Below are 46,712 nucleotides of genomic sequence, written 5' to 3' on the forward strand. Positions count from 1 at the left end.
GCCTCACGGATCTTTTCAGAGCGCGGGCCAATCCGGCGGAAGGCAAGAAAATAAAGCCAACTACGGATCAACGTGAACTGATTCTTGATCTCACAAAAGCGTGGCGAAGTCACGTATGTGCAATCCGTTACCAAGGCAGTAGGGCAACGTTAAGCGCTGCTGGGAAAAACGGCCTGCAATTGCGTACCGAGGGGGATCCACCCGAATATCTTGGTTCAACGACGTTCTTCCCAGAAATAGAATTTTGACTAAATCCTTCAAGTGCGGTTGACTTGGTGGATTTTAGTGGTGATGATGTAGTTGTGCCTGAACGAATCCGCTTGTACCCGGTGATGCTGACGTCGGGGAGGACAATCAGGCTATCTTTGAGCGGCGCGGGGGGGATCGTGTCGCTGAGTTGCCCAGAGTGGCCATGGACGGTCCGTCGTCACCACCTTCGCGACACGGTCTCATGAAAATTCTCAATTCAATTCGGCGCTACCGCTACGCGCCGAACGAACCTCGTTGCAACATCGATTCGAAATCGTCGATCGGTTATCGAATCGGACTCTACTATCGCAGCGCTGCACTGACGGAAAGCGGACCGCCCAACTAGGGAGTGTCCGCTTTTTTCATGCGCTAACCGGAAAACCGGTTAGCGATCACCTCATTTTTTTTGCCGCAGTAGCGGTCACCGCTACCGCTGCGCACCAACCGAACCCTTGTGAGGACCAATCATGGGAATTGCATTTTCTGACGAACGCGCGTCTCGCTACATGTGGGCGCACAAATTGTCCCCGGACGCGCGGTCGGCCGAGCGAACCGCCATTGTAAACTTGCTCAGAGCGATGGACTTGCCACCGACCGCTTCGGTCGTGGATTTGGGAAGTGGCCACGGATTCGTGACCGACGCCTTGGTCGACGCACTTCCACACACCACCAAAATCACCGCGGTGGAAGCATCGGAAGATATGCTCGACGGTGCCGCGGTCCATAGCGGCGTGGAGTATCGCAATACGCCGCTTCATATGACAGGGTTGCCATCGGAATCGATCGACCTGGTGGTGTCGCTCGCGGCGTTTCATCACGTCCCCAACAAGACCATCACTTTGGCGGAAATTCACCGCATCTTGCGGCGCGGCGGTCAGGTCGTCATCGCTGATGTCGAACACGGGACGCGCACGCAACGGTTTTTTGACGAGATCGTCGCGAAGTATTCGTCCACCGGGCACGACTTTGACTTTGTCGATCCGGACATGATGGCGAACTTTGCCCGCCGCGCCGGCTTGACTCACGTCGCGTCCTACGCATCGCAAACGGACTGGCAATTCGAAACCACTGACTCGCTTGTCGCGTTCGTTACCAACCTGCTTTCGCTTGAGATGGATGCTGACACGTTGCTGGATGCGTTGAAGTCGATTCTGGGCATCACGCGATCGCGGTGGGGCCAGTACGTGCTCGGCTGGGATCTCACCTTCCATGTGCTGGTCAAGTTGCAGCCACCGGTTCTGCCGCCCACCTCCGTCGGTCGCAGTTGACGCGGCCGTCGTCAACAATCCGAACACCCACCTTTTGATGCAACGCGGTTCCTCGCCGAACCGCGTTGCGATGCCCGCCGACTTTCCTACCGCTTTTATCCAACCCTTGAGGTTCAATCGTGGACACCCACAGCAGTAAAGAACGCTATACCGAGCATAATCCCTGGACGGACTCCACGCCTCCGTCTCCGGAGCAACTGATTGCGCCGCACGTTTCCAGGAAGTATCCGGACCGTTGGGGTTACCTGCGCGCCGGTAAAGAGTGGATCAATACGCCGCTCGAACCGCTTCAGTTCCCGACCGAAATCATCCGCGGCGTGGTGGGGGTGAAAAACCCGGAAGCCCGGTTGAAAACGCTCGCGATCGCCTTGGCGAATACCGAGTCGATCGCGGCGCGGAAAGAGCGCATCGAAACGACGGTGATGTTCCTCAAGTCGTTGGCTGCTGATTCGCGGGACACGCTGCAGCGTCTTCACAAGACCGAGAAGAAAACGCCTCGGACGGAGCGTGTGCGCAATGGCCGAACCGAACCCAAAGCACTGCGAAAGCTGACCATGGCGCAATACGGCCGGTTGCTGGTGGTCGGGTTTTGGGTCGCGCTGTTTGGCAGTGGGATCATCGGCGAGCTCGCGATCGGCACCTTCAACGTCATGCGTGCCGAAATGGAGGGCGCCAACGGATTCATTGCCATCTGCATGGCGCTGCTTCCCTTTATCGGGACGTTCACCGCGCTCAAGTGGCTCGATCCGGCCAACATCGATCTCAACCGCAAAAACTTCGAGAAGTGGTTGACCAGGATCGCGCTCGTTGCGACGCCGTTGGCGATGTATCTGTTTGCCTGGAAATTGGACGCGTTGCTGGAAACGGACTTCATGCGGGCCGATGCCGGCACGGGGCCATCGTTTACGTCGGTGGTGTGGACCATCCAGATCAGTTTCGCCGTTTCGATCTACTTGGCGGCCAAGAAGTTGGGCGACGCCTGGTATCAGTTCTTGGGCTACGAGATTCGCCCGACGGCGGAGTATCAGGACGTCTGCCAGGCGTTGAAGACCGCCCTGGATTCACAGCGGTCCATTTTCGAGTTGATCGGCGACATGGGCGGCGCTTTGGCCGCCATCAAGTCCCGCGAGAACGCCGCGATCGAGCAAGTGCTGGGTGTCTATGACCGCCTGGTCAAGCAAGACGCGGATCGCCGGCGGCGTATTGAAGACGAAGCCGCCGCGGCCGCCGCCAACGCCCGTCTGCGTGCCACGACGGAGTCCGATGACGACGACGTGCTGCCGGCCGTCGCCTAGTTTCTTTTTTGTCCTTGGTTCCTTGGAGATCTTTGTCATGAGTATGCGCATTTCCCTGTCCGTCCCACTGTTGGTTGCGGCGTGTCTGCAGCTGACGGGATGCGGCGAGCGGTCACGATCGACCAGTACCGCACCACCTTCGCCGCCGGGCGTGACCACGACGGCCGTTCATCGATCTGACATCCAACAGACCGGCCGAACGGAGACCGTGTTTGTCTTTTCTCCCACTGAAAACCAGCAGCGAACCGACTTGGCCAAGCGGGCCTTGTTTACGTATGTCGCTCAGCAGGCCGTTCCGGGTTCCTGGGTTCACGTCGCTGTCGGCAAACAACAGTCGAAACTGGCATCGCTCGTCGTGCCGGAGGGATCGCCGCGCAAGCGGATCCGCGATCGCGACCTGCGCACGGCACTGACGGTTATTCACGACGCGTTTGATCGTCCCGACACGACGTCACAGGGTCAGGTCAATCTGCCGGCGCTGGCGGCAACGGTTCGCAAGTTGCGCCGCACGGAGTATCCCTGCCGTGTTTCGATCTATGGCGATCCGCTGTATCTGAACCCCGAGCAGCAGGGGTATAGCCACGCTCCCGGCAAGGTCACCACCGATGCCTCGATCGGCTACAAGCACTCGCCGTTTCAGATCACGCCGCCGCTTCCCAAGGATACCCGAGTGGTCTGGGGGACTCCGGACGCGGCCTTCGGCCTTGATGAGCAGCACCGGGCCGCCGTACGGCGTTTTAATGCCCTGTATATCCAGTCCCTTGGCGGTTCACTGTTGCGTACCACCGAAGACACCTCCTTGCTGTTTCACTACGAGACGCCGTTCGCGATCGATCGGATCGCCGCGGTGAATTCGGAGCCGGGGATCGCTGAGGTGTCGGTCTGGAGCGAGGCGGAGGAGGAGTCCGAAGGGATTGGCACGATGAAACTTCGCACCAAGGAAATCAATGCCTCCCGCAGCGAAACCGTCGAAGCCGTTTTGACGGCCGCTGAAAACGATCCCAGGACCATTGCGATTGCGATCAATTGGACTTCGGCGGACCCGAGTTGCGACATCGATATGTACCTGACCAGCAACGGGCTCCCGGGAGAATTGTTTTTTGACAATCAAGAGACGACCTGGGGCACGCATTTCAAGGATGTGGTGCGTTCGGAGACCGCCGGCGAGGTGGACGTGGAGGATTTCAAGAATTGGGAATGGCTCAAGGTGGACCATGCCCGGTTACATGACCTGTCGCTGTACCTCAACGTCTATCGCACCGAGGCCCCGGCGCGGGTGACGATCGTCCGCGTTTGGAACGGTGAGCGGAAGGTGCGTGTCATCGATCTGAACGTGTCCGAGGGAGACGGCGGATTGGGACGCAACAACCGCCGCGCCACTGACGCCTGGCGCCGCGTCTCGCTGTACAGCTTCAGCGAACGCGACGAGCCGGGCACGCTCTAAGCACGCTCGCTTGCCGCATCACCCGGTCACCGCGCCGGGTGATGTTTTTTTATTCGCACCCCCCTTCGATGAGAAAGACCCGATGTTCAAACGATTTTTCAACCGCTCCGACGACCAGGTCATCACCGGCACCATCACCCTGGACCGCTCCTTTCTTGACTTGGATGACGACACTCCGCCGAAAAAGCCGGGACTGACGATCGCGATGATGGTCTTGGTTGCCGCCATGACCGGCGTCTTTGTATGGCTGATCGGCATGCCGTATCTGCGTTGGGACGAACCGCTCATCGACGGCAAGGATGGCGCTGCCCTGCGTGAGGAAGACCGCGCCTTCACACGTTACGTCAGCTTTGGCGACAGCCGGCGCGTGTTTGCCAACGAGTACGGCGAAGGCTTGCCCACGCTGATTTTCGTGCCCTACGGCGAACTCGGATCGCAGGACCTCGAAGCGCAGGAGTAGAGCGGTCATGTCCAGGAACTCGGCCAATCGCTCTCCATTCGCGACCACTTTCGAGCAGCACGTGTTCCGAATCGGTAAAGCCGCCCTGTTTGCCGCGGCGTCCGGCTATGCCTCCCGTCAGGCCCGCGAGGGTGCGTTCGGTGAGCAGGGTGTCTGGATAGCACCACTGGCCGTGGTGCTCTCACTGCTGATGAGTGCCTGCGTTCTGATTCTGCTGGCCGCTTGGGCCGCAGAGCAGCTCCGCAACCCCAAGATCGCCGCCGCGGCGGCGGTGGCAACGGTGTTGCTGTACTGCCAACGCCCAAACCCGGCGTATTGGATCACGCTCGGTCACGAGAGCGTCACCGTCCTTTGGCGTGTGATGCTTTGGATTGCCCGCTAGGGCAGGAGGGAAAGAAAGAGTGAGCTTTGTGCGGGTGAAGCCGGCAAAGCTGAGAACGCCAAATTTAGATCGTACACCACAAAACGAAAAAGGGATTCCATGAGCCAAGCAGCGCCACGGCCGCAAGAGGTCTATACGTTTCCGTTCAAGCACATCGCCGCGGTTAGTCTGTGCGTGTGGGCGGTGATGTTTCTGTCACGTTACGCCCGAGCCGGTCAGGATGCGGCGTCACTGGCGCTGATCGCGGTGGTCGCCATCGCCGTTCAGCAAAGTTTCAAAGTCATGGACGGTTTGAGGCTGCTGGCAAAGTCGCGGCAGAGTTTCAAGGGGTTCAAGGAGGCCGGGACAGCCCTCGCGCATGCCGGCTATGCGAGTTTTGGGGAGTTGGCGGCGGCCGGCCTGTACGGCGAAACCGGACTTGTTTTGGGAGAGCACACCGACGAGCGCGGGAACACACGTTTGCTGCGTTACGACGGACCGAATGCTGTCACGATCATCGGGCCGCCGGCGGCGCAGAAATCGACGTCGGTGTTCATGCCTTCGTTGCTGCCGACGTCGTATCTGGGCGGCATTGGTCACAGCACAATCGTGAATGATCCCGCCGGAGAAATGTACGCCGTGTCTCACACTGCCTTGCAGGCGGCCGGCTATGAAGTGTTGACGGTGACGCCCTGGCCGGCGCTGATGAGCGATCGGCTCGGGATCCCGGTGGTCGATGCGGGTTTAGATCTCTGGTCGGATCTGGATTTGGACGGGGATCCGAAGCGGATTCCGGGCGTCGTTCGTAGCAAGATGTCGTTGATCTATCCGGGCAGTCCGAAAGACGATGCCAAAGACAAGTTCTTTCGTGACGGTGGAAAACGACTGTCCTCAACGCTTGGTCTGTACGCGATCGCACACGACCGGGAACCGACCTTGCCGATGATCCGCCGCATGTTGATGGAAGGCCCCGGCGCGTTGTCCGAGCGGCTGCAGGAAGCGTCCGAGTCAGACGCCTTTGGCGGCTTGCTGGGGGATGAGGCGCGAGGGCTGGCCGATATTGCCGCCAACGCGCCTGAACAGTTCTCCGGCTACCTGGGGACGTCCATGCAAGGCCTTGATCTTTACGACCACTACGGAGAGATGGCAGAGCACTTTCGCTCCGAGGGACTGAAGCCGTGGCGTTTGAAAGAGCACCGTCCGGTTGTTGTCTTCCTGATGTATCCGACCGAGAAGACCCGAACCCACCAACACGCCCTCAATCTGACGCTCTCGCATTTGTTTGAACAGATCGCGGCGCACCCGGACCGTACCGCGCGCGTTTCCGCATTGATTGATGAAACCGCCGGCGCCGGATATTTACCCAATTTACTCAAAGCCATGGAGGAGTATCGCAAATATGGCCTCCGTATTGCTAATGCGTTCCAGGACCTGAAGGGTCAAACGGAGCTCGTCTATGGCCCCCACGCCACCAAGCAAATCATCGGCGCAAGCGAAGTGATTTGGGCGTCCGGGATTCGCGAGCCGGAGATGCTTGCGATGCTCTCCAAGAAAACCGGCGAGACGACGATCGTGGACGGCAACATGTCCGATCCGATGGACAGCCGCGAGCGCTCGGCGATTGATCAAAAACACAGCTGGAGCCACAAGACGCGGCCGGTTCTGCGGGATGATGAAATCCGGCAGCTGCCCGCCAGTCAGGCCCTGGTGCTGCATTCCAATCTACCGATCACGATTGTTGAAAAGACGCCGTATTGGACGCGGCGGGAGTGGAAACGCATCGCCGGCCGCAATCCCTCGCAGGGGAGCTGAACCATGTTGACGCTCTTCTACAGCGGCTGCACGGCCGCTCTCACCCTCGGCATCGCCGTGTGGTGCTACTTGCGTCTCGATCCGGCGGATCCGGCCCGGCGCGTTGCCAGTGACGTCGTGTTCAAGTTGCGCAAGGCGCTGCTGGTCCTCGCGGTGGTGCTGACGCTGTGCCTGGTCCTTGGGATCCCGCATCTTCGCGCACGACTGCTCTTTGCCGGTCCGCTGGCTCGCTTTGGACCGGCTGCGGCACAAGCCGGCGGGATGTATGTCAGCCTGAGCGGATGGAACTACGTCGAGGAAGAGGCGTATCCGCATGGCCGTCCGGCGATCGCTTTCATTCCGCTGCACGGCTGTTTTGACTTTTCAGAATGGTCCACGTCGCCGTTGATCTCCTTCATTCCACCACGTTACCGCGACGGGAATGGTTCTGGCTGGGACGCCGGGGCGATTTTACCTGCGCCGACTGAAGAGATTTCTGTTCATGGCACAAGCGACAGCCCCCTTACGGCACGCGCCGCGATACCGGATCTCGCATCACAGACCGTGATTGCGGCGCCAGGCAATGCGGCGGAGCAGCGCAGCATCCGCGGACGGGCCACCCCACGCGGACGCGTCGATCATAGCCGGCAACCGAGTGCCTCACCGTCAAATGATACCGAACGCAGTGGCATCGTTGACGCGCCGCCAAGACTTGGCCCCGGTGTGCGGGGACGTCGTTACATCTTTTTTTCACCTTAGCTTGCAGGACTTTGCAATGGACCGTCATCAACCACCGCGAACCAAAGCCAGAGCAGCTCCTCGCCCAGAGCGCCCCGGTTTGACACCGATCTTCAACAAAGCCGCCAGAGGCCCCAATCATGTGCCGGTGAAGACCTACAAGCAGAAGATTGCTGATCTGCGGGCGCTGCTTTCGCAGCCCAAACCGGAACAACATCTGACCCCCAAATACTCCGGTGCCAATCCGCCGCGTCCCAGCCGCGATAAGGAAATCACAAAGCACATCGATGCCATCCGCGACACCGTGGCCAAGCAGCGGGAAAAGATCAAACGCGATTTTGCCAAAGCGGCCATCCGCGGCACCGCAAAGCGGTCCTTCAATCGCGCTTCCCGGGGCATGTAGCCGCCGTCTGTGCAAAGTTGCGCTTTCCTTCAAAACCTGGCACACTGAAATCATGGACATCATTTCTTCTGATCAACGAGCGCATTACCGCGCCAACAACACGCGAACCGTCACGCTTCCCGATGGCCGCTGCGAGCGGGTCTACATGCCGCCGTCGCTGTGGATTCAATACGAAGCCCTGCAGGGTCTCGAAGGTCTCAGCGAGTCCGATGTGGTCGACCTTGCCCTGCAAGAAATGAGCGTGCAGCCCCAGGCATCCTTCAGCGAATGCTTTCGCTGCGTTGTCACCGACCGGGTTTTGGCCTGGTTCGATGCCGCCGAGCAAGCTGGTCTCACCGCCGACTCTCTGTAAATCCCATCGCTGCCTGCGGCCCCCAACAAGCCAAGCAGGCAGCCCTGCGACCCTTCTTCCTTTTCCTCCCGCCCAACGCACCACCACCCAAAAGGCCCCGACGATGGACGCTTTAGAAACCGCCCGGCACGCCCTGGAACAACAGCTGGAGCCGATCGAACGCGAATACGCGCACCTCACTGGGCAGCTGGACGTCCTCAAGCAAGCCCGTGACCAGCTGAAAGCCGCGATCGCAGAACTGAAGCCGGCAAATCCCGGCAGGCATAAGAAGGGCGGCAAAGCCGGCAGACCCTCCCCATGCAAAAGCGATGTAATGGCGGCGTGCCAACGGTTGGTCGAAGCCAACGCACCGATCGCCAAAGCGGACCTCGAGTCTTTGGTCAAGCACACGCTCAAAGAAGAGGCGGGCTTTAGCCTCAGCGGCGCTGCGTTGTTGCTGCGAAGCTGCTTGGCGTCTGACGCCTTCCGGATTTCCCCAGATGGGGAGGTGTCGTTGTCGGCGCCCCCGGCCACCGGTGGGGCACGCGATGCGGTGTCTGAGGCCGGCTTAAAACCCTGTGGATGAATACGGCAGTCGAGGCGGTAAACGGTTGCCGGGAGCCGCGGAATCGGGTCAGGCTGAATCCACCTAAGCCACGCTTAGGAGTCAAGCCTATTCCAACTTTTACTCTTGCGTTTTCCCTCCCCGAAGTCACTTGATGCGTCACTGAACCCCTGACCTTGCCGCCCATGTTGACCGCCACACCCGCTAAATCCATCGCCGGAACACTGAAGTATTTTGACACCGTCTTGACCCAGGGGGACTACTACCTTGGGACCGAAGTCGGGGGCACCTGGAACGGTCGCGGCGCGGACCTGCTTGGGCTCGGCGTAGGAAGCGAGGTTACCAAAGCCCAGTTCAAAGCCTTGTTAGCGGGCAAAGACCCGATCACCGGAAAGCAGCTCGCACAGCGAATCCGTAGCGACCGGCGTCCCGGATTCGATCTCACCTTCTCGGTGCCCAAAAGCGTCTCGCTCGCTTGGGCCATCAATGGCGATGACGCGGTCTTAGAGGTTTTGCGGCAAAGCGTGCACGAAACCATGACCAAAGACGTCGAACCGCTGATGTGCCGGCGCGTCCGTGACGGCAAGAATGCCTTCACCAAGCAGCGGGTGAAAACCGGCAACCTGGTTTACGCGGACTTTTTGCACAAGACCTCCCGGCCCGTTGACGGTGTGGCGGATCCGCATTTGCATATCCATGCGTTTGTCATGAACCACACCATGGACGCCGGCAAACACTACGCCGCCGAACCGGAAGAGATCTTCCGCGAGCGTGCTTGTCTGCAGGCGAAGTTCGAAGCCAGGCTTGCCAGAAATCTGGAGACCCGGCTTGGCTATGTGTGCGAGAAAGTGGCCTTCGCTCAAAGCGGCAAGATCAAAACCGGCTGGGAGCTGCAAGGGATCCGTCGCACGACGATCGAGAAATTCGCCCGCAGAACCGAGCAGGTGGAAGCGGAAGCAGCCGCCGGCGACGTCCGCAGCGCCGCGGCCAAAGGCAAGCTCGGCGCGAAAACCCGCGAGAAGAAAGACACAACGGTGTCGGTGGAGCAGCTGAAAGGCGTTTGGCAAAGCCGGCTTGATCGCAAAGAATGCGAAGCGTTTGACGCCCTCCGGGCGGGGGCAGGAGGAAAGGGAAAGAAGCTGAGTGATGCGGTGCGTGCGAGAGAGGCGGTTGAGTTTGCGGTGGAGCATCATTTGTTTCGCCAGTCCACCGCCGAAACACAGGTGATTGTAGGCACCGCTTTGGAACACGGTGTCACGGTCCTGCCCGAGCAGATCGAAAAAGCACTGCAAGAGCGAAACGTCATTGAACGCAGTGAAGCGGTGCGGGGCGTGGACCGCAGGTTCATTACGACACGCGAGGTCTTGGAGGCCGAAGACCGCATGATCCGCTTTGCCAGGGACGGCCGCGGCACACGCTACCGGATGACGCGTCAGGAGCACCGCTTCAAACGGGAGTTTCTGAATTCCCAGCAGCGGTCCGCCGTGCTTCACGTCTTGAATTCGCGTGACACGGTCACGGCGATTACCGGCGGTGCAGGAACCGGCAAAAGCACGCTGATGAAAGAAGCGTCCGAAGGCATTGCCAACAGCGGCAAGAAGCTCTTTGTGTTTGCCCCCAGCACCGGCGCCAAGGAGGTGCTGGAGGAAAACGGTTTCAAGAACGCCCAAACGGTCGAACATCTGCTTCGCAACGAAAAGCTGCACCCGACGTTAAAAGACCAGGTGCTGTGGATCGATGAGGCCGGTCTGCTGGATGTCAGATCGATGAACGGCATTTTCAAGATCGCGTCCGAGCAGAAAGCACGCGTGATCTTGTCCGGCGACACAAGGCAGCACAGCTCGCCGCGTCGCGGCGAAGCCATGCGGTTGCTGGAGACCGAAGCGGGGCTGAACGTCGCCAGGATTCAAGAGGTGCAGCGGCAGCAAGGCCGCTACAAGCGGGCGGTGGAGCTGATCAGCATGGGGGACCAGGTCATTGACCACAAAACCGGTATGACGGGCATGTTGGCCGGGTTTGATTTGCTGGACCGCATGGGCAAGATCAAAGAAATCTCAGGGGCTGACCGTCACGCGGTCTTGGCCAAACGATATCTCAAAGCCGCCAAACGCGGCCGTTCTACACTCATTGTGGCGCCGACGCATGCGGAAGGCCGGGAGGTCACACAGCACATCCGCGAGCAGCTAAAAGACAAGGGGGCGGTCGGAAAGGAGGAAACGGTGTTTAAGCAGCTGCGATCGCTGAACCTGAGCGAAGCGCAAAAAGGGCAGGCGATCACCTACGATCAACCGGACCTGGTCGTGCAGTTCCACCAAAATGTCAAAGGCGGTTTCAAGCGTGGTGAGCGATACCGCGTGGTCCGCGGGCGTGAGGGTGACCGACGGCTGCAACCGGTTGGCAAAGCAGGGGAGAGCAAGCCGATTCCGATGGGGGCCGTCGAGCGTTTTGAGGTCTACACCGAGACGGAGATAGCGTTTGCGCCGGGCGACAAAATCCGCTTTAGCTTGGGCGGCAAAGCGAGTGACGGCAAACGCCAGATCGCCAATGGGCGATTGGACGAGATCAAAGCTATCGACAAGGTAGGCAACCTGGTCCTCAAAAGCGGCCTGAGAGCGTCCAAGGACTATGGGCATTTTGATCTGGGATACGTCATCACCAGCCACGCATCCCAGGGCAAAGACCGGGATCTGTCCATTGCCGCGATCGGGTCACAGTCCTTGCCGGCGGTGAATGCCAAACAGTTTTACGTGACCGTGTCACGCGGAAAGAAAGACGTAGCGATCTATGTTGATGACAAAGCGGCCGTCCGTCGTGCCATCCGTGATGCGGGGCAGCAGCGTTCAGCCACCGAGCTGGTGCGTCCCACGCCACAACGGGAGCAAGCGATGAGCATCGAGCAGGGGCGCGAGCAGCGCCAATTCTTTGACCGCGTGCGGGATTGGTGGCAAAAGCACGTTCCCCGAAAACAGGCGGCTTTGGTTCGTGACCAGGTCCCCCGCCATATATCCCCCCATTCGCACCCGCACCTAGGAAGGAGCTAGCCGAGTCATGACCCACATGCCGTTCCCATCAAACGAGAACCTGACCATACCGCGGCGGACGCTCGCAACGAAAGCAACCGATTATCCCTGGAAGAAACTGTCGCCGGGCGAGCCGCCGGCGATGACCTTGCAACTGATCTTCGGAGACGGCCGGGTTATCAGCTATGCGAGTTCCGACATTCGCGAAATGCAAAAACGGGATCCGGGACACCTGCAGATCTTTGTCTACGGGATGGAAAAGTACCGGATCACGATTGAAGGGCGTCACTTGGACGATCTCTTTGACCTGCTGCAGAACAGCCGTGTGCGATCGCTCACCGAGATGGGGCCACGGACGTTCGATCATCCCGAAGACGCCCCATCGATCGAGAAGATCACCGTGGAAGCGTTGACGGGTCCGCAATTGTGAGCGGAGGTTTTGATTTGGCGACCGTTGATCCGGTATTGCCGCCATCTGACGAGCGAGAGGGGCGAATTCAACGATCGAATTTTGAGTAGATCAGCGTCTTCTGCCCCTCGGCGGTCCAAAACCGCGTTTTACAATCGGCCAAAAATGCCGCCGGATTGTAAATCACACTGCCTGAGTATTCTCCAGTTTTTGATACGCTCCAAGAGTCGCCGAAGAGATGGGCGACCATCACCGGCGGATCGCCCGGCGCTGCGTGTAAACACGAAACCGACCGTTCCGATCTATTCTCAGAACTACTGGGAAGCCGCGGGTGTAAACCACCTGTCTGATACCGCGATAACGTGCTCGAACGAGCTGGTTGCGTCAGCCTTGCATGTGACCTGTTGGCGCAGACATTTCTAGAGTGGCTCAGTTCGTGAGTGCGAGGATGCCGCGAAGATGTCCGCGCATCGATCGATATCCTCGAAAATCAGAACTGTCAGTGACACAACTTTCGGATTGGAGCCGCCCATCGGCTTCAGCGCTGCGGTGGTCGCAGCCAATCCTTCGTCTTCACACACTCCTGGACAGCGATGAAAACATCAATCGCGATGATTTTTTGCAAGACCTGGATGCTCGTGATGAGCCTGAAATCCATGCTCGCTACGAGGTGTCGTCGATTCTTTGGCGTACACCTGAAGTGGGAAAACTTTGGTAGGAATGGCTCCGTGACGATCCAGATCCGGAATACCCCCTCCGGAAAGAAGCCGGAATCGGACGAATAGCACAAAAGTCATTCGTCCGATTCCATGGCAAGGACATTTGGCTGCCACCGTAAGCAAGTACAGCCAATAACCCTAAGACGCAGCATACGGGGAGACCCGTTGCTGCCGTCTATTCAATTTATACTACTCTTTCTCCCGATCGAGACCTGAACATCCAATTCAGCTCTGCGGGATCTGGTTCATTCACGTTCAAACAGAAGGAACACTTCATGCCGAGTTTCAGCAACCTAAAAGTCAGCGCCCGCCAACTTTCTGAAGCATCGCATTCGAGCGACGTCCAGAAACTCGCTGGGATTGTCACAGCCCTGGCGAAGGAGTGCCAAGCCTTGGAAGAAAAGCTGAAACGAGTGGAGTCCACAGCGCAGATGGCAAGGAATGAGGCACAGCAAGCCAAGAACCGATAGCGTGTTGTTCTGGGGGATGTGTGGATCTATCGGCGCAAGACCGAAATAGCTTTCTCTGAGTTCGGTTGCTTTGCGTCTGCTGAAACCGGACCCGGTCAGGAGCGTGCGACATGAAACCACTACCGCTCAACGCCACTTTTCAGGATGTTGCGATGCGGATTGTTTGGTTTGAGCCGCCGGAACAGTCGCTCCGTAATCCGGTCCGGTTTGACGAACTTCGGCAAGACCTGGCCAATGCCCCGCCTGGCATCACCAAGCCGCGGTCATGCGCTCACCGGCATGCCAATTTCCCGCGCCCGGTGTGCCTAACCGAAAACTCTAAGAAAATTCCCAATGGGGTCAGCCACGCTCTCTCGGGTAATTGCGGGAATTGGGGACACCGAAACGCTGGCGTGTCAAGGTGCAGTCATGAAGAATTTTGATCAGGCTGGCAATTTGTTGACCATCACGCCCTACAATATGCCTATTCCCGCCTCGTCCCCACCGCCATCGTTCGATTTTATCGAATTCTTATCCCTGGAGTCGACTATGCCCAGCCCTGATGAACAGTGCGAATTCGTCCTTCTGATTCTGGACAAGATCGCTCTCATTCCAGAACCGAAGCAGCGCGCGGTTTTGGCCATGATATTGATCGATTCCATCTACCACGGCAGCCAACACAACGAGCTTGCTCGAGTACTCGGATCAAGTCCGTCGGCATTCTCGCGTTTGCGCGCTCGAGGACTGATCAGCCTAGGACGGCTGATTCGCGAAGATTCCGAACTGACAGAGTGGCTTGCGGAACACGCTTTCAATCCAGCGCTGATCAACGAATTGCTTTGCGGGATGTTTCGACCAAGAAGCTAAGAGTTATGTGGTGCTGGCCAGCGGCTGATGACCTCTTTAGTGGTCCTCAGCCGCTTTTTTTGTGCCGATACGCTATCGTGGCGCCGTGGGGAACAACTCGTGCGGCCGCCGGCGTTCCGATAGCTTTGAAGCACCATCTGAGAGCACACCGGCTGCTAAGAAGGCGTCCTGTATTTCTTGCAGTTCAATTCCTGGAAATTCGGCGAGGAGACCCTCAAAGTCAGGGGTTTCCAAACGGTTCCCGCTCTGTGCGGCCATCATGAATTCACCTAGCATTACGCCAAGTTTTTCCATCGAATCCTCTCGATCTTCTACTGGCTGTGCTTTCCTAGCCATTGCAAACTTCTCCTTTTCCTTTCTTTGGGGGGGTAACGGGGCTTCCCATCAACACGCACCCAAGATAAGACAATCTCTCTCTGAAATTGCCACAGTTCAGCGACATTTGCAAAACAAATTTGCAATTTCGTGAAGTTAACTTGCGAAAATAGGAAATCGGGGGCGAAACGGACGAATGGGAGAAGAGGGAAGTAGCAAGAAGGACCGCCGGATCCGTCAGCGGTTCCGGCAATGTCTAAAATCATTCGTGAAGACTGGGGTGGTCGATAATACCCAGTGGACCAGTATTGAACCAGAGTTGGGCAACCATTTCTACGGTGATGGCGAATCCCTCAGTAAATTGATCAAAAAGGCGGGCAAATTCTTCGCCATGGCGGGACTCCCCGTGTTGCCACTCAGCTATGGCGGCGCTGAGGAAGGACGAAGCCGGCGGGGTAAACGAATTTCCTTAAAGCTCCGTCCGTTCGTCCTCTCGATGGCGGAAAACAGGCAACGGCGTGATCCGCTCGTCGTGCGCTGCATGAAGCATGAAGATCTGATGCCTCGCCCTAAAGAGTCAATTTATATCGGTACAGGAACGACCATGCGTTTCCTGGCAGAGCGGTTGATACAGCGAATCGAAGAACATCCATTTGAGATCGCGACGGACAACATTGAGATTTTGGGATTGTGCTACTTTCAGGCTGGTCATGCCCTGATGAAACAGGGCGTCCTGTCTTTTTTGGGACACCCTGTCGATTGGGACGAAGGAACAATTGACCCAAGCCGTTCGCCGAGCAGTTTTCAAACGGCGTACCTATCCATTTCGGCACTCACAGACGAAGGAGAGTTTTGCACGAGAGACAAGGCGAGCGAACTACTGACCTATCAGGCGTTACAGGCTAAACGCCTCAACCGGGTCGTCTTTTTGATGGAGGGGGAGAAAATTGGAACGCCTGGGCACGGCAATTTCGGTGGTCCAGTTCGATTCGGGGAAATCAATAAGCCTCCACTACGTGCCTATCTTGTGACGGATCAATTGAATGCCAACCAACGCGCTTTGGTTGATGGAATGGGAATTACGATCATCGATTACGATCCTCCAGTAGACACGGGCGATAGAGGGCCGGAAGAGCGGCACGTCGCGGCAGCTCCAAAGGACCAGGTCCTTGACACCGCTAAAGTGAATGCCGAACTGTCTTCCGCCAACGAACACCCTACGAAACGCACGGATTCTTCCCACCCTTCTCCTCCGAAGAAGCAGACGAGATCCGCCGCGAGGAAGAAACGGGATTCGGAAAAAGATTCCTCGCAATGATGTGAAGCAATCCGATCAATTGAATTGGGGTTTGGACCAACAAAGCCACCAAAACCGATGTTGGGATCCCAAGTTTCCAAATCGCATCCGCCACGACGATCAAGTAGCTGATGGAAGAAAATGCTACAGCAAGAATTAGAAATCCGACCGCAAAGCGGTGCTTAAGTTGTCGGTTCAACTCGTTGGACAGCATCGTATCGAATACTTCCGGATCGATGCTTAGGTCACTGAGTTCCTTCAGCGTTTCAAGTCGTTTGTCTTGGACTCGCTTTCGACTCGACGGTAGGTGTGTCTTAGCTGCCATAATCTCGGCAAGCGTTTGGACGGCGACTGTGCCCCGCACGAGGTCAGATAATTGATTGGCGTTCGCTGGCATCGTTTTTCTCCGCTACTGAGGGATACAAAAAAAGCGAGCTCTTGGGAGAGCCCGCTTTCATGTGTGTGTTGATGGGGTGAAGCCGTCAGGAAAACAACGATTCGATTTGGGCTGCAGACTGTTCGTCCGACAAGGACGCGATCAAATAATCGTGTGCATCGTCGCAAAACGACTCGATGTGCAGTGCGACATAAGCCCCATCGTCATTGCGGTGGACTAGCCACCCGTAATCAGAATTGTCGTCTCCGAAGTCTGACAAACGGATTGCGCGCCCTCTCGCATCAGCGCGGACATCGTTTCGTCCGCGAATTTCACCGCATCGGTCGAAAACGGCGTGGGCAATGTTGTGAAGCCGTGGAAGGTGATGTGACATCTAATTCTCTTGGGGTTTGCAGAGTTTTTTGTTGAAGTAATGTGGGGAGTGAAAAACGGTTGGGCCGGACAATTGGTTGGAATGAAATGGTGGTACGATCGTTGCTAGGTGACAGTCGTCAAACGAGTTTTGTTCATTGCCGACACCGTTTCTTTGGTGCTGGAGTTGCCAGCCAAAACCGCGGTGACGTTCGCATCCTTCGTGCAAAGGCCTTGTGTATCGGTGGTGGTCATCGCGTTGACCTGCGTGTCCATGGGAACGGCCGCGATCATCATTGCGAAAGTCAGGGCTCGATACAGGTTTTTCATCTCAATTCTCCAGTGAATCAATTGGTAACAGTGAAGGCTGGCGACACGGATGCGTCTCTCAATCAGCCAACACGATCCTTTTTAGGGAACGAAGCGTTTAGACTTTCCATTCGCGTTGTATTTTTCAGAAATGTCTCGTTGCCCATCACCGATACGCAATACGTGGTATGAGTGCGATCCCCTTTGTTTCGGTGGATAGGACGGCAACGGACTCGGCGCCGGAGTGGAAGGGGCCTATCGGCCGCCCTCCTCGTTTCCATTGTCACTGTTGGCGTCCGCTCGGTTGGCTGCTTTGAGTTCGGCTATGCGGGTTGCCACCTGAGGGATCAAAACACCCAGTTTCAGATTGTCGAATTCTGAGAGGGATGACGTGTCCTGCCAATTCCCATCGGCGTCGGTGTAGCTGCGGACGTAGGTAACCGAGTAGCGGTCCGGTTTGCCGTCCTTGCCGGCGTTCTTCCAAATCACGCCTTTGACGCCTCCGAAGCGGATTGTGTCGGCTGGCTTGTTGGTTTGTGTCTGTGTCATGGCTTTGTCCTTTCGTTGTTGGTTGACCATGGTCCGCGTTCCCGCCGCGGTGGAAAGTGCATCTGCCAGGGGTTTCGCGCAAGCGACCGGGCGAAGACTAGCGCAGCGACGCTCTGCAGGCCGGCCCTTGCCGATGGACTTGCAATCGTGGCAGCGTGTCCAATCAGTCATCCGATGACGAAATGGATCGTTCCCTGACACCAGATCAATCGCACGCCTGTTAAAACAAATCAAGCTGCGATGGTGGTGGGCTGTCATCGTCGGGAGATGGTGGCCAACCGGCCGGTTCATGGTCGTCTGGATTGTCAGCAGCGTGCCGCGACTGTGAAACAGATTTGGACGTCTCTTTTGGCACCGGGTGATAATTGAACGGCGATTGCTCGACCGGTACTTCGGTAATCACACCGCCCGTCGACCAGTTCATACCGATGCGATAGACGCGGTGGCACTGAAGAGTGAGGGTGTTTTGCCAAACGGCCCAACCGCGCAATCCGTTCAGCCCCAGATTGATCGCCGTCATCTGCGCCGCACGGTGGTCGACATCTTGTCCAGTGAATTCCCAGTGCGGCTGATGCCTGGCTACGCTGAGCAGCATCCTCCCCGATCCACATGCTGGGTCACACACCGACTTGCGATCTGGCGTCCGCTCAGTGGGAATGGTCAAAGCTCCCATCAAATCGCAGACGCTCGCCGGCGTAAAGAACTGACCACGTTCCCCATAGGTGATCGCCCCGGTGAAGATGTCGCCAAGAACGTCCTCCCCGGTCTCCGCCATCACATCAACCATGGTATGGAATGCGGTTTTGAGCGTGTCGGCGCCGCGTTCCGGCATCGTGCCCTTATCGTATCCCTTGGCGATGATGCTGAGATACTCTTCTTCGGCCGTTTGACCGGACAAGGCGCAGCGTGACAGCGTCACGAAATCCTCGAAAACCTGCCCCCTACTGAGTCCACTTTGATTGCTCGCCTTGTCAAAGAGCTCGACAATGCCCTTGCTACCCGCGATGAGGTATTGTTCGTTCGCCACGCCGTCCTACCTTTCGGTGGCGGCGGTCTTCTCCTGTGTGCGTGTCATGTGCCTGCCCTTACTCTATCTGCGTTTCCTAAATCTGAGTCTTCTCACAGATCGAAATGACGTTGGTATCAAGAATAATCATTGGCCCAACTCGGGTGGAGTAACCGGATGGCCGCGCAACTCCTCGAGTTTGCCCTCTTCAAGCCCGAGATTCTCAAAGCGTTTCGCTATACGACTCCCCAAGCCCTTTTCGCGCTCAACCCTTCTCTTATGCAAAATCTCGACAAGCAACGAGACAACAAACGTGTCAAACGGCTGGCCTTGCTCTGACGCCAACTCTTCGAGCTGCTGCACATGCTCTGGATCAATATTGCGAATCTGAATGTCCGTCATTTCTATTCTCCTTGCCGCACAATGCCAGCTTCCTCTTGCGTTGTCAAACTTCCACGCTTCCCGCATTCTAACTGACGGGTTGAGCATTTCCGTACCAGAACCGCACGGGACACTGACTAGAATAAGTCTAGTTGTGCTGCTGCTTTTTTCTCGGGTTGTTCCTCGACGGACCTGTCTGGCGACATATCAGCTGGCTTGCTGACTTTGGCAAAGTCTTCACCCAAAATCAGATCCGCAGCCTTCTGGGCCGCCCCAGCAGCTCCAACGACCAGCCGTTTGTCACCTTTGAGGACATCGATCCAGCTTTGCAGGTAGGATGCCGATTGCTCGATGGTCGGCGGACTGATCCCGGCTGCGGCGCACAAGAACGCTGCGCCCATTTCGGCGATCAATTCTTCGCGGCTGTAGTCGGGCGATCCGAATGGCGCCAGATCGGTATCCAGGCCTCGGTTCAAGCGGTCGCTATGCCCTGTCGAGTGAGAAAGTTCATGAAAAAGCGTACCGTAGAAACTCTCGCGGCAATCGAACCGATCGGGATCCGGCATGTGGACGCTGTCGGTACTGGGGCGATAAAACGCCCGCCGCCCGCCATCGTGGCGAATTGTCGGTTTTGATTTGTATCCGGCGACAATGCGCTCCGCTTCGGCCAGTGGTTCAAACGGGATCGCATCTGGATCATCTTTGGGGGCATCGGGAACCTGGATGCCATCGATCTGTTCGACGTTGAATGCGGTGTAGTGTTTGAGTACCGGAACTTCGACCGGCTCGCCCGTTGTTTTATCCTTGGTGGCGTACAGTTTCCAAAACGTGACCAAGGAACCCTTTTCGCCTTTGCGGACCTGGCCGCCAGCCGATTGGGCTTGTTTGAAGGTCATCCAGTAATCCGACGAATACCCGGATTCCCAGGATCGCATGCCGAGCAACACGACGTTGATTCCGCGGTAGCGTTTGCCGCTGTCCAAATTCTTCGGCCAGCCGTCGCCGGTGCCGCGTTTGATCGGGTTTCTCCAAGGGGCAGTGCCCTGTTCCAGGTAGCCGATGATCCGATCGGTCACTTCCTGGTAAATATCGCGTTTAGGTTTCTTGGTGTGTTTTCTTGATGCCATGCCGCCCTACGCTTTCGGGCGGGCTTGTCCTTGGATGCGTGTCATGTGACTGCCCTTTCTGTCATTGTTTGTGTTGTAGCGGCGCTCCGTTTTTGCCACGGTTCGCCTCAAAATGTCAATTCGGTTTGCTCGCCGGCTCCTCGGTGCGATTGCGAATGGCTCATTCCGCATGGCGAACACGAAGAGCAAAGACTCGCTTGGCCGGATCCCGGTTTTTGGATCTCTCGCTTGGCTTTGTTACGTTGTCCTTCTTGCCGATTGACCATGCAAGCGAAATCCCCGCCTGGTCGCCGTCGGTGCTGCAAGGGTTTTCGCGGCCACGCGACCGGCCGAAGACAAGCGAAGTGATGTTCTGCAGGCCGGCCCTTGTCAGCAGAGACGGCAACGTGGGACGCTGCAGGGATCATCAATTGGCAGGAGGAGGATGGAATACACGACGCCGACAAATGCCTTGACAAAAGCAGAGGAACTGTGCCAGGGTCTGCCGCATGACACCTGAGCGACTGTATGAACTCATCAATGCCTACGCCGACGAGGCGGAATTACCCCTTGAGGAACGGGCATTGCGATTGGCGATCGCAGATCGCATGAACGACATCGGAACGGATGATCTTCATGATCTCACCTACGGACTGGCCGCAGACGGATTGCTGGACGACGCATCCCTGAATGCGTTTCTGATTCATGCCGATGCGATCGTGGATGAGAAGATCGAACGGTCGTAAGATCTGCCACAACGGATCGACCGGCTCTGGGAATTTCATTGACACCGCGCCGCGGTCTCTGGCACGCTTGCACAATGGATCCTGATCAGACATTTACCGAGATGTTGGATGCTTTTGGCCACGGCGACTACGAAGGCGCAGCAGAGCACGCGAACAATTTGGCCCATTGGCTCAACCGCGGCGGATTTCCTCCTGTACTCGAAGTCTCAACACGCGTGAAACAAACGTTTACGGTATCGGACCAATTGGCCCGTGAATTCTGCCATGCCGCGTGTCGCCTGGTGCTTGACCAACACGAAACCGGCTGCGATCTGGATTTCACATTCGAAATAGGTGACGTTTGTCAGGAAAAACCGGAGGGGCCGGGCATGTCTTAGCCGCCGCAACCATCCGTCTCGCAACCAATCTATTTGGGCAATTCCGTGCGCGTGACCTCGTCCCGCAATAGAAGAGCTCAATAATGCGATCGTTTGCAGGAGAGTGTGAAATACTACGCTAAGGTCCAGATGTTTACGCCGCGCCAAAAAAGGTTTTTCGATAGAATCCGTAAATGTCGTCGTGATCTGGATTTTCGTTTTTCTGCGTCGTCATTCCCCTTTGTCATGCCAATTCACGCTCCCGTTGATGGGACCGGCGTTTTTCGACGACTCCAAGAACAATGCCTTCGTTTCGCTGTAGAGCTTCCATGATCGCAGCAAGATTGTTGCTGCTCGGATTGCCTTTTGGACCAAGCATTCTTTTCAGGCTCGACGACGTCATTTCAAGTTGCCGAGCCAGAGCTTCAAATCCGACAGTTGCCTTCACGTAGTCGCGAAGAATTTCGCGGCCAGCATCGGGTTCGCCGGTGACGAATGCTGACGCTGCCTTTTCAAGCAGTCCAACTCGAAACGCCTTGCTTGCGTCGGCTCGCTTCTTGGTTGTTTCAACAAACTCACGCGACAATGGCATTTCAGGTGCTCCCTTCCTGCGTGATGAGTTGTAGACCAGGAATGCCTTCGAAGTCTCTGCGGTTGTTTGTCATCAGCGGAATGCCGTATACCACTGATGTCGCGGCTATCCAGCCATCTTCTGGTTTCAATACACGACCGCGTGACTTGGCCTCTGCTCTGATTTGTCCCCAACACCTACAAATCTCAGTTGTCGGCATAATGCTCAAAAAGTTTTCGGAGAGATAGGCTCGCAATTCGCCAAGACGCTTTTCAGCCCAGTTGCGAAGAGCGGCCCCATGTTCGAGTTCGCCGATCGTCATGAATGAAACAAACGGTTCCGCACTGGCAAGCGTCGGGCCATAGAATTGATCGAAACGTGGGTCCGCTCTCAGTCCGTACGAAACGACGTCCGTATCAACGAGCACCCGCATTAGAGTGGATCCCTGTCTTGGCCCGCATCTCTATCCGCGTAGATGGGCTTTAAGAACTCTTCGGCTGTCTCGCCTTCTGGAGCAATGTTGACCGAAAGCCTTCGCCAATCGGTAACCACCCTTGAACCTTGTTCTTCGATGATCTCATCCAGGGAAACAGAGTCTCTCATGCGCTCAATTGGATTGGCGTGCCCGACAGCTTCGCCCCGCCGTTGCTTAAAGGCTTCAGTAAGGCTTTCGATAGCGGCGACAAAGTCACCAGTCTCGTAGGCTTTGGCAATGTCCCGCTGCAGGTCTTGGAGTGTTGTGTGTTGCATGGTTGTTTCCTCCGTCAATCTCGAACCGCCCAATAGTAGCACAAATGCGACGACAAAGACAAGAAACTTTGCCCGATGCTCCGCAGGTGTTCAACACCGGTGAAGCGGATACCTGAACGAATTGCAAGCCCATGAAGGAATCTGTTTGACTCGCTCTCACGAACGGTGCTAACTGGGGATCATGAGCATTACCGAAGCCGAAAGACAAGCTATTGAAGAAAAGCGGCGGTGTTTCAACGCCCTGAAGGAAGTCGCCGAAACAGCCATCGCCGAAGGACTGGCCGAACGGTTTGACGATGCTCTGGTCGATTTTGTTGCCACCGCACGGTTCATCGACAAACGCCTTGGCACCGATACAACAATCCGGCGTATCGGAGCAATCACGGACAAGTAGTGGCAAGCAATGACTAAAATCGACCTTGAGACCTTTGAAACGAGTGAAATCTTGAAAGCCGTGGACTATCTCGATCGTCTGCGTGCTCTACTGGCTGATAGCGATTTCGGAGAACCATCGATCCGCGATGACTTGCTCAGACTGCACAAACTGGCGATGAACGCGAATGGCGAGGATGCAACCGAACTGGCCAACCATGCATTCGAAGTCGAATGTCAAATTGACGATCTATCAGAGGCAGTCGACAAGATTCAGAGCATCCTGATGAAAATCACCAGAAGTATCTATGACGATGACGAGGAAATCGATTGACTTCGTGTGAATCGTTGCATGTAATTGCCCGCCAGCCGAGGTGGTTCGTCGTGTTGGGGCAAAACACGAACGCCAGCGACCCGGCCAACGGGCCGATACATTCTAGCTCATGCGGCTTCAGCGCGTCCGTCCCTCTGACTCTGACGTTGCTTGATCAACTCCTTCATGGCGGATTCAATCCGAAAGAGCGGTAATTCCAAAATGGCGATTCTGTTTGCGTGACCTTGTCCCGCGTTTCGGGAGTGTTAAAATCTCAGATAGGTCCTCCACCATGCCTACCCAAAGAACTTTCGATGCCGCGAGCGAAATACATCGTCACCGCCGAGGATGTCGTGCACGCCACCTTCTACATCAGCGGCCGCCTGCAGGTGGCCGGATTTGCATGGCCGGAATCAGTGTCACATGATGATGCACGGCGGGAATTTGTTGCCGCGGCCGACATCAAAGCAAAACATGGTCGTGCAGCCGCCGTAAACACCTGGTGCGAAACCTATCTCAGCACGGATGACTGGAAGAGGTTGAAGCTGGCCATCCGCAAACGTCGGTATCGCAAGGAACATCACGACGAGCAACAAACCATCACGGTGTCAAAAAAGGCACACGACTTGTTGTCAAAAGTGGCATCGCGTGACAGCGTCACGTTTTCCGAGGCGCTTGAACATTATCTGTCCAAGGCATTGAACGCATCACGCGGCAGGGCACCGACCCGTCGTTCTCGCAATCGGTGATGCATCCAGACGAAGTCGAACAGACCGACGTCTGCGTATGATGTCGGGTTCGCCGCATCTTTCCGGCTTCGAAGATCAAAGCTGGTGCAGGCAACACCCAATTCGCGGCAGACGTCCTTGCATGTCCCGCTTCCGGCCATAGGATCGAGACCCTGCCCGGTCGATCCGGGTAGGACTACCGGTTCAGAGGGCTTGTTCCCGCACATGCCTTGCGGATGACGTCTCCCCCTAACCGAGCCACCACGTACGTATCGGCGGATTGCAACTGCCTCGGGTATCGCTTGACGGCCGGTGACGTCAAAATACTGACAGGCACGACGTCATATCTCCAATAATCCCGAAGTAAATGAAAAAGCTAACACTCTTCAATCACAAAGGCGGCGTCGGGAAAACTACGCTCACAGTGAACATCGCCGACGCGTTAGGGGCGATGGGTCATACGGTCCTGCTAGTTGACGCGGATCCACAATGCAATTTGACGTCCTACTACCTCGGAGAGAAGGAAATTGATGAACTGTTGGGTGAATCAGATGATGACGAAGAAGGTGACACGATGTGGAGTGCGATCAAGCCTGTGGTCCGAGGTCGCGGCGATACGAAAAAGGTCACGGTTTACGAGACCAATCGTGAGAACGTACTCCTCGCTCCTGGTGATGTACTTTTAGCTGACTACGAAGAAGAACTTCCGGACGCGTGGACCCGCTGTTTTGCAAGAAATCCACGCGGGTATGACGTCTTCTGCGCGATGCGAAGTGCTGTCGATAAGCTGGCCAGCGAGTACGATGCTGATATTGTAATGTACGACGTGGGACCGAATGTCGGGCCCCTGAATCGATCTGTTTTGCTGGACTGTGATCACTTCATCACTCCGGTCACTGCAGACTTGTTTTCGCTGCGTGCACTCTCTACGGTCGGGCGATCCGTCGGGAAGTGGATTACGGACTGGAAAACGATCTATGGACTCGCTGATGAAGTAGCAAAAACACAGATTCCAGACGGGCGACCGCACTATCTCGGATACATCGCTTCAGCCTTCAAGGTTAACGTCGGCACGCGAAAAACTAATCCACACGCCCAATGGGAAGGGAAAATTGCGCCACGAGTGAAGTCGCGAGTCGTGGATGTGCTAGAAGCTATCGACAGTGACCTCGGTCCCACTGGGTCAAACAAGATTGGCGACGTGAAACACTTTCAGAGCCTAGCACCATCTGCCCAGGCGGAAGGCGTTCCGATTGGAAGCCTTCGCGGCAAAGTGAATCCGGGATACAACGCAACGATCAAACAGGCTGAGCAGACTTTTGAACGATTGGCTCAGGACATCGTTTCCCGAATGGGCATCTAGCATTCGTCCATGCAGCTTAACCCGACTTTCTGTTCCAATAGTACTCAGACCCCAAATAAAAGCAACGATCACTGGCTAGACTTGCTAATTGGAAGCACGAGAGTCCGCTCATCGTCGTCACGCGATTCAAGCTTCACAAAACCATGGTGAAGATAGAACGCTTCAGATTCTTCGTCCTTCGCGTCAACCAACATGTCGATGCCGGATTTAGATTGAACCACTTTGGCGGTAGTGGCTGATGATTCAGTTGCGTGATGTCTGGCTGAAAAGTCGCGCATTGGCGCTTCGAGTTTCGTGAAGGAAATTTCTAGAATTTTGTTCGCTCGGAGGTCCGCAGTTCGAGGTTGCCATTCCAGGTTCGTTGCCAGAGAAAGATCTCGAATAGTTTTCGGACGTGGCAACTTGAGGTCTGCAGTGGCCGTTACCGTCCGCTCGCTATCCACAACGTTGTCTCGAGCGAGTTTCACACCGGCACCGGGACAAGCCGGTGGGAACGCATTGGGGCGGCAAGGATGCCAACGTGAACTCTCGCACGGATGCGACACACCGCACGCGGGAATAGGCCAGTGTGTTCCAGGCCGGGAGTTCCGCTTCTAAGGTCTCATGCACGCAGTTCATCAGCGTCGCGCCCGCAAACTTCGTGTTGATCTCTTTGGTGCAATTCAGAAATCTGAGGGCGCGTGACTCCCCAGCATTGGCGCGTCGTGTGTTCGGGCGGATTCACTCTTTTAGTAAAAGAAAAACAACTCGGACCACAAGACGCGTGTCACGGGGGAGCCATGCGCCTGTTGGCAAACGTTGGGCCCAATGAGATCAAGACGCCTGACGCGGAGAAACGCTGATGACCTACGGCCAGTAGATTCGAGAATCTCGCGTCAGCGCTGCGACTCTGCGCTTTCACGCAAAACGTCCCAACCGTAAGCACAGAGATGTGGTCAAAGTAAGAAGCAATTCGATTGAACTCAACTTGTTGTTTAAGCGACTTTATGAGGATCAGGGCCAAGGGCGTTTTCACTAACCGCTGGACAAGCCAGGCGTTTGCGAAAACGCTTGCGATCGTGCTGGCGGATGCGCACACCAAAGCAAAGAAACAACGGGTAGACTTGGATATTCAAGACCTACCCATCGTTCCTTTTTTGGAACACGTATTCTGGAACACGTAAGTTGGACCGACGAAGTCTACATGAGCCAAATTGCAATTGGCCGCCATCCGGTTGCCGCGCGGCAACCGCGAATGCGTCGTTCCAATCTAAATCGTTAAAAGTCAGATTGAGATCAAACAGTATTTTCTAACGTCTCGGTCGTCAATGCTCTTCACTCCAATTCTTCAAGAATCTTGGCGACACCAGCGGATGTATCGCCTGATAAGACCGTCATCGAACTATGGCGGCCAGAGTCAGCCACCCCGCCATAATGGTTCAATGCGTGGCCGCCATCGACAACCAACAAGGCAAAAGCCCCAACGTTGAGCGTGGCAACCTTCTTCGTTGCATCGAATAGCAGTGCCTGAGCGAGACCAACGCCTTGTGCAGATTTCGCGACCGCCAAACGTCCCATGACGACGACGGGAACAACTTGATAACGCGGGAGTTTCTGGCTCAAGGAAGTTGGTAAACGGTCCAGATCGAGCGACCCTGACGAGAGCGTGTAGAAGCCTGATACGGCCTCCGAATCATCATCTACGGCGACGAAACAAACCGCGTAACGTTTCCGCTGATCCTGACCGGCTTGACGTTGAAGATACCGGTTTAGGGCTTCAGTGCCACAATCGAATTCGCTTCGGTCGTGTTTTGCCAGTTTCTCGATCCGAAACGGCATTACGAGGAGAGGATGAGTTGTTCGTGGATCGCCTTCGCCTCTTGCATCGCTTTGTTCGGTGGTGGCGGATTGAGGATAAGTTCCGCAAAGCGGATTTGGCTTTCCTCCGTCAATCGGATCACGCGGGTCCGATGAAGCGTCTTCTCGGCTCGCTCTTTGGCAGAAGCGACAAGGAACTCGGACACAGAGCAGCCTTCAAGATCGGCAGCCTCCATGATGAGCTCACGGACATCCGGCTCAACGCGGGCTTCGATGCGTTCGGTTTTCAGAGATTTGGTCATATCAATCGTCTCCATACCACCATTGTACGTCATTTGTACGGCGTTTTTCAAGCATTTTCGTTCACCACCCCGTATTTCGCTGTCTTTTCAAACGATTTCAATGGTTTGCCTCCCTACCGCCGCATGCCAATGTCAAGGCTGTCAGCTATTGGGGCTAATCCAGAAAGGTGACCAGGGGCAACTCTTCAGCTGCCCGAAGATCAAGCAAAGAAGTCATAATGGACTTTCACTCGATTACGATTTGTCGCTAAAAAACGCACCGCGGCAGTACCGCGATGCATTCTCCATGATGGATGCAATGGCTTGAAACCCGGAAAAGTATCAGCCATTTCCATCTCTAGGCGGGCGGAAGGTCTTCGGACTTTTCGTCCGTTTTTTGTTGGGCGTCCTCCCAATTACGACCCCAAATTTCAATCCGATCCATGCCAATCTTGACCTTGCCCCCAATCAAAAGCACGAAAAGTAAAACTAGGGCAATCAGAAAGGCAACCAGTGTGAATTCGCCGGATGGAAACCAACCGACTACGGCCGCATACTCCATAAGCAATCTCCGTTGAGGAAAAAATGTGCGCCACCCTATGACGGCTAGCAGATGTCTCCCTTTCGCGTCAAGGCAATTTGTCAGAATCCAAATCACCGCACGAACACTCGACTAATTACCTAGATCGTCAGAACTCCAGAGCACGATCGAGAACAAATTGTAAAATTTACAATTCGTAATCTCGTCTGAAAATCTGAAGAACACCCCACCAAGAAACGATGGCGATCGCAGATGTTCGGCTGCACCAGATCGGCATCACGGATGAAGCCGTATGGCGTTAGATGCGTTTGGAAAGATGGCGGATTAGGCCCCGAACATTCTCGACCATGCAGAAGCAATTCTAGCCATTGTCAAGATCACGATGAAAACTCTGTGCCGTCCGCCAAGGTTCTGATTTGCCACTACGGATGGAAGCCCCAAGGATTAGTCAGGGCGACGCTTGCAAATTGGACATCGCGGTACCCAGGACTTTGGACCTGGCTATTGAGCTTGGCGTAAATCTCGCCGGCTTTCCTCGCGTGTTGTTCACCGAAGGCCAAGATGCGATATTCAAAATCGATGATGAGCAATTCGTTGAACGCCTCGCCGATCGCGGCAAAACCACCTCACTGTCCAAAACGGCAACCAAAACTTCCTACCCCTTACTTGCGTGACCCTGTCCCGCTTTTCGAGGTTTGCCAGACTAACGGTGCAGATTTTCTTCCAGAAAATCAGACAAAACTCCGGCAGTGTTGAGAGAGGGTGGTTAAAAATGTAGTTGCGAGTTTTTTGTTCCAGGACCTTGACGGAGCAATGTCATGCGTTGCTTTCTAGCTTTTGTATTGTGTCTGACCTGTTCTTTTCCCGCTTACGGACGGTTGGATCCGACCCCCACTCCACTCGAATTGCGAGGGTTGCTTCCGAATGAGCTGCATTTTCCACTTCTAATTGAGAGGAATACTGTGGATAAGTTGCTACGAATTCAACAAGAACAGATCGAGTCCGCGGAACGCCATGAACGGATACGACAGCTCAGAGAACGATTTGAGCGACTCAAGAAACGGAACAGAAAACAGCCTGCCGAACCGAAACTTGGGATAGCGGAAGAAACCTAGCCCAAATTCACGAATGGAATATGGACTAGGCCGTGCAATAACGTCTCGCGAATTCAATTCGCTAGTAAATTTCGTACTCTTCGCTTAGATCGAGGAAGACTTGAGCGGCCCAATCGCAATGTGATTCCGCATCCAACATAAGTGAAAATGCGGCATTGGAGTTCTGTATTGCACTTACCGACTTGCTGTAGCACAGAGACCAGTTCGAGTTTTCAAATGCGTCAATCGCCGCATCAACGTCGGCAATGCCATCGTCAATTTTATCTCTTGCAGCGTCGTTTTTTGCAGATGCGATACCAACATCACCATACGCGTCGTCCGCGGCTTGGCGATCTGGATGATTCGCTGGCACGTTCCATGAATTCAGCAACGCAATCACCTGATTATAAGCGTCCTCCAGGGTAGTGATTTCGTCGGCCACCCCAATATGGCTGTCGTCCGCTGCTGACACTTCAACCGTGGCGTCATCCAGTTTCGCAGTAGCCTGCGCTTCATTAACTTGTTGGGCACTGGCTGTGCTAACAGTGCAACAGAGTACTGCGACGGCCGTCATTAGTAAACTCTTTGACATCGTTACAACTCTCCACTTGGTGAGGAATACTTGGTGAGCCAAGCGTCGGCCCACTCCATAACTCACTCTATGGAAGAAATAGAAACGATCGAGTTGCGTTTGGGTCCGACTAAATTCGCCTTGGTCCGCGTGGGTCCGGAACCAGATCCTTAGCCATCCTATTCCTGATACACCAGTAGATGGATTCGCCGCCGTCAGCCAATCCGAAGCGTATCACGATGTCGCCAAGCTGCGACCGATTTAGACGTCTTATAGCATTTGCAACACGTTCACGAGGGCAAGTGCCAAACCGATGGGGAATCGGATCGTCTATGACACCTGGCCACCCCTGTTCCTCAAACGCAAGCAGGACAAGCTGTTGATTGGGCGCGGATTGGCGAAACCTTTTGACACTTACATCGCCAAGACACAGAGAATGTGTCGCAACGTCATATCTGGGCTTCGCAGTAACTCTCGATGACTGATCGTTACAGTACTCTGCAACCAGTGAAAACGCACTTATGGTCATGCACTCTTCCCCATCTCACAAAGGCTTTTTGTCTTGCTCCGCACACTAGTAGATAGTGTAGGGAACGTTACGCTTTGTTTCGTTCTAGGCAAGCCATCCCGCGGTATCCTTTTCATCCCGCATTAGCTGCAACCTGGTAAATGCAGCCACCATTTCCAACCGGCGATTTGTGGACAGTTTCCATCTACGATACTGCCTAGTGATGATTTATGTCCCCCCCCGTTCTCCCGCAGAATACCAAGTTCGCACGCGTGCTCTGCCCCTAAGAAATACACCTTAGAACCGAACGGCAAATAAGTGTCGGATCTAGGGAGTGGGATAGCCCCGCCACCTCCGTGATTCCTTCAACTCCCTACCTGCCTTTACCAACACCTTTTACTTCGTATAAAGTGGGTTATACGAAGTTTGAAGACGCCCCGCACCGGGGCCAAATGCGGGCAGGAGGAGAAAGAAATTATGGAAAAGAGAACTCTCACGATCGAATTGCCAGAGCCGTTCTGGAACGTTCTCGATCGCCTCGCGGCGGCCGATTACGAGCAGGCCAACGTCACGGGGCTCACCCAGCATTTGCTCATCGACATCGTTCAGCAGATCCAGAGGCTAGGTGACGATGATTTGGACGACATCACACTCGACTTCGCTCCCGAGATGATCGCGGCGGCGCGGGCCGCTTTAGGCAGTGACGAGGAGGAATAGCAGGTGGGATTGTGGTTGACGTCCCGATCCCATCGTGGCACCGTTGCACGATGGCGGCGATCGAAACCATTCCCCTTGAGCGTATCGAACAGCGGATCATTTTGCTCCGGGGACTGAAAGTCATGCTCGATCGGGATCTGGCAGACCTCTACGGCGTCAAGACGATCGCTCTACGCCAACAGGTCAGCCGGAACATCGACAGATTCCCCGATGACTTCATGTTCCAAATCACGGCCGAAGAAGCCGATGCGATGGTATCACAATCTGTGATACCATCGCGGCGGAGCCTTGGCGGATCCCTGCCCTACGTCTTCACACAAGAGGGCATCGCCATGCTTTCAAGCGTGCTCCGGAGCGAGCAGGCCGTCGCCGTGAACATCCAAATCATGCGGGCCTTCGTCAAGCTGCGGCAGTGGCTTGAAACGCACAAAGACCTGGCTAACAAAATCCAGAACCTGGAGACCAAATACGATGAGCAATTTCAAGTCGTCTTTGATGCGATCCGAAAGCTGATGGAGCCACCCCCGGTCCCGCCGTCACGCCGAATCGGATTTGCCATCCACAACGATGATGACTGACTTAAAGCTCGCCTGCGCAGCGGAGAGACGCAGTGATGAACCATCGCGACCGCACTTCAGCAACCAGTCACCAACCGCCGAATTTTTGGCGGCAGCTTTCCGACGGGTTCACTCAAATGGCACATCGAACGGCTGCGGAACGCATCGCCGCAATGACGCGGCCTCCGACCGTAGGGATAAGTGAAGAAACCAGAGATCTTGCAGTGAAGTGCTTGAGCGAAACGCGAGCGACAGAACAACAGGGAACGGCAAATGACACAACCACCGGAACACGACTCACTGGCCAAAGCGATCGCATGGGGCGAGGCCTTGCAGGAGGCGATCGACAACGACAAGCCACTGCCCTTCTCCCATCGTGTCGCCGGATTCGAAACCGATCAGACGCCGGCTGCCTTGGCACATTGGGCCGAATATGCGAACCGAGCCATGGCAACGGAGAATGCCAGGCCGTCGTGGATCGCGTTGTTTGCGTATTATCTAGACCAAGATTCCCTCCTGAAGAATTTTGAGTGCCTGCATGCCGTCCTGCGCTGCATTCAGCGGGAACGGGATGGCTCGGCCGGTACGATGCGTGGTGCCCATCTCTACGCCGCCGAAATCTTCGGTTACAGCTTTGCCAATTACCGGGACCATTTGGGCATCGGCAACATTCGCTACGAAGACCTAATGCCCCGCGCCGCCAAACGCCTGTGCCTGGCCGTGAAAGAGAACTGGCCACTCGCCAAAGTCGCGGCCGAGCACGACGTCAACACCGATGATGCGGCCTCGCTCATGCAAGCCGCCAAGGCGGCGATCGAAGTGCTGGAAGCGCCGACGCCGGCCGCCTACTTTCGCACCTCTATCACACACCTGGTGCAACAGGCCAGTGAAAAGGGACTGAACACGGACGATGACATCACACGGCTGGTCACGCAGATTTGTTACCGCGTCTCTGACCTTTCGTGTCTGCTCGACATGGAAGATGCAACCCTCGCCGATTACTGCAGCGACTTCCGGGAGGAGCCGGACGACGTGGCCGACAGCGACGACGATTTCGGCATCTAAATAAACCCCCGTGCAAAGGAGAGCACCATGACCAAAACCGACCTGATCACGACACCCGAAACTGCCCTGCCCCCGGCGTTTGGCGGATCGCTTCCAACCGATCGCATCAAACTGCGCCCGTTGATCGCCCAAGCCTTCGAAGCCTGGCTGTCAAAGACCGAAAGCACGGCGACGCGCACCGCTTACCGCAACGACGTCAAGCAGTTCATGGCGTTTCAGGGGCTCGAGATTGAGCAATTGGAAGCGATGACGCAATTCGTGCCCGATGACGTAACCAGGTGGCGTGATTATTTGCTTGCCGCCGGCGGACGCCCCGATCACGAAGGCAATCCCACCCCCGGAGAAAACTCAACCGTCGCGCGCAAGATCACGTCCCTTCGCTCGTTCTTTTCGTTTTTACAGAACTACGGCTATCGCGGTGCCAACCCGGCGGCGCCCGACTTCGTCAAATCCCCAAAAGTATCGGACAAAGGATTGACGCCATCGATCCTACCCAAACGTGTTGGACACTTACTCGATGCACCCGATCCCGAGACGCCATCTGGTATTCGCGACCGCGCGGTGCTGGCTGTTTTTGCCTACATGGCGCTTCGCGTCGATGAATTGCACCACATCAATGTCGGCAACATCAGCCGTGACGGTGAACACACGGTCATTCGCATCAAGGGCAAGGGCAATGAAATCCGCCGCGGCGTCATCCCGCCAATCGCAGCTGCGGCCGTCACTGAATGGATTACGGTTGCAGGCATTGCCAACGATCGCTCCGGACCGTTGTTTCGGCCGGGTGCGTCCGCTCGCGGACAGGGCCGCGATGGGTTTGTGCGCCGGAGAATGACCGTGCGGGCCATTCAGCAGCTGGTCAAGAAGCACTGCCAGGCCGTCGGCATCGATGAAGAGGTCAGCGTTCACTCACTCCGCGTGACGGCTGCAACCGAAGCCGACAAAGCAGGTATTCCGCTGATCGATATTCAGCACTGGTTAGGCCACAAAGATCCCCGGACAACCTTGCGGTACATCCGAGGCGTGGAGAATTTAGACCGCAGTCCCGCCTATACTATCCGGTATGGCTAATACATTTTTCGTGAAACCCGCACCCGACACTCAGCTCCTATACCTTCTCCTTCGCGAAAAGCAAACACGTCCTAACGCTACGGTTTGTCAAACAGCTCTAAAACAGGGCGTGCCCAATCCACTTTCGCGTCAAATGGGAACGTTAAATCCTTGCTGCTCGCAACCCATTCAAACTTCAATTTCGTATTGGTCCAGTCATCTCCGTCATTACAACCCACCGAATCTATCTGCACTTCCGAAGGCAAAACAAACTCCTTCTTTCCCAACCGCACAGACGCATACTTGGTCTGAACTAGTGAATCGACACGCTCTTTTAGCCTTACTTCCGACGGCTTTTGCCTCTGCGTTTTTTTCGATCTCCACTCCACTCTAATCGGATAGGAGTTAAACTTTTCGTCAAACGTAACATCGACTACAGCACCTGGATCTCCCTGTATATCCCACCACCCCAACACTTCCCCCCCTAGCTTTTCTTCCGCGCCATTAATTCGTCCATTTAGTACAAAGTACTTTTCCACGTACTCCTTTGGAATTTCGCTAGCGATGTATGCTCCGTCGTTGGCCAACGGCAGATTAAACACATCAAACTTCGGATATTTGGTCTTAACTCTCTGCGGCACACCCTCTGGCAACTTAACCTTCATATCGCGCATCACATCCAGACGGTTCCGGTACCCGATTCGTCGATAGTGCAACACCCCATTCTCGAACGTTTGCTCCCACGAGACCCTATTCATTCCACTGCTTGGACGGAAGTCGATCCCAGTGGCGAAGTACCGGTATCCATCATCTCCTTTCTTCTCTACCACCAAATGGGTAATTCCCATTTCAACAAAACTTTTACCTATCGTACCCTCAACCCGCGTACCGGTAGCCTTACACGCTACCCAATCAGGAAGGTCAGACCTGGCGAACGCAAAGTCCGCCATCATTCCGTCACATTTATCAACGACGGATTGCGCCCAACCCACCGCCGGAACGGCAATCATGCTGACCGACACAACGCATACCCAACACGCTTTCAGTTTCATGCCAATGTTTTCCACACAGGTACAACTTCTACCGCAATCCTTCGAACGCCAACTGTTTCCGCGGCACCGTCACCCACGCTATATCGATATTGCCAACTTATCGACTCACCCCTAGACCTTCCAGGAACTTCCATATACGCCACAGCAACCCTGCACTCAGGGTCAATCGATGGAAGACCTACCGGGTGCCCGCGATTCGTTAACTTCGTTGGCCGACCACTTCCTATGGACACTGCAGGTTTATATTCAAGTAATACTCTTCGCGAAAATCCGAGTAATACGTACTCAATTTCGTCACACATTCCTTGACATTATTGACTGTTTTGCATTCGCAATCTGCATGCGAATAGCAGTCGAAAGAGTCTGTGTACTCGACCTCATAATCACCAGATCCTCCAACAGCCGTTCCATCCCACGTCCGCCCTCCATAGTAGTCCTCAAGATCGGCGTCGTGTCCTGTTTGACAAAACCACATCCCAGACCCAACCGGCTGCTCCACGCAAGAAAGCTCGCAATCCGTATCTTGTGGAAAATCAAAACAACTTTCCGTCTGCTGCGTGTAGTACCGACAAGATTGCCCGTTTGCATTTACACAACTGAAGGCCCAACATACGGCCACGCCCATAAACAAACACACTCTCCACATCGCTATCTCCCATGTTTTTCTGCATCGAATCCAAATCCATCAACACACATCAGTGAAAGAACAACCGTATCGAGAAAACCTTCCGACCGTCGTCTAAATATCCGTATGCCTCGATTGGCACCGCGTTCTTATTCTCCTGAATCCAAGCACTCGCGATTTGCAGACTTATCTGAACAGATGTCGGAGTAATATCAGTGCATTCAATTTCGGCTGGAATTGCACCTATCTTGTCCCCGCTCTTCGAAACACCAGTCACGGAAATACGACTGCCGTCACTAAGCTCTTGCAAAACCATCTCGTTTCCGTAAACAGCCGTTTTAAATCGCGAGAACCCATCACCTGGCTTGGCAAACACCGTCTTAGGATACACGATCAACCGCGAAGAATCGTGTATCCTCAACAGCACAAAACTCTCTGCCCTACCTTCCCTAACAGCCAAACGAACTGTTTCGTCTTTCTGCGATTTGCGGAACTCTGCTTTATCGATTGTTACTGCGATGCGATTACTTCCATCCGCATCTTTCAACTCAGTTTTCAATAAGAGCGGTGAACTCGCGACCACAGACGTCACCTTCCCGTCCTTAGGAAAATTTCGCAACAGTCGAATTTCGTTTTCGACCCCTACCTTAGCGATATCTATAACACCCGGATCCAAGGAAAACCGGTGTTTGGCCTTACCAACCACCCAGAGCCGTATTACCTCCGAACTTTCTCCATACCTGAACTCAACAAACCGCCCAAATTCACCCGAACTGTCGGGAGTGAACGTTATGTATACATTTGTCGAGTCGCCAGGCTTTACCTCTGCGGGTATTGGAATGGAGGTAATACACCCGCAAGAAGACTTACGCCGATCAAGTTTCAGCAGTCGGCTAGACTTGTTGATAAGCTTAATCCGGAATGTTGAAGAATATTCCACTTCAACATCTGGCGTAGAAAACTTTTGTTCGAGCGAGCTATCCGTGAACGTCACTTCACCCAAAGAGATCGCTTTAATCTCGGATTCGAGAATGCCAGGACGTTCCTGAGCAACCACGCCCTCAGAAAGTGCCAACGCTAAAACTGCTAACACTAAATACAAGATCACGAAGATAGCCCCACGAAAAGAACAAATTCAATCTCGTAACGCCCCTAACTTAGAACGAGACGATCTGCAGATCCGTAACTCAACCAAAATATCGATCTCAAACATCGAGTCAAGACAATTCCGGAGAATTTCTGCTAACGAACTAGTCCGACGTCCTTATTTCGCGTCTTATTCAACTTTTTCCAGTGTGGGATACAACAATTGCCAATGGTACCCGCAGCGCAAAAACTCATCGATGCGACGATGAGTTCTGGAGTTTCACTCTGACGAATGTTGAAATTGGCATTAGCTTGGTGAGCCATTCGGGCCGTGAAATTCATTCGTGCACCAGAAAATGCTTTTCATGGCGATTGGAACTATGTGATCCTGCAAAAACCGCGGTAGTCTATTTTGGGTTCTTCGCGGAATTTAGTCGCAAACTCGTGACCGTGAAGCTCGCCTGGGCCGAACTCATGGTGGTGGATTTTCGGAGGCATTTGCTCCTGCGTCCAATGATTGTTTGCAACGTTCGTTGGTACTCGGTAGGCTTCATGGTGCCGGGAAAAACGGACTCAGGCTCTGCGAGGACGCGGGCCTGGGAAGGGATATCTCGGTCGATAGCGCGCCAACGGTGCAGCAAGCCCTTGGCGGAATCCCTCCGCCGCGGGCTTGCCTTCTTGCACATTGGACGCAGGAGCAAATGCCTCAAAAAATCCCTACCCTGGGTGGATGCCACTAAATTCCGCGAAGAACCCTATTTTGAGACGACTCCTAAGCGATCGGTGAGAGCGTGGCGACACAATTCAAATCGATATAGCCTCCAGCGTGATTACAACGAAGAAAACATCTTCGAACACATGAACTGGGAAGCCCGTCTACGCCGCGGAATGAATATCGCCTTGTAGTTTACAATGCACTATGCAGCCTTGACGCGTCCGTCACCTTGGATCTGCTTTAGCCACTGCTTTAAGACGACAGCAATTTCGGCCTGAGTGACACGTTTCTTTGCTGTCGCCTCGATTTTGATCCCATCCGCCGAAAACGACTTTTTAGTGCGTGGACCGGACGATGCACCCTTCCCCACCCCTTTCCTCATTTTGACGGTTTCAGCGATTTCACCGTAGCTACCCCCCTCTTTGTAAGTTGTGATCATCTGGCGTTGTGCTTCCTCGGTCTTGAGTTTAAGCACCTCGCGGATGACACTTGGCGGGATCGATCCCTCTGCGACGTCGCCCTGAATATCTTCAGGGAGTGTCAGTAGACGCACCGATCGCGCCACCTTGCTGTCGCTGAATCCGATCTCTTTGGCCAAGTCTTTGGCGCTGCAAGGAAGGCCACTGGCTTTTCGGTCATCCATAATCTTGCGAAACGCCCTCGCTTCTTCGATCGGATTGAGATCTTGGCGAACGATGTTCTCTAGTAGTTGTAGCTCCGTGATTTCCGCTTCACTGAGTTCATCTTCGTGAATAATGCACTGGATGGTCTCAAAATTCGCCATCTGTGCAGCGCGAAACCGTCGTTCACCCATCAGAACGACGTAGCGGCCACCATCGGCTTCCTCGGCATCCCAGTAAACACGGATGGGTTGCTGCTGTCCTTTGCGCGTTAGGCTATCGGCCAACTCATGCAATTTGTCTTCATCGAAGTCTTCGCGCACCTGTGCCCGCGTAATGATCCGAGACAACTCGATATGGGCGGCGTTTCGGATCATCCGTCGGCCTTCCATTTTTCCGTCAATTGGCTCTGGCGATCGCATTGGCGTGTAGCTCGTGAAGTCGTGGTTATCCATGTTGAAAGAATCTGCTTTGCTCATTTATGCGGCCCTCCGTGATTGGTTTTCTTGCGCGATGCGGTCAATAATTTCTTTGCCAAGCTTGGCGGTCACCCTCGCCGCTTCGCTCGATGAGTCGTGAGACGTAATAGGAAGCCCGTGCTGCTGGGCCTCGGCAAAAGCTATCATCTGCGGAATCACCGTATCGAAGACACGATCGCGTTGAATATCGCGAAGATGTTTTTCCATTGCGTCGTGCAAGCTGAGGCGTGTCCGGCGTTGGCTCAAGAAGTATCCCAGAAATCGCAGTTTCGTGTTCACTTCGTGTGCCGCGGCAAGCTGGGCATCAACACCCGAGATTGCTTGAACACTGAACCGCTCTGGGACAATCGGCGTGATTGCGTAATCCGACGCCAAAAGACTCGCCCAAGTAGGCAAGTTTCCGATATCGGGAGGACAATCAATCACAATGAAATCAAACGACTGATTCGCTTCTGCTACGTAGTCCCGAATACCGAACTGAAGATCGCCGAGCGTGGACGGTTTTGGCAGATTGTGATCCTTCAATCGGTCCGATGCGGGCGTCAAATAAAGGTTCTCAATGTTGGTTGCGTGAACGAGGTCCTTCACCTCGGGGATGTATCGCTCATCAAAGCAAGCAGCGATGGTATTTGACTTGTGCAGGTCGTAGACGCCAGCAGTGCCAAGAAAGAACTTCGAAACCGAGCTTTGCGGGTCGGTGTCAATGATCATCACCCGAGCACCCTGACTCGCAAACAAAGCCGCTATATTGACCGCGTTGGTGGTGCGTCCTACACCGCCCTTCTCCGCAATCATGCAAATGGTTTTGGCCATGGCTTCCCTCCGTGAGTGGTCAGTGGCTTGGATCATCCATCGGCACAAATCACGCTCCGGATGAGTGAAAGGCCACTGGCCTTTTCGCTGCATTTGGCTTCCGACGACTGAGAAGGCCAGTGGCCTTCCTGCCGCAAGTCCTTTTGCGATGGTTAGTTGTGGCGATGGCCACATTGGATGGCCTGATCAAAGGCCGCTAATTTTAGCTTGCCAAGAAAAATGGTGTTTGACAAGACAATTCGTTACCACCATTTCAATTTCTGACAGCCGACAGCTGAAAAGGCCAGTGGCCTTTGCCTTATGCATGACGCGAAGGCCACTGGCCTTTGAGATCACCGTCCCGCGTCGGCCGTCCCATCAAGCAGAGCAAGGACGTAGTCCTCGATCACAATTTTGAGACTACCGACCGGTTCACTCCCCGGTTGCAGCTCGCCTAACGCTTTACGCGCTATCCTCGCCATGAATCCTTCGGTGCGTTCCAGGGCGGCCGCAATCATCTTCTCGTAGTCGCCCGGTGAAAGTGTTGCAACATATGCGGCAACGCGGCTCTCCCGTTCCCGTCTTTGAGCGTCTTCAATTTCCTGCTTCGTCCGCACTTCTGCCAAACGCTTTTCTTCTTCGGCCTGGCGTTTTCGTTTCGCCTGTTCGGCCCGCTCAACGATTGCATCTCGCTCGTCTTTTGGTTTCCAATCGTTTGGCGGTGAATGATCTTCAGTGATGGCCATACGAAGGTAACCGCCCTTGTTGCCAATCGTATAGTCGTTCGGTCTGGATAGTTTCCATTCCAGGATGTCGATCTGATTGCGAATGACTTCGTCGCTGATGCCGGGATCTTCGACAATTTGCCGTGCTGTAACAGGAGTCATGCCGTGCTTCGTCAAGGCTGTGACGAGTTGCCGATTTGTGGATTTCTTTGCCTTGTTTCCGGCCAAAGGAAGCGTTCCAATTTTTGAACGTGTTGCACGAGCAAAATGAACTTGGTAAACGCCGTGCCCAACTTGCGTGTACCGCTGAGCGATGGTCATCGGCTCAAGAAACCCGAGATCAACCAGTTCCTCAATCGCGGGAAACAATTTGCGTTTGAGCTCGGAAGTTTTGTAGTCCCGGCTCATGCCGACATGCTCACATGCGAGCGTGCGGAGGTCGAAGTCAAGTCGCGTCTTGTGGTAGAACCGTTTGTCTAAAAACCCATAGAGTCGTTTTGCCGTTGGCAAACTCAAGTGAAAGAGATCGGCGAGGTTCAGGCGTTTGACGTAGCCGGCACTCAGGCTGTCAAAAAAACGCTGTCCGATACGGACAGACGAGAAGGGGAGTTCGGTCTGTTTCGCGCGACCGGGCCGCCCAGTGTTGTGATCGTTGAGTTCGACATCATCGAGGATGTGAAACCCTTTCAGGTTTCTCCATCGCTCGTCGTCCTTGTCCCACCACGCTTCAAAGTAGATCGTGACTTCCAGCCATTTGCGAAGCGCCCTTTCGATCCGTTTGTAGCTCTTGCCGTTTTGCGGCCACCCCAAGATTTCACAGAGCTGGTAACGGCTGAAATGGATCGTCGACGACGCGAGGTTGTTGACGTGCTTGCCAAGAGCGATCAACGCATGCAAGACATCCATGTCACTGCTTACGGGAACGTTTTCACTTCGGCCAGCCTCAATCACGATGCGGCGGTTTATCGAGCGATTGCGTGCTGAATCGGTTATCTCACTTTCGAATGTCAGCCGCGTGAGACCGGAAGGGACACGCTGCCCGAGATAGAAAAGCGGGAACTCGGCAAAGTTCAATTCGTCCCGTCCTTGCGTCGGGTCGAATCGCTTTTTTGTTTGCTGCTGGACAATCGCTTCCGTCATGCCTGCATCCCTTCCATCGTCCAAATTTCAAAAAGAACAACAACACGGGTTTGTCTGTTGTTGTTTTTTACAAGGTTTAAAACAAAGGTTGTTGTAAGGCAAGTGCCTGCTGGATAACGGGTTGCGTTGACGAAGGTCGCCCAGAGGGTCGGTATTCTGGCGAAAAAGGTCGCCCAGAGGGTCGGTATTCTGGCGAAAAAGGTCGCCTAGAGGGTCGGTAAAAGGTCGCCCAGAGGGTCGGTATTTTTTCAAAAGGTCGCCCAGAGGGTCGGTATTGAGAAAAGGTCGCCCAGAGGGTCGGTATTTGCGATCACCGTCGATTGGGATATCCACGGTAGCCGGTCAATATGCGATCGACAGCGTCAGATTCGCTGCGGTCGGTGCTCTGCCGAGTGTTTTTCAACGCCCATATCGTGGGGGCAGGCAAGAAACGGAAGGTCGCCTAGAGGGTCGGTATTGGAGGGTTTCAGAAATGGGTGTCGAAAATGCGTTGGTCCGAACCTATTTCGAACGTGAGAATAGGGGGTTTGGGGTGTTGTACCCCGTTGAAATTTTCTGTGGATAACCTGTCAACGCCCCAAAGTTTTTAAATCAGACAGTTCGTTCACCGGCAATTGGGAACGATGGCAACACGTTTGTGGCAAGACGATTCGCCCCACGCGGAAGCAGGTTGGATGACGAGAACCGTAAGCGTCCTGCAGTGCAAAAACCAGCCTCGTGGCAACGGCTGGCGTTTCCTAAGATAGACCGGTTAGGGGTGTAATCGCGGAAACGAAGACTAATGGGCGTGGGCTGACAATTCCGCGATTCCACCCCTTTTTCGGCTGCGCGTGTCAGGAGGGAATTGGGTTTGAGTGAACGGAAATCAAGACCGAAAAACGCGGTGCAAATCGACTCCTACGAGGAGTTTGAAACCTACATTCAGGCGTTCGCAGCCGGCCACTTGAACCTTCTTATCCTAGTTGGCAGGGCCGGGGTGGCCAAAAGTCAAACGGTGCGCAAGACGCTCGGGGACAACGTTTGCTGGATCGAATCAAACGCGACCGCGTTTGGGATCTATTGCGAGCTGGCAGCGCACCGCGACGAGCTTGTTGTGATCGACGACGTCGATTCGCTTTACTCGGACAAGCAAGCGGTTAGGCTCCTCAAATGCCTTTGCCAAACCGATGAGTCGAAAAGCCTGGCCTGGCACAGCGCATCGACCGGCAAAATGAGCGAAGGTCTTCCAAGCTCCTTTGAAACCAAGTCACGGGTCTGCATCATCGCCAATGAATGGAAGTCCTTAAGCGCCAACACGGCCGCCGTCGAAGACCGCGGACACGTCCTGTTTTTCGAGCCTACCGGGGAAGCGGTGCATCGCAAAGTGGCGGGGTGGTTTTGGGATCAGGAGGTGCATGATTGGTTCGCCGATTTTCTGCATTTGATCCCCAATCTGTCGATGCGGCACTACGTGCGCGCGGCCGAGTTGAAAGCAGCCGGCATCGACTGGGTGAAAACGATTCTTTCCGATGAGATCCCGGAAAAGGCGATGCTGGTGGCAAAGCTCAAAGCCGACACCTCTTTTGCGGAGGAGAGGGACCGCGTCCGAGCGTTTACCGAGCTGGGCGGCGGCAACAAGACGACGTGGTACAAATGGTCCAATCGGATCTGCTCGCCGTCATCAAAGTCACTCAAGATGACGTTGCCCCATGCGCGTGCTTCGCGATCCGAATCCGAACGGCCAACGCTTCGTGTCGTGCAGCAGAAGGCCGGATAGATCCGTCCCCGTCAGGCGAAGCGCTTTGGTAAACGTTGTTGCGCCTATCTGGCATCCGTCGATCTTGCCATAATCAGACGCTTCCATCGTCCATGACGATGAGAAATCTCCCGAACCATGGAGGATCCTCCGCGTGCGATAGTCTCATAACGCGGCTTGAGGGCTCGGAGAGGGCAAGGAAGCCTTTTTCACTAACCAGGCATCATTCCAATCTTTAACGCTCTCAGGGGCGTGGATTTTGAAATTGAGGTCCTCTCTGGTAAGTCCATCCATGATCTCTTGGAACTGGGCCGCAAAAACGCCGCCGGCTTGATCGGCATCGGCCGCAATGATGACGTCGCCGCCGATCGGCAGCTTGTTGATGGCCGACGTGACCAGGTCACGCTGTAACGCTGACATCTGTCCGGCGGTGCTGCAGTAGCAGGTCTCACTGCTAGGGAACATCAGCCCGTAGGCGATGGCGTCAAACGCGGACTCGGCAAACACCAACTGCTTCCTTTCCTCCCGCCCCGGCGTCGCATACCACAGTGCCTTATACCCCGAGGGGGAGAACCCCTTAAATTTTCGATTGCGGGCTTCCCATCCGGTGACCCCAGAATGGTCGCGGTGGATGAATAGGCAATTGCCTCTGGCGTCGGTATGGACGCTGCCGGCAAAGGGCGTGCGTGTGAAAGTTTCCGGCGGGATACCGCGATCAGTATTCAGGTGGGGATGAACGCCGCCGGCCAGTGGCCGCACGGTGGTTGCAAAAATCCGCCGCACTTCGGACACGTCGGAGTTGGTGGTGTTTAAGGTGAGGGGGACGTCTTGGAGGGCGGGGCGGGAGGAAAGGGAAGTGGTTCCGTTAATGTAGGGACGCAGACGTTTGCGGACCTGACCCAGGTTCTCTCCGGTACGGTTTTGGATGAAGTCGATGATCGAGCCGCCGCGATCGGTCGCGGGGGAGACGGCCCAGTAGGTCCAGTGCTGATCGGGATAACGTTGGATCGAGATTTTGTCCCCGGTGCGATCGCAGCGCATGAAGCAGGCGTTTGCCGAGGACTTTCGGCGATCGACGCGAAACCCGAATTCGTCGGCCGCGAAGCGGGCGAGCGGAATTTCGATTTTGAAACGTTCGATTTCGTCGGTGCGGCTGTCCATGGGGCGACTATCTCATGTGCGGGCGGGCGACGCAATGAAAATGCTTCGCGGGCACGGTTTCGTGGCGAATTGATGTGGCGTTCACAAGCGAAAGCATGACAGGGAAGGCGGAGCCGGGCAAGAATTGGCGGGTGACAAGTGGAGAGGGTACGATGCAAGAACTTTGGTGGTACGCGTGAAATGGAACATCCAAAGCCGACGCGCGAGAACTACGCCGAGCTGCAGCGGGCTTGGGATTATTTCAATCAGCGATTGTTCGGTAAAGAATTGCCGACCTGTATGATCACGTTGCAGCGGTTTCACAAGAGTGCGGGGTACTTCGTGCCCGGTGGATGGCACGACGACAGCGGGATCATCAGTGACGAGATCTCACTCAACCCGGCATATCTCACACCTCACCTTGAGCAAGGCGATCTGAAACAGCCACTCTCGACATTGGTTCACGAGCAATGCCATCAGTGGCAGCATCACTACGGAGAACGCAAGTCTCTTCGCGGTTACCACAACCGTGAATGGGCGAGAAAGATGGAACTCGTCGGCTTGGTCGCATCGCGTACAGGGAAGCCGGGGGGCAAGAAGACCGGATACGGTATCTCCCATTACATCGAAGACGGCGGTCGTTTTGAGGTCGCCTGCCAGGCCCTACTGGAGAAGGGATTTACAATCAGTTGGCGAGACAATTGGAACCGTGTTCCGAAGGGCGTCAAGAAAACGCACTACAAATGTCCCGCTTGCGGAACGTCTTGTTGGGCTAGGCCGCGATGGGCCTTCACCTGCGGCATTTGCAACGCTGCGATGGAGGAACTTGGATAGGGGAAGACGAAGTGCCCCCACGTAGATGGGCGACGGAGCCAATGGATTGGGTGTGTTTGCTGCCAGGTGTAGCGAAAGTCGAGATTGTTGAGACGGTCATCGTTCGGTACGTTTTCGGCGGAACTCCGCAGGAAATTCTTGAGAAATCAGCCATAATCGAGTGAAATGAACTCATGCGATCCCTAGCACGTGTGTCCCGTCGGGCCTTCCACGCCGTCTTGCTCGGCGGTTCTGCCAGTGCCGTGCTTCCTTCGGAAGGTGGTGATGTCGTGATTCAAGAAAGCAGTTTTGGATTGGGGCGATTGACCCGTGAACAGGCCCAGTCTTTCGGACCTGACCTCCAGACCACTGATGATTTGTCTGTGAATGCCGCGCTGCCCTTTCGCGGGGTTTATCATCACGCCTGGTGTGGCAACGCAGGGCAGTTTGGTTTCTCGAACCTATTTGCGGATGCCCTTGCAAAGCAATGTGCAGTCGTTTTAGGAACCTCGGAGTGTGCAGCGACATTGGCTGAGCTGATGCAGCAGTTTTTCGGCCACTCTCAGTTGGAGTCCGACAGTCTGGTGTTTGTCTTCGTCAATCGTGGTCACATCACCAACCGGCACACCTTTGCGTTGAAAGATGTTGTGACTGACAAACGGGTGCCCGAGAATGGTTTGGTGTGCCATAAAACACGGCAGCCAGAGAGTCTTAGATTGGTGTTTTCCGGTTCTTCACCGGCATTCAATGTCACGATGTCGCGGTTGCCGTGGCGGTTTGCAATGCCACGGGATAATCCGAAGGCGGTTCTGTGGTCACGGCACGTCCGGCGGTCGTACTCTCACCGCGATGGACGAGACATGGGCATGGATTACATCAATCAATGCAGCCCGGCCGATGAATCGCGACGCGAGTCGGATTACCAGAAGCTTCGTTTGGGGGACTACTTTCCCAATTCAGCGCCCTTGCGTCATCGCTACAACGACCAAGGATACACCGACCTGTCGACGATTCGATTGGTGCGAACGGTGCATGGTCCGTTCGGACGCCCTAAGGTTCACGAAGTCGTGCTGGATGTGAATACGGGAATGCGTCGAAGCGATCCTGACACGCTGGTGGATGATGCAAACGAATTGCTTTCGGTGCTCACGATGACGCGTCCCATTCAGCGGTTCTTGGATCAGAACCGGAGTCTTGTTGAGATGTTGGAAACGAATCTTGCCTGACGCGGAAGGCCAAACACGGACGGTCGAGGATCAAGGAACGCGGTCTCAGCCAACCCCGCGCGTTGCTGCGCCAGTTCCGTATGACATCTATTTTGATCCACTCGCCGGTACCTATGGGATGGCGGCGACCAAAGAGAACGCCGAAGCGTGGCCGGACGAAGCGGAGGATTACCTGAGGGATGTTGCCCGCGAGTTTTTTTGGCATCATCGCGACCGTATTTGTTGGATGGTTGCCGCCGGGCGATTGCACAGTGCGGGGATCAATGCTTTCGTCGCCCGCACGAAGCCGATTACGGAGTGGGAAGACGATGTGCTTGGGTATTTCGGCAAGGCCTTTCAAGATGCGATGGGGCTGATCACCGACGCCAAGGCTTTGCAGGGTATCGCGCGCGCGAAAAGGAAACCGATTTGGCTTTGCCGGGGGGGCGCGGTGCGGTTGGGTGTAGCGGTATGTCCAGAGCCGTTGACACGAAAGATCGACCTCGATCGCTTGCAACCTTATGTCCCGGACGTGAAGGGACTGCGTTCGAAGAGTGCTTCACGAACCTTTGCCGCAAGGTCCGGACGGCTCGTTGTGTTAGCGGTCACGAACCGTTACGCAGACACGGAGCTACCTTCGGAGAAGGTATGGTCGCTCGCGGACCAACAACTTGTTGTTACGGAGGATTTTGACAAACACAATCAATCCGTGCCACTATCGGTTCGGGAGGCATGGATGCCCTATGGACGGATAATCGCAAAAGCGGGTACGGTAGAAACAGAGTTGCTAGCGATATTTGAAACCGCTTACTTTGAGGGTCCCGACATGCTGACTGGGGATCAGCTGCGTCTTCTCCGCGAGTTCACGATCAAGAGGCTTCGGGAAGTGAAAGATGATCCTGCCGCAGTAAATCGAGCGATCGACAAGCATGTGTTTCCGCTCGCTCGGAAGCTATTTCCGGATGAGATAGAGCATCCGGAAGAAGTGACCGGAAAATGCCTCACGGATCTTTTCAGAGCGCGGGCCAATCCGGCGGAAGGCAAGAAAATAAAGCCAACTACGGATCAACGTGAACTGATTCTTGATCTCACAAAAGCGTGGCGAAGTCACGTATGTGCAATCCG

General features: G+C 55.1%; 52 protein-coding genes. 31 read left to right on the plus strand and 21 right to left on the minus strand.

Annotation, left to right across the window (positions count from 1 at the left end; all coding sequences use genetic code 11):
- From TBK1r_RS38070 to TBK1r_RS00730, 16 genes are all read left to right on the plus strand, one after another.
- Positions 1-248, plus strand: a 248-nt coding sequence (locus TBK1r_RS38070) for a hypothetical protein (protein ID WP_419580819.1), incomplete at its 5' end; no start/stop codon positions are given.
- A gap of 203 nt (positions 249-451) precedes the next feature.
- Positions 452-595 (plus strand): hypothetical protein, encoded by a 144-nt coding sequence (locus TBK1r_RS38075; RefSeq protein WP_419580820.1) that lies wholly within the window; start codon positions 452-454, stop codon positions 593-595.
- 121 nt (positions 596-716) lie between these two features.
- A complete protein-coding gene (locus TBK1r_RS00660) occupies positions 717-1,517 on the plus strand; it encodes a class I SAM-dependent methyltransferase (RefSeq protein WP_145207055.1) in 801 nt (266 codons plus the stop codon).
- A gap of 119 nt (positions 1,518-1,636) precedes the next feature.
- Positions 1,637-2,812 (plus strand): hypothetical protein, encoded by a 1,176-nt coding sequence (locus TBK1r_RS00665; protein WP_145207056.1) that lies wholly within the window; start codon positions 1,637-1,639, stop codon positions 2,810-2,812.
- A 37-nt stretch (positions 2,813-2,849) separates the two neighbouring features.
- On the plus strand, positions 2,850-4,256 hold the full coding sequence (locus tag TBK1r_RS00670) for a hypothetical protein (protein WP_145207057.1): 1,407 nt from the start codon (positions 2,850-2,852) through the stop codon (positions 4,254-4,256).
- Positions 4,257-4,338: 82 nt separating this feature from the next.
- Positions 4,339-4,716 (plus strand): hypothetical protein, encoded by a 378-nt coding sequence (locus tag TBK1r_RS00675; RefSeq protein ID WP_145207058.1) that lies wholly within the window; start codon positions 4,339-4,341, stop codon positions 4,714-4,716.
- Positions 4,717-4,723: 7 nt separating this feature from the next.
- Positions 4,724-5,098: a hypothetical protein gene (locus tag TBK1r_RS00680; protein WP_145207059.1), complete on the plus strand. Its 375-nt coding sequence runs from the start codon at positions 4,724-4,726 to the stop codon at positions 5,096-5,098.
- A gap of 99 nt (positions 5,099-5,197) precedes the next feature.
- The gene (locus tag TBK1r_RS00685; protein ID WP_145207060.1) at positions 5,198-6,889 is read left to right on the plus strand and encodes a type IV secretory system conjugative DNA transfer family protein; all 1,692 of its coding nucleotides are present in this window, start codon (positions 5,198-5,200) and stop codon (positions 6,887-6,889) included.
- A 3-nt stretch (positions 6,890-6,892) separates the two neighbouring features.
- Complete coding sequence (locus TBK1r_RS00690) at positions 6,893-7,627, plus strand: hypothetical protein (RefSeq protein ID WP_145207061.1); 735 nt, start codon at positions 6,893-6,895, stop codon at positions 7,625-7,627.
- A 79-nt stretch (positions 7,628-7,706) separates the two neighbouring features.
- A complete protein-coding gene (locus tag TBK1r_RS00695; protein ID WP_145207062.1) occupies positions 7,707-8,009 on the plus strand; it encodes a hypothetical protein in 303 nt (100 codons plus the stop codon).
- Between the two features lie 52 nt (positions 8,010-8,061).
- Positions 8,062-8,361 carry a hypothetical protein gene (locus TBK1r_RS00700; RefSeq protein WP_145207063.1) on the plus strand — a complete coding sequence of 100 codons (300 nt, stop codon included), beginning with the start codon at positions 8,062-8,064 and terminating at the stop codon, positions 8,359-8,361.
- A gap of 103 nt (positions 8,362-8,464) precedes the next feature.
- Positions 8,465-8,926 carry a hypothetical protein gene (locus TBK1r_RS00705; RefSeq protein WP_145207064.1) on the plus strand — a complete coding sequence of 154 codons (462 nt, stop codon included), beginning with the start codon at positions 8,465-8,467 and terminating at the stop codon, positions 8,924-8,926.
- 164 nt (positions 8,927-9,090) lie between these two features.
- On the plus strand, positions 9,091-11,946 hold the full coding sequence (mobF, locus tag TBK1r_RS00710) for a MobF family relaxase (RefSeq protein WP_145207065.1): 2,856 nt from the start codon (positions 9,091-9,093) through the stop codon (positions 11,944-11,946).
- Between the two features lie 16 nt (positions 11,947-11,962).
- The gene (locus tag TBK1r_RS00715; RefSeq protein ID WP_145207066.1) at positions 11,963-12,355 is read left to right on the plus strand and encodes a hypothetical protein; all 393 of its coding nucleotides are present in this window, start codon (positions 11,963-11,965) and stop codon (positions 12,353-12,355) included.
- Between the two features lie 973 nt (positions 12,356-13,328).
- A complete protein-coding gene (locus TBK1r_RS00720; protein ID WP_145207067.1) occupies positions 13,329-13,523 on the plus strand; it encodes a hypothetical protein in 195 nt (64 codons plus the stop codon).
- Between the two features lie 408 nt (positions 13,524-13,931).
- A complete protein-coding gene (locus TBK1r_RS00730; RefSeq protein ID WP_145207069.1) occupies positions 13,932-14,369 on the plus strand; it encodes an RNA polymerase sigma factor in 438 nt (145 codons plus the stop codon).
- Between the two features lie 72 nt (positions 14,370-14,441).
- Here the strand turns inward: TBK1r_RS00730 and TBK1r_RS00735 are convergent, their stop codons facing one another.
- Positions 14,442-14,705: a hypothetical protein gene (locus TBK1r_RS00735; protein ID WP_145207070.1), complete on the minus strand. Its 264-nt coding sequence runs from the start codon at positions 14,703-14,705 to the stop codon at positions 14,442-14,444.
- Between the two features lie 175 nt (positions 14,706-14,880).
- Here TBK1r_RS00735 and TBK1r_RS00740 point away from each other — a divergent pair, with 175 nt between their 5' ends.
- Complete coding sequence (locus TBK1r_RS00740) at positions 14,881-16,002, plus strand: DeoR/GlpR family DNA-binding transcription regulator (RefSeq protein ID WP_145207071.1); 1,122 nt, start codon at positions 14,881-14,883, stop codon at positions 16,000-16,002.
- A gap of 461 nt (positions 16,003-16,463) precedes the next feature.
- Here TBK1r_RS00740 and TBK1r_RS00745 read toward each other — a convergent pair whose 3' ends face one another.
- The 6 genes from TBK1r_RS00745 to TBK1r_RS00770 form a co-directional block, all read right to left on the minus strand.
- Complete coding sequence (locus TBK1r_RS00745; protein ID WP_145207072.1) at positions 16,464-16,751, minus strand: hypothetical protein; 288 nt, start codon at positions 16,749-16,751, stop codon at positions 16,464-16,466.
- Between the two features lie 104 nt (positions 16,752-16,855).
- A complete protein-coding gene (locus TBK1r_RS00750; RefSeq protein WP_145207073.1) occupies positions 16,856-17,059 on the minus strand; it encodes a hypothetical protein in 204 nt (67 codons plus the stop codon).
- A gap of 234 nt (positions 17,060-17,293) precedes the next feature.
- Positions 17,294-17,587, minus strand: a complete 294-nt coding sequence (locus TBK1r_RS00755; protein ID WP_419580822.1) for a hypothetical protein — start codon at positions 17,585-17,587, stop codon at positions 17,294-17,296.
- A gap of 220 nt (positions 17,588-17,807) precedes the next feature.
- The gene (locus TBK1r_RS00760) at positions 17,808-18,614 is read right to left on the minus strand and encodes an N-6 DNA methylase (RefSeq protein ID WP_145207075.1); all 807 of its coding nucleotides are present in this window, start codon (positions 18,612-18,614) and stop codon (positions 17,808-17,810) included.
- Between the two features lie 126 nt (positions 18,615-18,740).
- The gene (locus tag TBK1r_RS00765; protein WP_145207076.1) at positions 18,741-18,995 is read right to left on the minus strand and encodes a hypothetical protein; all 255 of its coding nucleotides are present in this window, start codon (positions 18,993-18,995) and stop codon (positions 18,741-18,743) included.
- Between the two features lie 116 nt (positions 18,996-19,111).
- Entirely contained in the window at positions 19,112-20,101 is a 990-nt protein-coding gene (locus tag TBK1r_RS00770; RefSeq protein WP_145207077.1) for an ArdC family protein, read from the minus strand.
- Between the two features lie 488 nt (positions 20,102-20,589).
- Here TBK1r_RS00770 and TBK1r_RS00775 point away from each other — a divergent pair, with 488 nt between their 5' ends.
- Both TBK1r_RS00775 and TBK1r_RS00780 read left to right on the plus strand, forming a co-directional pair.
- Positions 20,590-20,826, plus strand: coding sequence for a hypothetical protein (locus TBK1r_RS00775; protein ID WP_145207078.1), 237 nt, complete (start codon positions 20,590-20,592; stop codon positions 20,824-20,826).
- 74 nt (positions 20,827-20,900) lie between these two features.
- On the plus strand, positions 20,901-21,203 hold the full coding sequence (locus TBK1r_RS00780) for a hypothetical protein (protein WP_145207079.1): 303 nt from the start codon (positions 20,901-20,903) through the stop codon (positions 21,201-21,203).
- Positions 21,204-21,426: 223 nt separating this feature from the next.
- Here the strand turns inward: TBK1r_RS00780 and TBK1r_RS00785 are convergent, their stop codons facing one another.
- From TBK1r_RS00785 to TBK1r_RS00795, 3 genes are read right to left on the minus strand one after another with little or no spacing between them, the layout of a single operon-like run.
- Positions 21,427-21,774: a helix-turn-helix domain-containing transcriptional regulator gene (locus tag TBK1r_RS00785; protein ID WP_145207080.1), complete on the minus strand. Its 348-nt coding sequence runs from the start codon at positions 21,772-21,774 to the stop codon at positions 21,427-21,429.
- 1 nt (position 21,775) lies between these two features.
- Positions 21,776-22,186, minus strand: coding sequence for a PIN domain-containing protein (locus TBK1r_RS00790; RefSeq protein ID WP_145207081.1), 411 nt, complete (start codon positions 22,184-22,186; stop codon positions 21,776-21,778).
- A complete protein-coding gene (locus TBK1r_RS00795) occupies positions 22,186-22,503 on the minus strand; it encodes a hypothetical protein (RefSeq protein ID WP_145207082.1) in 318 nt (105 codons plus the stop codon). The genes TBK1r_RS00790 and TBK1r_RS00795 overlap by 1 nt, the downstream gene beginning before the upstream one ends.
- A 181-nt stretch (positions 22,504-22,684) precedes the next feature.
- Between TBK1r_RS00795 and TBK1r_RS00800 the strand changes: the two genes are divergently transcribed.
- The 4 genes from TBK1r_RS00800 (at position 22,685) to TBK1r_RS00815 (ending at position 25,279) form a co-directional block, all read left to right on the plus strand.
- Positions 22,685-22,897 carry a hypothetical protein gene (locus TBK1r_RS00800; protein WP_145207083.1) on the plus strand — a complete coding sequence of 71 codons (213 nt, stop codon included), beginning with the start codon at positions 22,685-22,687 and terminating at the stop codon, positions 22,895-22,897.
- Positions 22,898-22,906: 9 nt separating this feature from the next.
- Positions 22,907-23,209: a hypothetical protein gene (locus TBK1r_RS00805; protein ID WP_145207084.1), complete on the plus strand. Its 303-nt coding sequence runs from the start codon at positions 22,907-22,909 to the stop codon at positions 23,207-23,209.
- A 242-nt stretch (positions 23,210-23,451) separates the two neighbouring features.
- Positions 23,452-23,937 carry a hypothetical protein gene (locus tag TBK1r_RS00810; protein ID WP_145207085.1) on the plus strand — a complete coding sequence of 162 codons (486 nt, stop codon included), beginning with the start codon at positions 23,452-23,454 and terminating at the stop codon, positions 23,935-23,937.
- 346 nt (positions 23,938-24,283) lie between these two features.
- The gene (locus tag TBK1r_RS00815) at positions 24,284-25,279 is read left to right on the plus strand and encodes a ParA family protein (RefSeq protein WP_145207086.1); all 996 of its coding nucleotides are present in this window, start codon (positions 24,284-24,286) and stop codon (positions 25,277-25,279) included.
- 68 nt (positions 25,280-25,347) lie between these two features.
- Here the strand turns inward: TBK1r_RS00815 and TBK1r_RS00820 are convergent, their stop codons facing one another.
- The 5 genes from TBK1r_RS00820 to TBK1r_RS00840 form a co-directional block, all read right to left on the minus strand.
- Positions 25,348-25,746, minus strand: a complete 399-nt coding sequence (locus tag TBK1r_RS00820) for a hypothetical protein (protein ID WP_145207087.1) — start codon at positions 25,744-25,746, stop codon at positions 25,348-25,350.
- 847 nt (positions 25,747-26,593) lie between these two features.
- Entirely contained in the window at positions 26,594-27,097 is a 504-nt protein-coding gene (locus tag TBK1r_RS00825) for a GNAT family N-acetyltransferase (RefSeq protein WP_145207088.1), read from the minus strand.
- Positions 27,097-27,429, minus strand: coding sequence for a type II toxin-antitoxin system TacA family antitoxin (locus TBK1r_RS00830; RefSeq protein ID WP_419580824.1), 333 nt, complete (start codon positions 27,427-27,429; stop codon positions 27,097-27,099). Before TBK1r_RS00830 ends, TBK1r_RS00825 begins: the two co-directional genes overlap by 1 nt.
- A gap of 286 nt (positions 27,430-27,715) precedes the next feature.
- Complete coding sequence (locus TBK1r_RS00835) at positions 27,716-27,919, minus strand: hypothetical protein (protein WP_145207089.1); 204 nt, start codon at positions 27,917-27,919, stop codon at positions 27,716-27,718.
- 1,155 nt (positions 27,920-29,074) lie between these two features.
- Positions 29,075-29,584 carry a hypothetical protein gene (locus TBK1r_RS00840; RefSeq protein WP_145207090.1) on the minus strand — a complete coding sequence of 170 codons (510 nt, stop codon included), beginning with the start codon at positions 29,582-29,584 and terminating at the stop codon, positions 29,075-29,077.
- A 913-nt stretch (positions 29,585-30,497) separates the two neighbouring features.
- Between TBK1r_RS00840 and TBK1r_RS00845 the strand changes: the two genes are divergently transcribed.
- The 4 genes from TBK1r_RS00845 to TBK1r_RS00860 all read left to right on the plus strand — a co-directional run bounded on the left by TBK1r_RS00845 (position 30,498) and on the right by TBK1r_RS00860 (position 33,481).
- Positions 30,498-30,788, plus strand: a complete 291-nt coding sequence (locus TBK1r_RS00845) for a hypothetical protein (protein WP_145207091.1) — start codon at positions 30,498-30,500, stop codon at positions 30,786-30,788.
- Between the two features lie 50 nt (positions 30,789-30,838).
- Entirely contained in the window at positions 30,839-31,366 is a 528-nt protein-coding gene (locus TBK1r_RS00850; protein ID WP_145207092.1) for an ORF6N domain-containing protein, read from the plus strand.
- A gap of 252 nt (positions 31,367-31,618) precedes the next feature.
- Positions 31,619-32,410, plus strand: a complete 792-nt coding sequence (locus tag TBK1r_RS00855) for a hypothetical protein (RefSeq protein ID WP_145207093.1) — start codon at positions 31,619-31,621, stop codon at positions 32,408-32,410.
- 120 nt (positions 32,411-32,530) lie between these two features.
- Positions 32,531-33,481, plus strand: coding sequence for a tyrosine-type recombinase/integrase (locus TBK1r_RS00860; protein ID WP_419580825.1), 951 nt, complete (start codon positions 32,531-32,533; stop codon positions 33,479-33,481).
- A gap of 77 nt (positions 33,482-33,558) precedes the next feature.
- Here TBK1r_RS00860 and TBK1r_RS00865 read toward each other — a convergent pair whose 3' ends face one another.
- The 5 genes from TBK1r_RS00865 to TBK1r_RS00885 all read right to left on the minus strand — a co-directional run bounded on the left by TBK1r_RS00865 (position 33,559) and on the right by TBK1r_RS00885 (position 40,628).
- Entirely contained in the window at positions 33,559-34,512 is a 954-nt protein-coding gene (locus tag TBK1r_RS00865) for a hypothetical protein (protein ID WP_145207095.1), read from the minus strand.
- A gap of 695 nt (positions 34,513-35,207) precedes the next feature.
- The gene (locus TBK1r_RS00870) at positions 35,208-36,245 is read right to left on the minus strand and encodes a DUF1573 domain-containing protein (RefSeq protein WP_419580826.1); all 1,038 of its coding nucleotides are present in this window, start codon (positions 36,243-36,245) and stop codon (positions 35,208-35,210) included.
- Between the two features lie 895 nt (positions 36,246-37,140).
- Positions 37,141-38,037, minus strand: a complete 897-nt coding sequence (locus TBK1r_RS00875; protein ID WP_145207097.1) for a ParB/RepB/Spo0J family partition protein — start codon at positions 38,035-38,037, stop codon at positions 37,141-37,143.
- Positions 38,038-38,850, minus strand: coding sequence for a ParA family protein (locus TBK1r_RS00880; protein ID WP_419580827.1), 813 nt, complete (start codon positions 38,848-38,850; stop codon positions 38,038-38,040).
- A 332-nt stretch (positions 38,851-39,182) separates the two neighbouring features.
- Complete coding sequence (locus tag TBK1r_RS00885; protein WP_419580828.1) at positions 39,183-40,628, minus strand: replication initiator protein A; 1,446 nt, start codon at positions 40,626-40,628, stop codon at positions 39,183-39,185.
- Between the two features lie 916 nt (positions 40,629-41,544).
- On the opposite strand from TBK1r_RS00885, the gene TBK1r_RS00890 reads away from it, so the two are divergent.
- Positions 41,545-42,450: a hypothetical protein gene (locus tag TBK1r_RS00890; RefSeq protein WP_145207100.1), complete on the plus strand. Its 906-nt coding sequence runs from the start codon at positions 41,545-41,547 to the stop codon at positions 42,448-42,450.
- A gap of 144 nt (positions 42,451-42,594) precedes the next feature.
- Here the strand turns inward: TBK1r_RS00890 and TBK1r_RS00895 are convergent, their stop codons facing one another.
- On the minus strand, positions 42,595-43,590 hold the full coding sequence (locus tag TBK1r_RS00895; RefSeq protein ID WP_145207101.1) for a DUF3991 domain-containing protein: 996 nt from the start codon (positions 43,588-43,590) through the stop codon (positions 42,595-42,597).
- A gap of 180 nt (positions 43,591-43,770) precedes the next feature.
- Here TBK1r_RS00895 and TBK1r_RS00900 point away from each other — a divergent pair, with 180 nt between their 5' ends.
- The 3 genes from TBK1r_RS00900 to TBK1r_RS38080 all read left to right on the plus strand — a co-directional run.
- Positions 43,771-44,403: a SprT-like domain-containing protein gene (locus tag TBK1r_RS00900; protein ID WP_145207102.1), complete on the plus strand. Its 633-nt coding sequence runs from the start codon at positions 43,771-43,773 to the stop codon at positions 44,401-44,403.
- A 518-nt stretch (positions 44,404-44,921) separates the two neighbouring features.
- A complete protein-coding gene (locus TBK1r_RS00905; RefSeq protein WP_145207103.1) occupies positions 44,922-45,608 on the plus strand; it encodes a hypothetical protein in 687 nt (228 codons plus the stop codon).
- The coding region (locus tag TBK1r_RS38080; RefSeq protein WP_419580829.1) for a hypothetical protein at positions 45,601-46,712 on the plus strand (1,112 nt) is incomplete at its 3' end. The genes TBK1r_RS00905 and TBK1r_RS38080, both read left to right, overlap by 8 nt.

Source organism: Stieleria magnilauensis (assembly GCA_007753675.1).
GTDB classification, from domain to species: domain Bacteria; phylum Planctomycetota; class Planctomycetia; order Pirellulales; family Pirellulaceae; genus Stieleria; species Stieleria magnilauensis.

Coding starts and splice junctions, on each gene's coding strand:
- TBK1r_RS38075 (WP_419580820.1), top strand. CDS start 452: ATGAAAATTCTCAATTCAATTCGGCGCTACCGCTACGCGCCGAACGAA.
- TBK1r_RS00660 (WP_145207055.1), top strand. CDS start 717: ATGGGAATTGCATTTTCTGACGAACGCGCGTCTCGCTACATGTGGGCG.
- TBK1r_RS00670 (WP_145207057.1), top strand. CDS start 2,850: ATGAGTATGCGCATTTCCCTGTCCGTCCCACTGTTGGTTGCGGCGTGT.
- TBK1r_RS00675 (WP_145207058.1), top strand. CDS start 4,339: ATGTTCAAACGATTTTTCAACCGCTCCGACGACCAGGTCATCACCGGC.
- TBK1r_RS00680 (WP_145207059.1), top strand. CDS start 4,724: ATGTCCAGGAACTCGGCCAATCGCTCTCCATTCGCGACCACTTTCGAG.
- TBK1r_RS00685 (WP_145207060.1), top strand. CDS start 5,198: ATGAGCCAAGCAGCGCCACGGCCGCAAGAGGTCTATACGTTTCCGTTC.
- TBK1r_RS00690 (WP_145207061.1), top strand. CDS start 6,893: ATGTTGACGCTCTTCTACAGCGGCTGCACGGCCGCTCTCACCCTCGGC.
- TBK1r_RS00700 (WP_145207063.1), top strand. CDS start 8,062: ATGGACATCATTTCTTCTGATCAACGAGCGCATTACCGCGCCAACAAC.
- TBK1r_RS00705 (WP_145207064.1), top strand. CDS start 8,465: ATGGACGCTTTAGAAACCGCCCGGCACGCCCTGGAACAACAGCTGGAG.
- mobF (WP_145207065.1), top strand. CDS start 9,091: ATGTTGACCGCCACACCCGCTAAATCCATCGCCGGAACACTGAAGTAT.
- TBK1r_RS00715 (WP_145207066.1), top strand. CDS start 11,963: ATGCCGTTCCCATCAAACGAGAACCTGACCATACCGCGGCGGACGCTC.
- TBK1r_RS00720 (WP_145207067.1), top strand. CDS start 13,329: ATGCCGAGTTTCAGCAACCTAAAAGTCAGCGCCCGCCAACTTTCTGAA.
- TBK1r_RS00730 (WP_145207069.1), top strand. CDS start 13,932: ATGAAGAATTTTGATCAGGCTGGCAATTTGTTGACCATCACGCCCTAC.
- TBK1r_RS00735 (WP_145207070.1), bottom strand. CDS start 14,705: ATGGCTAGGAAAGCACAGCCAGTAGAAGATCGAGAGGATTCGATGGAA.
- TBK1r_RS00740 (WP_145207071.1), top strand. CDS start 14,881: ATGGGAGAAGAGGGAAGTAGCAAGAAGGACCGCCGGATCCGTCAGCGG.
- TBK1r_RS00745 (WP_145207072.1), bottom strand. CDS start 16,751: ATGTCACATCACCTTCCACGGCTTCACAACATTGCCCACGCCGTTTTC.
- TBK1r_RS00750 (WP_145207073.1), bottom strand. CDS start 17,059: ATGAAAAACCTGTATCGAGCCCTGACTTTCGCAATGATGATCGCGGCC.
- TBK1r_RS00755 (WP_419580822.1), bottom strand. CDS start 17,587: ATGACACAGACACAAACCAACAAGCCAGCCGACACAATCCGCTTCGGA.
- TBK1r_RS00765 (WP_145207076.1), bottom strand. CDS start 18,995: ATGACGGACATTCAGATTCGCAATATTGATCCAGAGCATGTGCAGCAG.
- TBK1r_RS00770 (WP_145207077.1), bottom strand. CDS start 20,101: ATGGCATCAAGAAAACACACCAAGAAACCTAAACGCGATATTTACCAG.
- TBK1r_RS00775 (WP_145207078.1), top strand. CDS start 20,590: ATGACACCTGAGCGACTGTATGAACTCATCAATGCCTACGCCGACGAG.
- TBK1r_RS00780 (WP_145207079.1), top strand. CDS start 20,901: ATGGATCCTGATCAGACATTTACCGAGATGTTGGATGCTTTTGGCCAC.
- TBK1r_RS00785 (WP_145207080.1), bottom strand. CDS start 21,774: ATGCCATTGTCGCGTGAGTTTGTTGAAACAACCAAGAAGCGAGCCGAC.
- TBK1r_RS00790 (WP_145207081.1), bottom strand. CDS start 22,186: ATGCGGGTGCTCGTTGATACGGACGTCGTTTCGTACGGACTGAGAGCG.
- TBK1r_RS00795 (WP_145207082.1), bottom strand. CDS start 22,503: ATGCAACACACAACACTCCAAGACCTGCAGCGGGACATTGCCAAAGCC.
- TBK1r_RS00800 (WP_145207083.1), top strand. CDS start 22,685: ATGAGCATTACCGAAGCCGAAAGACAAGCTATTGAAGAAAAGCGGCGG.
- TBK1r_RS00805 (WP_145207084.1), top strand. CDS start 22,907: ATGACTAAAATCGACCTTGAGACCTTTGAAACGAGTGAAATCTTGAAA.
- TBK1r_RS00815 (WP_145207086.1), top strand. CDS start 24,284: ATGAAAAAGCTAACACTCTTCAATCACAAAGGCGGCGTCGGGAAAACT.
- TBK1r_RS00825 (WP_145207088.1), bottom strand. CDS start 27,097: ATGCCGTTTCGGATCGAGAAACTGGCAAAACACGACCGAAGCGAATTC.
- TBK1r_RS00835 (WP_145207089.1), bottom strand. CDS start 27,919: ATGGAGTATGCGGCCGTAGTCGGTTGGTTTCCATCCGGCGAATTCACA.
- TBK1r_RS00840 (WP_145207090.1), bottom strand. CDS start 29,584: ATGTCAAAGAGTTTACTAATGACGGCCGTCGCAGTACTCTGTTGCACT.
- TBK1r_RS00850 (WP_145207092.1), top strand. CDS start 30,839: ATGGCGGCGATCGAAACCATTCCCCTTGAGCGTATCGAACAGCGGATC.
- TBK1r_RS00855 (WP_145207093.1), top strand. CDS start 31,619: ATGACACAACCACCGGAACACGACTCACTGGCCAAAGCGATCGCATGG.
- TBK1r_RS00865 (WP_145207095.1), bottom strand. CDS start 34,512: ATGAAACTGAAAGCGTGTTGGGTATGCGTTGTGTCGGTCAGCATGATT.
- TBK1r_RS00875 (WP_145207097.1), bottom strand. CDS start 38,037: ATGAGCAAAGCAGATTCTTTCAACATGGATAACCACGACTTCACGAGC.
- TBK1r_RS00880 (WP_419580827.1), bottom strand. CDS start 38,850: ATGGCCAAAACCATTTGCATGATTGCGGAGAAGGGCGGTGTAGGACGC.
- TBK1r_RS00895 (WP_145207101.1), bottom strand. CDS start 43,590: ATGGACAGCCGCACCGACGAAATCGAACGTTTCAAAATCGAAATTCCG.
- TBK1r_RS00900 (WP_145207102.1), top strand. CDS start 43,771: ATGGAACATCCAAAGCCGACGCGCGAGAACTACGCCGAGCTGCAGCGG.
- TBK1r_RS00905 (WP_145207103.1), top strand. CDS start 44,922: ATGCAGCAGTTTTTCGGCCACTCTCAGTTGGAGTCCGACAGTCTGGTG.